Origin of the sequence: Collinsella sp. TF12-2AT (genome assembly GCF_003436735.1) — a bacterium.
In the GTDB taxonomy this organism is placed as follows: Bacteria; Actinomycetota; Coriobacteriia; order Coriobacteriales; family Coriobacteriaceae; genus Collinsella.
Window position 1 is genome coordinate 7056 of record NZ_QSQK01000007.1, and the last position, 57671, is coordinate 64726.

The window sequence follows — 57671 nt, forward strand, 5'->3', positions numbered from 1 at the left end:
GGCGAAGTTCACCGAGGAGACGCCGTATAAGCCCTCCTCGCCGTACAGCTCGACCAAGGCGAGCTCCGACATGCTCGTGCGCGCATGGACCCGCACCTACGGCCTGCGCACGACCATCTCCAACTGCTCCAACAACTACGGCCCCTACCAGCACGTGGAGAAGTTCATCCCCAGGCAGATCACGAACATCGTCGACGGCGTGCGCCCCAAGCTCTACGGGAAGGGCGAGAACGTCCGCGACTGGATCCACACCGAGGACCACTCCAGCGCCGTCTGGGACATCCTCACCAAGGGCCGGATGGGTGAGACCTACCTCATCGGCGCCAATGGGGAGAAGAACAACATCACCGTGCTGCGCATGATCCTCGAGGCGATGGGGTGCGACCCCGAGGACTTCGACTGGGTCGCCGACCGCCCCGGCCACGACCGCCGCTACGCCATCGACAGCACGAAGCTCCAGCGCGAGCTGGGCTGGAGGCCGGCGCACACCGACTTCGCCGAGGGGCTCAAGCAGACGATCGACTGGTACGTGGCCAACGAGTCCTGGTGGCGCCCGGCCAAGGAGGCCACCGAGGCGCGCTACCGCGCCCAGGGGCAGTAGGCCGCCCGAGTGCCCTTGCGGGGCGCCCGCGCGGGGCCGCAGGGCATGGGGATGATCCTGCGTTCCCGCGCGGGCGCCCCCGGTTATACAACCTCTTCGATAGGAGCTTTTCCCACATGGCAGACATCGTATTCGAGAAGGACCTCTCCGTCGCCGAGACCGGCATCGAGGGCCTCAAGGTCGTCGACCTGGCCGTCCACGGCGACTCGCGCGGCTGGTTCAAGGAGAACTGGCAGCGCGCCAAGATGTGCGCGCTCGGGATCCCCGACCTCCGCGTCGTCCAGAACAACATCTCCTACAACGACAGCCGCGGCGTCACCCGCGGCATCCACGCCGAGCCCTGGGACAAGTTCATCTCCGTGGCCCGCGGCTCGGTCTTCGGCGCCTGGGTGGACCTTCGCGAGGGCAGCGCCACCTACGGGAAGGTCTACACGACCGTGCTGGACCCCTCCAAGGCCATCTACGTCCCGCGCGGCGTGGGCAACTCCTTCCAGGCCCTGGAGGACGGCACCGCCTACACCTACCTGGTGGACGCCCACTGGTCGCTGGAGCTCAAGAAGACCTACACCTTCGTGAACCTCGCCGACCCGGAGCTCGCCATCGAGTGGCCCATCCCGCTGGACCAGGCCACCGTCTCCGAGGCCGACCTCAACCACCCGATGCTCAAGGACGTCGTCCCCATGGCGCCCAAGAGGACGCTCGTCACCGGCTGCAACGGCCAGCTGGGGCATGCGGTGCGCGCGCTCGCCGAGGAGCGCGGCGTCGCCAAGGACTTCGACTTCTGCGACATCGACACCTTCGACATGTCCGACCCGGAGGCCTATTCCAAATACGACTGGTCGCTCTACGGCACCGTGATCAACTGCGGCGCCTACACGGCCGTGGATAAAGCGGAGACCCCCGAGGGCCGCGCGGCCGCCTGGAAGGCCAACGCGACCGGCCCCGCCCTGCTCGCACGAACCTGCGCCGAGCACGGCATCACCCTGGTCCACGTGTCCTCCGACTACGTCTTCGACGGCACCGCCGAGGTGCACGACGAGGACGAGCCCCTCAGCCCGCTGTCCGTCTACGGCCAGACGAAGGCCGCCGGCGACATCGCCGTGGCCGGCTGCCCGCGCCACTACATCATGCGCTCCAGCTGGGTCATCGGCGAGGGCCACAACTTCGTCAAGACCATGAGGGGCCTCTCCGACCGCGTCGCCGACCCGGACGACAAGCTCACGCAGGTCACGGTCGTGGAAGACCAGCTGGGCCGCCTGACCTTCACCCGCGACATGGCCGGGGCCATCTTCCACGTGCTGGGGAACAAGGCCCCCTACGGCACCTACGACTGCACCGGCTCCGGTGCCGTGAAGAGCTGGGCCGATATCGCCCGCGCCGTCTTCGAGGCCGCCAACGGCAACGGGGAGAAGGTCGTGCCGGTATCGACCGCCGACTACTACACCGGCGCCGAAGGCCCCGTCGCCCCGCGCCCGGTCCACTCCGCGCTCGACCTGTCCAAGCTTGAGGCCGCCGGCTTCCACATGCCCGACTGGGAAGAAGAGCTGGGGGAGTACCTCAAGACGCTCTAGCCGCTATTAACTTTTCGAGAGTAAAAGCCGCCGTTCTTTAACGGCGGCTTTTCTTTTGCCTGGTGAATAACCCCGCTGCAACAAGGGCGGCGGCGGTCGCCAGACTCACTGCAAGCCCCGCAAGGGCGCCCGGAGTCTTGTAGGTCATCACGATCCTATTCGCGCCTCTTTGCATGTTCAGGGATGACAAGCCCTTATCGGCGGCGGGCGTTAGTTCTGCGGCGGTTCCGTTTACCGTTACGTTCCAGCCCTCATCGTACGGAACGCTCAGCAGCAGGTTGCCATCATCCTTGGCGGTATACTCGCCTTCGATCCTTCCGTCCTTAAAAACCGTCGGAATAAACTCGCTCGTCTTAAGCTCGCTAATAATCTGCTCGAAAACGTCCAGATTGAGGGCGTAAAAGACCGGCTCGTTGTCTTGGGGCATGTCTGTATAGCCCTCCGCGACTTCGATTGACACCGTATGCTGGCTCGGGGCGTCCGATGCATCCGCAATCTGGCGGATATTATTGTCGAATCTCCAGGCCTCGTTTTCGATCGTTCGCTGGTCGATGGTAAGGGTGACGGGCCAATAACTGCCGGCAGTCGTATCTTTGTTGATGTAGAGATACCCGATGGAGCTTGCCGGAAGAGTAACGCTCCATTGCTTTAAGCTATCGCTATTCTCCGTGCTCGTGGCCTCGATTTTGGTATAGAGCATTACCTCGCGGCCCAGGATTTTGCTGTAGAGGTCGTTTTGCTTTTCGAAGGGGTTCTCGCCCTTCAACGTGCAGTTTTGAATGTCATTGGATGTCATGACACCAACGCTGAGCGCATAGGGGTTCTCGTACACCGCACTTGCTGTATCGGCTATTTCAGTCATTGCCGCGTATCCCGAAGGCGCGTGCTCGGCGATGGCGTACTTGACTCCCAACAGGGCATCAACGGCAAGAATGGGCTCGGCATAACGGGTCGAGAATTCGCCGACGCTGCTGTATCCAAGGGAGTTGAGCAGTGCGATGGCCTGCGGATTGTTGGCAGACGAATACGAAGACAACTGGTTGTACCCAAGCGCCAAGCCTTCGTTGAGGGCGGCGCTGTCGACGCGTGTGCTTGTGCGGTCAATGCGATAGAACGACGCCGAAGTCTGGTCTTGAATGGTCGTGATAGTGTCGGTTGCGGTGGCGACATAGGCGCTGTTGGCTTTTTCGGAATAGCCTGTGTACAGCTGGTTCCACATAACATGGGCGTTGGCAAACAACTCAATGGCGGTTAGTGCCAGGAGGGGCATGATGACGACGGGGCGATAGGCTTGACGCAATTTAGGCTGGTTTTTGAGCGCATGCAGCGCGTGTCCTGCGGCCCACAGCGCAAAGAAGCTCAGCAAAAAAGCCGTGCGCGAGTAGAAGCCGTTGGGAACGCGCATGCCGCACCAGATGTACTCGAGCGGGCTCAAAACGGAGCTTGCGACCAGGATTATCGTGACGACGAGTGTTGCGATGCGCGTCTTGATCGAAACCGTGCGGTTAACCAGCAGGCTCACCGCAAGCAGCATCATGACGATGCCGCAATAGAACTGCGGTGTGCTTTCGTTGCTTACCCACATGCAGGGAAGAAAGCCCCTGATGAGCGACTTGAGGCTGGTTTTAAGTAGGGGGCCGAGTGCTAGAACGGGACCGCCCTTGGACATGGCAAGGATGGTCGGCAAAAAGGTCCAGGCGGACAGAAGCAGTCCGAGCGCGATAGCCCCGGCGAATCGCAGGGCCCGATCGAGCATGAGCTTCCAGCTAAAACCTTCTTCTGCAACATAATCGACAAATTCGACCAATACGAAGATGCAGAGGAACAGGATGCTGATGTAGGCCGTATACCAGCAGAACATGACATTGAGCGCCGTTGCGATGACGAGGCGGATCATGCGCTGCTTGCGGATGAGCTCGTAGCATCCGTAGGCGCAGATGGGCAGCAGGATGAGGCAATCGATCCAGAGCGGGTTGCGTAGGTTGCTGATGGTCCAGCTGCAAAACGTGAACGAGAGGGAAAGCAGGAATGCTGCGGGCTTGGGTAGGTCAAAGCGCTTTTGCACATACCAAGCGCTGCTGATGTGGATGCAGCCCAGTTTGAGCGCGGAGATAACAAACACGAAGAGCGTTAGCTTGTCTGCGGGAAACAGCGCGCAGAGCAGGTTGAAGGGGCTGGCGAGGTAGTAGCTATAGAGCCCCCATGTGTTCATGCCGAGTCCTTGCGAGAAGGAATAGCGAAGGCTTGCCTCGCCTAAAAGGACGCGCCGGAACCAAGCAAAGAAGTCGATGTATTGGTATTTGAGATCGTTGGTGAGAAACGAGTTGTCGCCAAAGGGGTAGACATGCCCCGCCTCTGCAAGTGCGACAAAAAATGCGATGGAAAACGTGAAGCAGGCGGCGTAGAACGCCACATTCTTGAGCGTGCTGTTATTGGGCCGTGTCATCAGATTCCTCGTTGGATTCTCGAATGATATAGATGGGGCGGTGCTTGGCCTCCAAGTAGGCTTTTGCTAGGTACTCGCCAATGATTCCCAGGCACAGGAGCTGCATGCCGCCAAACAGCGTAATGAGGCAGGCAAGGGAGGGCCATCCGCCTACGGGATCGCCCCAAACAAGCGTTTTGACCAGGATGACGATAAATCCCATGATGGCGATGAGGCAGAAGACGATACCCGTGAGGGCGGCGAGGGAGAGTGGCGCCGTGGAAAACGCGACGATGCCGTCGATGGAATAGAGGAGCAGCGACCAAAAGCTCCATTTGGTCTCACCGGCCACGCGGTTGACGTTTACGTAGGGGAGCCATTTGGTCTTGAAGCCGACCCAGCCGTAGATGCCCTTGGAGAATCGATTGTATTCGCCCATGGAGATGATGGCGTTGACCATAGGTCGCTTCATGAGCCTAAAATCGCGTGCTCCGTCGACGATGTCGGCCTTGGAAATGCGGTTGATGATCTTGTAGAACATACGGGCGCAGAACGACCTGATGGGAGGCTCGCCTTCGCGGGTGGTCCTGCGTGTGGCGACGTTATCGTAGTCTTCGGTTTGCAAGATCTCGTACATCTGCGGCAGGAGCGAGGGCGGGTCCTGCATGTCGGCATCCATGGTGGCGACATAGTCGCCCTTTGCGTGCTGGAGTCCGGCGAGTAGTGCCGCCTCCTTGCCAAAGTTGCGCGAGAAAGAGTGCCAGCGGATGGCGTATGGATGCGCCGCCGCAGCTTCTGCCTTCATGACGGCGAGCGTTTTGTCTGCCGAGCCATCGTCGATGAGGACGGCTTCAAGGGAGATGCCGGGGTCTTGCCGGGTCATGATGCGAACGACGCCATCGAGCTCTTTGAGAAAGATCGGAAGTGATTCCTGCTCGTTGTAACACGGCACGACGATGGAGATGAGCGGCATGTGACTTACCTCTCGTTTTTATTTGCGCTGGAGGGAATGCTGCAGCCATATGTGTTATACACGTTGACCTCCCACTGTTTACGCTCAACCTTTGCAACGGAATCAAGGATAAGCCCCGTCGCGAGACTCAGGCCACAAAGGAACATGAAAGATGCGGCGAGCATTGCGGTGGGGAAGCGGGGGACGAGACCGGTCTGGAAATATTCGACGACGATGGGGATGCCCAGGGCGAGGCCGATAATCGCAAACAGAAGCGCGACCAGGCTGAAGAATTTGAGCGGACGGTAGTCCTTGAACAGCGCGCCGATCATCGCAACGACTTTAATGCCGTCGCTCACGGTATTGAGCTTGGACTCGGAGCCTTCCGGACGGTCGCGGTACTCGATGGGCACATCTTTGATGCGCCAGCGGTGGTCGACGGCGTGGATCGAGAGCTCGGTTTCAATCTGGAAACCCTCGGAAAGCACAGGGAAGGTTTTAACGAACGGGCGGCTCATGGCGCGGTAGCCGGTCATGACGTCATCGAAGCTGTAGCTATAGATCCACTTGATCATGGCGCGAACTAGGTTGTTGCCAAAGCCGTGGAAAGCACGCTTGTTTTCCTCGGCGTAGGTGCCGTTGGAAAGTCGGTCGCCTACGGTCATGTCGGCCGCGCCGTTAAGGATGGGCTCGCAGAGGGCTTTGGCCGCCTCGGCGGGATAGGTGTCGTCGCCGTCGACCATCAGGTAGCAATCGGCGTCGATGTCGCGAAACATCTGGCGGCACACGTTGCCCTTTCCCTGGCGGGGCTCAAAGCGGACCGTGGCGCCGTGCTCGGTAGCGATGCGTGAGGTATCGTCCGACGAGTTGTTGTCATAGACATAGACCGTCGCTTGCGGAAGCTCGCGGTGAAAGTCGTCGATGACTTTTCCGATGGTGACTGCCTCGTTGTAACAGGGGATAATAACGGCAATCGTTTGCTCGGCCATGAAGGTTCCTTTGGTCGCGTACAATCGAATCGTTTGTTTCGTGGTTAGGATGGGCGCATTGATTCGAGAGTTCAGGTTATTAGATGTGACACGTGCTGTTTTGCTGTTTGCAGCAAGCATCACTACGGTGACGTATTGTAGTGGTTCCTTCGACCTGTTTCCATCTGTCTTGGCATGTGTTGCGATAATCGCATCATTGGTTAATTTCAATAAGTTTGCGTGCAGGGATTTTGCATTTCCGTCTGTTGTTGGTAGAGCTTGCTGCTTAGTGATTTCCCTTGTATTTTCGTTTGTTCTTGTGCTGGGAGCGCATATTCGCGTGACAGAACCGGTGATTGCCGGCGGGATTTACGAGAACTATATTGAGCCGTATTCCGCGATTGATTTTGTTGCTTTTTGGGTGATGTCGGCGCTGGTCTTTTGGGTCTTGTCGGTGCTTGTTCAGCTGTCTTGTAGTTGCCGCTGCTGTGTTTTCTGCGAAGACTCGCCACGGGCGAATGATGGTGACTCGTCCATTCGATTCCTATCTGTTGCGGTCCGTGCTCTAGTGATATTTCTTTTATATCTGCCGTTCTTCCTGAGGTATTTTCCAGGCCTGTTTTTTGGGGATACCTTCTCGTCGTTTGCTCAGATTATGGGGTGGAACCCTTTGAGCAACCATCATCCGGTTGCATTCACCATGATGATGGCTGCTTGTATCAAAATTGCAGGCCTCATGGGGATGAGCCCTTCGGTGGGCGTTGCCTTGCTAACGGTGCTTCAGATGGCCTGTGTTGCCAGCACGTTTGGCTATCTTTCAATTTGGGTGACTTCTCGTTTGGGGGTCTCCTCTCGCTGGTCTTGGCTGCTCGTAGTCTATTTTGGCTTGTCACGGTATTGCGCTCTATATTCTGTGGCGCTTTGGAAAGACCCGTTGTTTTCCTGCTGTCTTGTCTTGATGGTGACCATGCTTGCCGATGCCGTCACGGGAAAGGATTCCCGGTCGAGCGCGTTGCGTTTGCTCGTTTTTGGTGCCCTGGCGTTGGGCGTTATGCTTCTACGGAATAACGGTTTGTATATTTGCGTCGCGCTATTCGTGGTACTTGCGATAGTTGTTGCTTTGGACCGGCTCGGCTGCGTTGCCCCGATGAAGTCTGCCTCTCGTTTGGCCGTATCTCTTGGATTTGCGCTTGTCACATGCTTGGTTATTACGGGGCCCGTGTACTCGGCTATGGGCGTTGTTCCATCGGAGGATGTTGAGTCAGTGGGTATTCCGCTTGCTCAGATGGCTCGCGTTGCCGCGCTCGATGGCGATATGTCCGAGTCCGACCGTTCTTATATGAACGAGCTGCTTCCGCTTGATCGTTACAAAGAGGTGTATCTTCCCAGCTGTATCGATCCGCTTAAATGGAATGAAGACTTTAATGCGGAGCGTTTAAAGGATGAATTTTGGACCCATTGGGCCTCGATGCTTTCGCGTAACCCTTCGATATACTTTGAGGCGTGGGAACTGCAGACGTTTGGTTTTTGGGCCCCAAATGTAAAGGGCGCTGACGGTCTGCCTGAAAACTTTCTCATGGGCGTTCCGTATAACCTTGTGGCCGACGCAAAGGCTTCTACGGGAGTTACATTTCGCAACTTGCTTGCACCCCTCGGCGATGGTGTCGATGTGGCGATTGGACTGAGCGCTTGGTCTATTTCTGGCTCCGTTGTCTTTTGGTTGCTTATGTTTTCGGCAGTTCTTTTGGTATCGCGTGGGCGTTCGCGTTTCGCATTGCCGCTTTTGCCTTTTTTGCTGTTGTACGGAACGCTCTTTATTGCGAGTCCTATTTGGTATTGGCCTCGTTATATCGTGGCTGCTCAATTTGGTCTTCCTGCCGTGCTTGTGGTTGTCGCTCGCGGCATGCTGTCTGGTGAAAGACGTTCCGAAAATGATGTTGTGGGATAGTTTTCCAGTTTCGCAACGCCGCCTTATGGCGTTGAGGGCGGGTTTATACTGTTCGCTTGTCAACGATTACGAGTAAAGGAGTTGCATCCGTGTCGGATCAGACAAAGCAACAAGAAACTCGCAGTCTGCCTGCGACGTTTGCTAAGAACGAATTTGAGAAGGATGCGTTTATCCTTCGTCAGCTGGTTACCAAGGATTTTAAGATCAAGTATCGCCGTAGCGTTCTGGGTGTCGCATGGTCGGTGCTCAATCCGTTGCTGATGATGATCGTCATGGCCATCGTGTTCTCGACGATTTTTGGCCAAGGCCGCAATGGCTCAATGACGCCCGAGATGTACCCGCTGTACTTGATCGTGGGTAACATTACCTTTGCCGTCATGTCCGAGTCTACGAACCAGGCCCTGACGTCTATCGTGGGCGCTGCCCCTCTGCTCAAGAAGGTTAAGGTGCACCGCTGGGTCTTCCCGGTGCAAAAGGTGCTCTTCTCGCTGGTCAACTTTGCCTTCTCGCTGGTCGCCGTCGCCATCGTCATGCTGTGGTTCCGCGTTATGCCTTCTTGGCACCTCATTCTGCTGCCGGTTTGCCTGCTGCTGCTTATGTGCTTCTGCATGGGCCTGGGCATGATGCTCTCTGCTCTTACGGTCTTTTTCCGCGACGTTATGCATCTATGGAGCGTCGTCATTACGGCGTGGACTTACATTACGCCCATCTTCTGGACGACTGACTATATTGCGCAAATGCCGCATCTCGTGCGTATCTTGATGTATGCGAACCCCATGTTCAACTACCTGCAGTTTATGCGCGATATCTTTCTGTTTCAGACTACGCCCTCGCTCATGACGTTTGGTATGTGCGTTGCCTGGGCGGTTCTTGCGCTTATTATTGGCTACACCGTGTTCCATAAGTCCGAGCGCAAATTTATCCTCTACATCTAAGGAGTGCTGTGATGACTGAATCTGTTGTTGATTACAGCGAGCAGCCTCTGGCTGTCGAGGTCGACGACGTCACCATGATCTTTAACATGGCGTCCGAGTCGCTGACCAACCTCAAGGAGTACTTCATCAAGCTTGCCAAGCACGAACTGTTCTTTGAGGAGTTTAGGGCGCTTAAGCACATCTCGTTCGATATTCATCGCGGCGAGGTCGTGGGTCTGGTTGGCACCAATGGTTCCGGTAAGTCTACGATGCTCAAGATTATCGCTGGCGTGCTTGAGCCTAGCGAGGGCAGCGTTAAGGTGCACGGTAACATCGCGCCGCTGATTGAGCTTGGTGCCGGCTTTGACCCCGAGCTGACCGCCCGCGAGAACATCTATCTGAACGGCGCCCTGCTCGGCTATACCAAGGAGTTCATCGACGCCAACTTTGACGGCATTATCGAGTTCGCTGAGCTTCAGAACTTTGTCGACATGCCGCTTAAGAACTTCTCCTCGGGCATGGTTGCGCGTATTGCCTTTGCAATCGCGACGATTACCGAGCCCGATATTCTGATCGTTGACGAGACGCTGTCCGTCGGTGATGTGTTCTTCCAGCAGAAGTGCGAGGCCCGCATCCAGCACTTTATCCAGAGCGGCGACGTGACGGTTCTGTTCGTTTCGCACTCCATGGAGCAGGTTGAACGCATCTGCCAGCGTGCCGTTTGGATTGAGAAGGGTGACCTTCGCATGGACGGCCCGGTCGATGAGGTCTGCAAGGCGTACCGCGAGCAGTTCAACTAGGTTATAATTACTTGCGCCTGACAGGTTTGCGCTTGCTTGGGCGTGCGGTTATTTGCTCCATTAGCTCAGTTGGATAGAGCAGGGGACTTCTAATCCCAAGGTCGACGGTTCGAATCCGCCATGGAGCACCATCATTTATTAAGCCCGGACCGCTTGGTGGTCTGGGCTTTTTTCATCTTGCGTGCTGCGGTTTTGAAGGGTTCGCCATGGGAAGTAAAAGGCTCGACTGGATAGATATTGCAAAGGGGATTGCAATGATTCTGGTCATTGTGGGGCACACCGTCCCAAATCCTTCTCCCTTGCGGCACGCGATCTTCTCGTTTCACATGCCGGTGTTCTTTATTCTTGCCGGGTATACGTTTAGGCCGAAGCCGTGGCGCGAGCTGCTGAGTGGTTCGGTGTCGCGCCTGCTGGTGCCGTATGTGGTTCTTGCACTGGCGTGGCAGGTGCCGACGTTCTTGATGAGCGGTGTTTCTTTGACGAGCGGTACGCTGGTTGCGGGGCTTAAGACGCTTGTGTTTGCCTCAGGCGTTGATGTGCCTCGGCTTGGCGTTGCCGCCGTTGGCATGGCATGGTTTTTGGCGGCGCTGTTTACGTCGCGCCTGTTGTTTAATGCGCTCGTGCGGCTGTTTGATCGCCGCGGGATCGGGGTTGTTTGGCAGGGCGTTGTCTGTGCCGCGATTGCCTTTTGCGGATTGAGCGTGTCTCGATTAATGGGTGTTTACCTGCCGCTCGATATGGATCTGAGCTGCTATATCTTGCTGCTGATGTGGGTTGGCTATACGGCGCGCCAAAAGGGGCTGGAGCCGAGCGTGAGCAAGCCCCTGCTGTTTATTGGAGCCGGTGTCGCTTGGCTGGTCCTTGCCGCGCTGAGTGGGCTTGAGCTTTCGAGCCGCCGCGTGGATGGGTTTGTGGTTGCGACAGTTGCCGCTGTTGCGGGTAGCTACTGCGTCTGTTGGGTTTCGATGGCGTTGGAGAAGTTGAAAGACGTGCCGGTTTTGGGGCCCTTTGAACAAGCCCTCGTGTTCTGCGGACAGGCCAGTCTTGCCATCTTTGCAATCCACGCGGTCGATTGGTTTATTCCTTGGCAGACGATGCCGCTGCTTATGACGCTGCCAACATCGTGGCTCTTTGCATCAATCGTGCGTTGCGCCTGCGATATCGGCCTGGCATACGTGATCAGGAAGGCGTAATTAAAAGTGGGGAGGACCAAGTTGGTCCTCCCCACTGCCATTATGCCTTCAGACACTCGGGCAAGACGCTTGCAACTGCATCCATCGCCTGCGGCTTTAGGTACTGCTCGTTGAGCCGTGCCTTTCTGTAGACGTAGCGAGTGTCTGCCGAGTACTTGATCAATACGTCGGTGAAGAACCGCTCCCAGCTCAGGTAGTCGCGGCTTTCGATATAGCTTGAGGGATCCTCGAGGATTTTTAAGATATCGTTACTGGGAATGAGGCCAGATTGCAGGAGTGTCCACTCGAATGATTCGGGGAGGAACAAGCGTACGTTCTTGTAAACGCGCTGTCCGAGCACCTTTTCGATGTAGGGACCAAATGCTGCTCCGTCTCCAATAGCAAGGATGTTTTGCTCGGGACATTCGTGAATCGTACGTTTTAGATTCGCAACGCCGGTGGCGGTATAGCAGGGGATCCCGAGTCGGTTGCAAAGAGCGTCGTAGAATTGATAGCCAGATTTGCTATCCTCAACAACTACGGCGTCGGGTGCCTCGAATCCAACATTTAGGTCCTGGTAAAGCATGTTTGCTGTGTGGCTGTATATCGGTTTTGTTACCGAGTAGAAGCGTTTATCGCTCTTTCGACCATTGATTGTTTTACTCGTGGTGTTTACCAGCTTTAGGATTTCGTCGACACTGTAGGGGAGCTCGCTGGCGTCTCGACGAGATATCAGAACAAAATAGTTGGACGACCCGTTAACGGCTTTTGCGAAGTCTTTTGAGTAGATAAATTCGTTGCCCTCATCTAAAAAGATTATTGAGTCCTCGATAATCGAAAGCTCGCGCTTCCAACGTCTGCCGGAAAGCGTTTCGCAGGGCACGTCGCAGCTGAGTGTAACGCCGCTTTCCGGTCCTCGGTCGTTGTAGTCGCGAATCATCGAGATAAGCGTCGTTTTGCCCGTGCCGCTGTTGCCGCGAATGAAGGAAATGTTGCGTTTAAAGGTGAGTGTGTATTTGACCTTTGCACGCTCTACGACAACGGTATGCGTTCCCTTCATTACTCATCAACATCCAAAAAGTCATTCGTGGCGCCAACAAACTCCTGCATGTTTCTGACGATGCGGTTATCGTTTTCAATGCGGATTTCAAAATTCTTCCAGGGGAACTTCATGATGTGGTAAAGGGTCACCAGCACATCCTGCTCTTTGCCGATCTTGAGTAGCCAGCGGGCACAGTTGTCTCCGCAGGTAGATGCGTTGAACACCATATTTGGGAGATTGCGTACTAACAGCAGCGTCTTGACGCCGCCGGACAGTTCGAGTGGGGTGATTGAGCCCAGCTGCTTGCTTACGATGTTGTGGGGGCCGATGAGCTCTGATCCGTCCACGCTTTTAATAATCTGTGCGGCCATAGGATCTTCGAACCATGAGTCCAAGTATGAGTTCCTAAAATAGGTTTCGGTATCGTAGATAGAACCGGGGTAATCCCCCAGATGGATGCTTAACATGCGCGTCTCCAGACGTTGTGTGACTGCAACGATTATATGCTAGTAATAAAGTGCCGCCAGTAGCGAGGTTGCTGCTGGCGGCACTGGCTATATTAGCGTGCGAATCGGCGTTGATGGATTTGCTCGCGAAGCTACTTTTCGAGACGCTCTTTCAGCAGCTCCAACGCATGGGCGTAGCCCTGCAGGCCCTCGCCGGTGATGGTGGCAAAGCACGCTAGGCGGGCGTAGCTCACTTGGCGGAAGTCCTCGCGCGTCTCGATGGCACTGATGTGGACCTCGACGGCGGGGATGGCGACGGCCTTGAGGGCGTCCAGGATCGCCACGCTCGTGTGCGTGTAAGCCGCCGGGTTGATGACGATGCCGTCGACCTTGCCGTATGCCTCCTGGATCTTGTCGACGATGCTGCCCTCGTGGTTGGACTGGAAGACCTCGGTCTCGTCGAAGCCCTGTGCGGCGCCGGCCTCCTTGCAGATCTGGATCAAGCGGTCGTAGTTGTCGTTGCCGTAGATGCCCGGCTCGCGAATGCCGAGCATGTTGAGGTTGGGTCCGTTGATGACGAGAGCTTTCATGGTTGCTTCCTTTGTGGTCTGGTTGGTGGCGGGGCTTGCTGTCTTCGACGTTTGCTCAGATAAAACCTGCCAAAATAAACCTGTCCCTTTTTGGTAGGTTTTAGAGGGTGTCGAGGAGGGCTCGGGCGGTGTTGGCTGCGCAGTCGCGCGAGTCGATGATGTAGTCGGCCCAGGCGCGGTAACGCGGCATGCGCTGCTCGGCCAGCTTGTCGATACCGTCGCGGGCGGTGATAGGGCGGCCCTTGTGGGCGAGCTCATCGAGCTTGCGGTTGAGCATCACAATCTGACTGTTCTGGTGCAGCAGCGGGTAGTTCTCGTCGCGCGTGACGGCGCCGCCGCCGGTGGAAAGCACCAAGCCGCTGCGCTTGGAGATGTCGGCCAGGGCCGCCGTCTCCTGCTCGCGGAAGGCTGGCTCGCCGCGCTCGACGATAAAGTCGGCGCAAGGCATGCCCAGACGCTCCTCGAGGGCGCGGTCCAGGTCGATGTGCTCGCGGCCGGTGAGCAGGGCGATCTGCTCACCCACGCGGGTTTTGCCCGAGCCCGGCATGCCGATCAGGGCGATGTTCTGCTCGCGGTGAGACAGGCGCTCCGTCACGTCCAGGATGCGCTCGCGGCCGGTGGCCTGGCCGGTATAGCGCTCGACGGCTTGCGCCGCCTGGGCCACAAGCATGAGCAGGCCGCCGATGCAGGGGATGCCACGACGCTCGGCCTCGAGCATGAGCCCCGTGCGGGCGGGGTTGTAGACAATGTCGATGACGCCCTCGAGCGCGTCGAGGCCCTCGAGCGTGCAAGGCGCGTCGGGGCAGTGAGGGAACATACCGGCAGGCGTGCAGTTGACGAGCAACGCGGCGTCGGACTGCTGTGCAATGTTGTCGTAGTTGACCTCGCTCGCGCGTCCCACGGGCACCACGATCGCGCCCAGGTCGCCCAGCACCATACTTGCCGTGGTGCCGGCGCCTCCGGTGGCTCCGAGCACGAGGACCTTCTTGCCGGCAATCTCCACACCCAGCTCCTCGACCAGGCACTGGAAACCGAAGTAGTCGGTGTTGTCGCCGCTCAGACGGCCGTCAGCCAGGCGTGTGATCGTGTTGACGTTGCCCATGCGTTCGGCGAGCGGGCTCAGCTCGTCCAGGTAGTCCATGACGGCGCGCTTGTAGGGAATGGTCACGTTGGTGCCCTCCCATTCATCGCCGGTCATAAAGGCCTCAAGATCCTCGGGCTCGCGCTCAAAACGCACGTACTCAAGCCCCGCGAGCTCCTTGTAGATGGTCGGGGTGTAGCTGTGGCCCAGCACGCGGCCCAGCACGCCGTAGGGGCGGGTTGTGGCGACGTCGGTCATCTAGAGCACCTCCGTGTAGCTGCCAAAGTAGGTGAAGCTCTCGCACACGTCATCAATCGAGTCGAGCAGGTCGTCGAGGGCCTTGCTGCCAAAGGGGCAGTCCAGATCGAAGTAGAACATAAACTCAAAGTCGCGCCCGGGGATGGGGCGGCTCTCGAGCTTGATAAGGTTGATGTTGAGCGCATAGAAGCGCTCGAGCACGCGATAGAGCGCGCCCGGCTCGTTGGCCGTGGTGATCAGGAGCGAGGTGCGGTTGGCGCCGGGGTAGACGCGCGGCTCGCGGCTGACGACGACAAAGCGCGTGTAGTTGTTGTCCGAGTCCTGAATGTTGGACTCCAACACCTCCAGACCGTAGAGCGCCGCGCAACTGCACGAGGCGATGGCGGCGACGTCGGTGCGCTCGGAGTTGGCGACCATCTCGGCCGACATGGCCGTGTTGAGATACTTGGTGGCGTGCAGGCCGTGCGCCTCGATAAAGCCGGCACATTGCGCGATGGCCTGACCGTGGCTATAGACCTCGCGAACATCCTGCAGCTTGGTGCCGGGCTTGACGAGCAGGTTGTGGTCGATCTTGAGGCGCAGCGAGCGCACAATGTGGAAGTCGAACTGCGCGAGCAGGTCGTAGACCGCGTTGACCGAGCCCGCGGTGGAGTTTTCGATGGGCAGTACGCCAAACTCGCAGAATCCGTCGCGCACGGCGCGCATGACACCTTCGAAGGTCTCGAAGAAGGCGATATCGGGCACGTCGAAGAGCTTGCATGCGGCGATCTGACTGTAGGCGCCCTCTACGCCCTGGCAGGCGACGCTGGCAGTCTGGGGGAAGGGCGTGTCGAAGGCTTCGGCCGTGGCGTTTGCCCTTTGCGAGACCGTGATGCCCTTGAGTTCGTTGATATAGCGCTGCTGCTCGGCCTTGCTCATGCTCATGAGGAGGCGGAACAGCGTGATGGTCTGCGCCTCGTAGCGCTCGGGTGCGCGGCCGGCAAGGTTGTTGAGCTTGGAGCGCTCGCGGGCGGGGTCGAAGACAGCTTTGCCCATCTCGATTTTTGACTTGGCGACCTCGGTGGCAATGTCCATGCGCTCGACAAAGCTGTTGAGGAGCGTGGCGTCGATGCCATCGATGGCCTGACGAATATCGGCAAGGTCCATGGAGACCCCTTTCACGAGTCGGTGATTTTTCTGGGACGGGGATTAAAAAATCATTAGGTACACAATGATTTTTTAATCCCCGTCCCAGAAAAATCACTGGGTGGGCGTGGGGGCCGGAGTTGGCCCCCGGAGATTTTTAGAGCTGGTCTGCGTCCTCGAGGAGAGCGTCCCAAATCGCGAGGGCGGCGGCTGCTTCGGCTACGGGGACGGCTCGGGGGACGATGCAGGGATCGTGGCGGCCGTGGACCGAGAGCTCGGCATTTTCCATAGCGTCCATGTCCACCGTCTGCTGCTCACGACCAATGGAGGGCGTCGGCTTTACGGCCATGCGCCACATGACGGGCGCGCCGGTCGAAATACCGCCCAGGATGCCGCCGGCGTTGTTGGACTCGACCTCGATCTCGCCGGTCTCGGCATCGATGCGATACGGATCATTGTTCTCGCTGCCGCGCATGGCGGCCACGGCAAAGCCCATGCCAAACTCCACGCCCTTTACGGCGGGAATGCCAAACGCGATCTGCGCGATGCGGTTCTCGATGCCGTCGAACATGGGGTCGCCGATGCCCGCGGGAAGCCCGTAAATGCCGCACTCCACGATGCCGCCGATGCTGTCGAGTTCGTCGCGCGCGGCTAGGATTTCCTCGCGCATGCGGCCGGCTGCGGCGGCGTCAATGCAAGGAAGATCGTTCGTCAGGATCGCCTTGCGGTCGGCCTCGCGATAGACCATATCGTCCATCGGCAGGTCGGAGATGCCGCCGATCTGCGCCACATGCGCCATCACGTTAATGCCGCGGGCCTCGAGTGCCTGCAGCGCAATGCCGCCGGCGATACACAGGGGTGCCGTCAGGCGGCCGGAGAAATGCCCGCCACCAGCGACATCGTGCATGTTGTGATACTTCACGCGCGCCGGAAAATCCGCGTGTCCGGGGCGGGGCTTGCGGCGCAGCTCGGAATAGTCCTTTGAGCGCGTGTTGGTGTTCTCGATAATCGCGGCGATGGGTGCTCCCGTGGTATGTCCATCGACCACACCGGCGATGATGTGGGCGGCGTCGGCCTCGCGGCGTTTGGTCGCGGTCTCGTCGCGACCGGGGGCGCGACGGTTCAAAAAGGCCTGCAGCGCTTCTTGGTCAACGGCGATGCCGGCGGGGACGCCATCGAGCGAGCAGCCGATGGCGGGGGAGTGCGACTGGCCGAAGATGCTTACGTGCAAGACGTTGCCAAAGGTCGAGGACATGCTATTCCTCCTCGAGTGTGACCTTGCCGCCCAGCAGGCGGTAGTGGTCGAAGAAATCGGGATAGGACTTGTTGACGGCCTCGGCGCCGTGGATCACGACCTCGCCGGCGGCGCGGCTCGCGGCGATAGCGGCCATCATGGCGATGCGGTGGTCGTTGTGCGAATCGACCTCGCCGCCGGTGAAGGCATCGACACCCTTGATGATGAGGTCATCGCCGGCAATGCGCACCTGCGCGCCCAGCGCGGTGAGCTCGCGGGTGGTGGTGACCAGGCGGTCGGATTCCTTGATGCGCAGACGGGCGCAATCGCGGATAAAGGTGCGGCCCTGTGCCAGTGAGGCCACGGCCGAGATGACGGGCACCAGGTCCGGAATGTCGTGGGCACTCATCTCAAAGCCGGCGAGCTTGTCGGACTGCACGGTGGCGGCGTTGGTGGAGCGCACGATGCGGGCGCCAAAGCGCGAAAGCGCGGCAAGCACGTTACGGTCGCCCTGTGCGGAGCTCAGCGACACGCCCTCGACGGTGATGGGGTCGTTGCCGATGGCACCGGCGCACAGCCAAAAGGCGGCGTTGGACCAGTCGCCCTCGACGGCTACGCTGCCGGGCGTGCGGTACGAGCCGCTGCTCACGCGGAAGTTCGTGACCTCGGGCTGGCCGTCCTTGGCCGGAATACGCTCGACGTTGACCTCGACGCCAAAGGCCTTCATGGCCTGGATCGTCAGGTTGATGTAGGGACGGCTCTCAATGAGGCCGGTTACCTGCACGCAGGAGGGCTGGGCCAGCAGCGGGGCTGCCAGCAGAAGGCCGGAGATATACTGCGAGCTCACGTTGCCCGGAAGCACAAAGGTGCCCGGGCGCATGCGGCCGCTCGTCTTGAGCGGAAAACCGCCCAGACCCTGTAGGTCGCAGCCGGCGGCGATGATCTCGTCCGAGAGCGGGGAGAGCGGGCGGGCGCCCAAGCGCCCCTGACCCACAAAAGTTGCTTCTGCACCCAGCGCGCAGGCGACAGGCAGCATAAAGCGGAGCGTGGAGCCGCTTTCACCGCAGTCAAGCGTGCCGCCGGCAAGGGCCTTGAGCAGGCCAAACTCAACACTCTTCATGGTGGGGTGGACCTGGAAGCCGTCCTCGACGGTCTCGATGCGAGCACCCAGTGCCGTAAGGCAGCGCACCGTGGCCTCGATGTCGGCGCAGGTGGTGTTGCAGGTGACGTGCGTCTCGCCGTTGGCAAGCGCAGCGCAGATGATCAGGCGATGCGCCATCGACTTGGACGCGATGGCGGGAACGGTGCCCTTGAGCGGGGACGGGGTGATGCGGGCTAGCATGCGGATGCGTCTCCCTTCTGGCCGAGGCCCTCGGCAATGAGTTCGTGGAAAGTGGAAAGCGGTGTGCGGTCGATGCTGCAGCGGCCAATGCCGTGCGGAATCACCAGGTCGATGGTGTCGCCCGCGCGCTTCTTGTCGTGGAGCGCCTCGGCAAAGACGGTATCGGCATCTAGGTCACAGCGGGTCGTGAGGCCATGACGGGCGCAGAGTTCCTCAATACGACCGGGCAGTGCGGCATCGCAGACGCCGTGCAGGGCCGCGGCGCGCGTGATGATGCCCATGCCGATCGACACGCAGTTGCCGTGTCCCAGCTCAAAGTGCTCGCAGGCCTCGACGGCGTGTCCGGCGCTGTGTCCAAAGTTGAGGAGCTTGCGCTGGTTGGTTTCGCGCTCGTCGGCGACGACCACGGCGCGCTTGATGTCGATATTGCGGGCGATGATGAGTGCTACGCGGGCCACATCGCGGTTGAGCAGCTCCAGCGTGAGCGGGGTCTTCTCCAGCTCGGCGAAAAGCTCCGGGTCGGCGATCACGGCGTGCTTGACGACCTCGCCGCAGCCGTCGGCGAACTGCTCGGGCGTGAGTGTGGCCAGACACCCCACGTCGGCGATAACCACGCTCGGCTGCCAAAAGGCGCCGGCCAAGTTCTTGCCGGCTGCCAGGTCGATGGCCGTCTTGCCTCCCACCGACGAATCCACCATGGCGAGCAGGCTCGTTGGGATCTGCACAAACTTGCAGCCGCGCATGTAGGTGGCGGCCACAAAGCCCGCCACGTCGCCCACGACGCCGCCGCCGAGTGCCACGATCACGTCGGAGCGCGAAAGCTCGTGCTCGGCCACAAACTCCAAAATGGCAACGTAGGTCTCAGCGCGCTTATGGGCCTCGCCGGCCTCGAAGGTGCAGATGCTCACCTCGTAGCCTGACGCCTCCAGGCTCTGCTTAACGGGCATCTGGTAGAGCGGGCCCACGTTGGTGTCCGTCACGATGACGGCCTTGGTGCCGCCGGCAGTGGCACGCACGAGCGGTCCCGCCTGCTCCAGCAAAAACGTGCCAACATGCACCTGGTAGGGGCGTGCAGTGTCGATATCGATGGTAATCGCCATAAGCTTCGGTCCTTTCGACCTGGCGTGATGGGTTGTCTAGTGGGAGGCCTCGTCGTCGAGTGCGCGCTTAATGCGGTCGCCCTTGGCAAGGAGATTCTCCAGATAGCGCTGGTCGCGGTCCTTGAGCGCACGGCTGTAGGCGCCAAGCGATTCGATCAGATGGTCGATCTCGAAGGCGAGCGCGTCGGCGTCGTCGATCATGAGCTCGGACCACATTTGCGGGTTGAGGTGCGCCACGCGGGTGAGATCGCGGTAGCTGCCGGCCGAAAAGCCGTGGTGGACCTGAGCGGTCGGGCTCTTAACATAGGCGTTGGAGACGACGTGCGCGAGCTGGCTCGTAAAGGCGATGACGCGGTCGTGCTCGGCGGCGCTGGTCACGCTGAACTTGCCAAAGCCCAAGGGGCGTACCATCTCGCGCACCTGGCCCAAAAGCTCCAGTTTGAGCGCATCGTCCACCGCGGGCGGTACGAGCACGAGCGGGGCGCCCTGGAACAGGTCGGCGCGGGAGTGCGCATAGCCCGAGTCCTGCGTGCCCGCCATGGGGTGCGCGCCCACAAAGTAAAAGCCGTGCTCGCGGGCTAGCTCAAAGGCGCGCTCGCACACGATGCCCTTGACGCCCACCGTGTCGATCACCACGGGGCCCATGATGGCCTCGGTGTCGGTGGCGTCGGCGAGCGCCTGGGCGTGCGCCTCGAGCCACTCGATGCATGCCTCGGGATAGCAGGCAAGGACGATGATGTCGCATTCGCCGAGCGTCTTGTCGTTAAGCTCTCCGGCGACAGTGCCCATGCTGGCGGCCGTCATGACATCGTCATCGGGGTCCCAGGCTAGCACGCGGACGCCCGCCTGCGCATAGCCGCGGGCAAAGCTGCCGCCGATGAGGCCCAGGCCGACGATGCCGGCGCACTTGGGGCCGCCCTGGTTAACGCGCGCGTTTCTCACTGTACCCATGGGCTACTCCATGGTCTCATGGCAGACAACCTCGCGAATGGCTCGGATGCGGCGCATGGTGTCGTCGAACTGATCGGGGGTGAGGGCCTGAGCGCCGTCGGACCATGCGCGGCTGGGCTCGTCGTGGACCTCGATCTCTAGGCCGTTGGCACCGCAGGCGGTCGCGGCGAGCGCCATGGGCTCAACGTAGCGGGTGTAGCCGGTGGCGTGGCTGGGGTCGGCGACGACGGGCAGGTGCGACAGGTGGTGCAGCACCGGCACGGCATTGAGGTCGAAGGTGTTGCGGGTGCGGGTCTCGAAGGTGCGGATGCCGCGCTCGCACAGGATGACGTTGTCGTTGCCCTCGCTCATGATGTACTCGGCGGCCATGAGCAGCTCATCGATCGTGCCGGACATGCCGCGCTTAAGCAAGATCGGAGTCTTGGTCTTGCCGACCTCTTTGAGCAGAGGGAAGTTCTGGGCGTTGCGGGCGCCGATCTGCATGACGTCGATCTTCTTGTCCAGGAAGACCTGCACGTCGCGCGGGTCCATGATCTCGGTGACGATCGGCATGTCGAGATCGGCAGACGCCTCGCACAGCAGGTCCAGACCGGCGGGGCCCATGCCCTGGTAGGCGTACGGGGAAGTGCGGGGCTTGTAGGCACCGCCGCGCAGCATCGTGGCACCGGCGGCCTTCACGCGGCGGGCGATGCGGATGAGGTTCTCGCCCTCGACGGAGCACGGGCCGGCGATGACCTGGAACTGATCGCCGCCGATCTTGACGCCGTGGCCGCAGTCGATGACGGAGTCCTCGGGGTGGAACTTGCGATTGGCGCGCTTGAACGGCTCGGAGACGCGCTGCACGCGCTCGACGACGTCCATGGACTCGAGCAGGAACGGGTCGATCTTGGTCGTATCGCCCACCAGGCCGATGATCGTCTCGTTCTCGCCGCGCGAGACGTCGGTCTTCAGGCCCTTTTTCTCAATCCAGCTGACGATATGGCTGACGGCCTCGTCGCTGGCGCTCTGCTTTAAAATTGCAATCATGGTGTGCCTCTCACATCGATGGATAACCCTTGCAAAAACGGCCCGCATCGCGAGCCGTGTATATATGGTGCATGTGAGTTTATACTAATTGTTTCACTTTTGCGTTCTAAAGTGAGCCTCTGCGCCGCGTCTTCCTCGGAATTGCAAAGCTTTTTCTTTTATTTTGATAGCCCGTGGTGCACTTGGGTATAATGCCAAACGTTGGCCCTATTAGCTCAGGGGATTAGAGCGTCTGCCTCCGGAGCAGAAGGCCGTTGGTTCGAATCCAACATGGGGCACCATCGAACGTGAGACCGTCCGAACCTCGCATGGTCCGGGCGGTTTTTCTTATACCGACGCGACGTGATGGGACGTGGTATGGCAGCAACGGATATCGAGCGCGGACTCTCGACCGCCGAGGTCGAGGAGCGCATCGCCGCCGGTAAGATCAACCGCAACATGGAGCTCAAGACCAAGTCGGTCAAAGAGCTCATCATCGAGAACCTCTGCACGCTGTTCAATTTGATCAACGTGATCTTGGCGTTCCTGGTCATTTTGACCGGTTCGTTTAAGAATCTGACGTTCCTGTTCGTGGTGTTCCTCAATACCGCTATTGGCGTCATTCAGTCCATGCGTTCCAAGAAGATGGTCGATAAGCTCACGCTGCTGACCTCCAAGAAGGCCATCGCGGTGCGCGACGGCTCCGAGGTGGAGCTCGACCTGGACCAGATCGTGCTCGACGACATCATCCGCCTGGGGCGCGGCGACCAGATCCCCGCTGACGCCGTGGTGGTTTCGGGCGAGGCGCTCGTGAACGAGAGCTTGCTGACGGGCGAGAGCGATCTTATTAAGAAACAGCCCGGTTCCGAGCTCATGAGCGGCAGCTTTATCGACTCGGGTCTGCTGCGCGCCCGCGTGATCCATGTCGGCGCCGACAACTACGTGGCCAAAATTAATAACGAGGCCAAGTACGTCAAAAAGGTCAATTCCGAGATCATGAACGCGCTTAACGCCATCGTGCGCTTTGCGAGCATCATCATGATCCCGCTCGGTTTGGCGTTGTTTGCCTCGAGCGTGAGCGAGCTGTGGGATGCCGCGGGAACCCCAGGCAATAGCGCGCTTTCGTGGTGCTTCTCCGAGCTGTTGGCTGGTCATGTGCCTTCGTCGGCGCTGCTGTCCACGGTGGGCGCCCTGCTGGGCATGATCCCGCAAGGCCTGGTGCTGCTGACCTCGTCGGTGCTCGCCATCGCCACGGTGCGCCTGGCCCGCCGCAAGGTACTCGCGCAGCAGCTCTACTGCATTGAGACGCTCGCGCGCGTCGACGTGCTGTGCCTGGACAAGACGGGCACCATCACGTCGGGCCGCATGGAGGTCGAGGGTACCTATCCGCTGCCGGTCGAGGGTATGGGTGCGGGGGAGGGCGACGCCGCCGTTCCCGTCGATACCACGGTGCTCGATTTTGCGCTGGCTAACGTCGCACGTGCGACCTCGGCCGATGCCAACGAGACCTGTCAGGCGCTGCTCAACTATTACGCCGACCGTCCGGTCGAGGTGTCCGAGCCGCTGTCGGTCATTCCGTTCTCGTCTTCCAAAAAGTGGAGCGGCGCGTCGTTTGCACAGGGCTCATATGTGATGGGTGCGGCGCAGTTTGTGCTCTCTGATCGTGCGTTTGCCCAGGTCGAGAACCGTGTCGCCGAGCTTGCCGATACCTGCCGCGTGCTCGTGGTGGCGCTCGTGGACGGCTTTACGCCCGATGGCGATATGGTGGGCGAGGCCGAGCCCGTGGGCTTTGTGACCATCCGCGACGAGATTCGTACCTCGGCGGCCGAGACCATCGGCTACTTTAACGAGCAGGGCGTGACCCTCAACGTGATCAGTGGCGACGACCCGCGTACGGTGTCGTCGATCGCACGCGTGGTGGGCGTGCCGGGGGCGGACGCTTATGTGGACGCCACGACGCTCGATACGCTGGCCAAGCTCGATGCCGCAGTGGACCGCTACCATGTCTTTGGTCGTGTGACCCCGCAGCAGAAGCGCGAGCTCGTGCAGGCACTCAAGCGCCGCGAGCACACCGTGGCCATGACGGGCGACGGCGTCAACGACGTGCTGGCGCTCAAGGAGGCCGACTGCTCCGTCGCCATGGCGGCCGGCTCCGATGCCGCGCGTAACGTGGCCGAGATCGTACTTGTCGACAACGACTTTGCCTCGATGCCCGCCGTGGTGGCCGAGGGCCGTCGCTCCATCAACAACCTGCAGCGTTCGGCTTCGCTGTTCTTGACCAAGACGCTGTTCTCGATGGGCCTGGCGGCGCTGTGCATCGCGCTGCCGCCGTACCCTTTCGAGCCGATTCAGATGACGCTCATCAACTTCTTCTGCATTGGCGCGCCGGGCTTTGTCTTGGGCCTGGAGCCCAACAATGCTCGCGTGAAGGGGTCGTTCCTGACGAACGTGCTCAAGCGGGCACTGCCGGCGTCGATTGCGGTCATTTTGGCCGCGGCGCTCGATATCTTTGTGGCGCGCGTGTTTGGCTTTAACCAGCTCACGCTGTCTACGATGTGCCTGCTTACGTCGTGCGCGGCGAGCGTCAGCCTGATCTGGCGCATCTCGCAGCCTCTCACGCCCTTGCGCGTGGTGCTCTTTGTGTTTGTAGTCGCTGGCATCTTGGTGGGCGTTATCGGATTCCCGGAGCTGCTGTCTATTGCTAACCTGTCGATGGGCCAGATGGTTATCTTGGCTGTCATCGTGGTCTTTACCTGCTCGGTGTTTTTTAAGCTCGCCACGATGATGGATTCGCTCAAGCCGCGTCGTCGTCATGCCGCAACTGGTTTTGGCCGCGGTGTTCGCGTCCGCCTGGGTCGCGGTGGCGGCAAGGTGAGCTCGACGGGTTCGACGGCGGAGCGTTTTGCCAAGCGCGTCGCCGCCGACATGGCGCAGCGCCGCGAAGCTCGCACCGTTCGTGAGGCCGAGGCCCGCGCACTCGAGGGCGTGGCCCAGGCCCAGCCCAAGAAAAAGAAGCCCACGGGCGCCAAGCGCTTCCGCGTAACCAAGTCCGCCCAAGGCATCAAAGTTTCGATGCCAAGCAAAAAGAAGAAGTAGCTACGCGCCCTGGCGATGTTGAATTGGTGCCTTGCTCCTGTGGGGCCGTGGCGATGTTATGCTCTAACCTCGATTGTTTGAATTGCTTCGAAAAGAGGATGCCGTGATCTGCCCGCATTGCCTTAAGACTATCGAGGACGGCGCCTCGTTCTGCCCCTACTGCAACGCCTATGTGGGTCCGGGCGATGGTCCCGAGCACACCGAGTTTGTGTTCTGTGAGGGCTGCGGTGCCCGTCTTTCTCCGCATGATCGTACGTGCCCCAAATGCGGACGCCCCGCTCCGGGTATCCTCTCCGAGGACACGGCCGCATCCGACCTGGCAGCGGGCCGCACGGCGGGCTTTCCGCGCCTAACGCAAGAGCAGATCGATACCGAGGTGCCGCATGCGCCAGCCTCTGCCGCCGCGGTGCTTTCAGACGCCGCCGACCCCAATGAGACCTGCGTGCTGCCGGCTTTCGATAAGGATTTCGGTATCCCCAAGGTCGTTATTCCCACGCCGGTTTCACTGCACGACGATCCTCAAAAACCCAAGCGTAAGGTGCATCCCGACGAGGACGCCTATCACAAGCACAAGCGTCATATTCCCAAGCCGCTCATTATCATCGCGGTCCTTGCCGTCGTGTGCGGTGGTGCCTATTGGTTCGTGACGACCGATCCTATGGGTGTCATGCCTGGCTTCTACGACCAGTTTGGCCAGGCCGCGCAGACGACCTTCCCCACGCGTCAAAAGGGCGAGGCGATTGAGGACGATACCAAGCAGGACGATTCTGCCGAGGTGGTCCAGGAAGAAACCGTGCTCACCGATGATCAGCTCTATACCAGGCTCGACGGTCTGTATCAGACCATCGTGTCCTACGATGACGAGGACCAGATTGGCGAGGTCATCGATTCCTTTAACAATGGTTATCTCCGAACGCCGCTGTCCACCCGTCAGGAGCTGTCGCAGAGTGCCTACGCCCTGCGCGACCAGATCAAAAAGACGCAAGATGAGCTCAACAATCTTAAGTATCAGGACGATACGGTCTATGCGGACGACATCGCCCACTTAAAGCAGCTTGCCGAGTGGATGTATGAGCGCGTTGACGTGATCTGCCAGAGCTGGGATATCTCGCTGGCCATTCCCGATGGCGAGTCGATGAGTTCCCACCAAAGCGAGATCCTGGCGCCCATCGCGCAGGGTGGCAACAGCGCGCTGAACCAGTACGACGCCAATGTGGGTTCCTGGAAGCCGCAGCAGCGTTCCTAAAATTAGTTCGCCATAGTCGGCATAACCTACGTGCGCAATTGATGTAAGCCCGTGCTTATTGCTACAATTCGTACAAATATGCTTTAAACGCACGAGGAGGGAACCACATGTTTGGTTTTAAGAAAGAGCTCTACACGCCCGAGTATCAGCTTATCGGCGACGAGTGCGCCGTAATCGAGACGTCGAAGGGTACCATCAAGGTCAAGTTTGACGGCGAGGGCGCTCCCATTCATGTCGCGAACTTCTGCGAGCTTTCCACGATGGGCTTCTATGATGGCCTTAAGTTCCATCGCTATGTGCCCGGTTTTGTTATCCAGGGCGGCGACCCCAATACCCGCGACATGTCCGGCGCCGACGTCGCTGCCGGTCTTGAGGGCCCCGACGGCATGCCCGGCACCGGTGGTCCCGGCTACTGCATCAAGGGCGAGTTTGCCACCAATCCGCGCAACAGCCATGTCGATGGCGCCCTTGCCATGGCACGCTCCATGGATCCCGATTCCGCGGGTTCGCAGTTCTACTTCTGCCTGGGTGCCCAGCATAACCTCGATTCTGGTTACACCGTCTTTGGTACCACGGTCGAGGGTCTCGATGTGATTTCGCAGCTGCGTGCCGGCGACGAGATCGTCCATGTCGAGATCGTTCACGAGTAAAGGGGACTTCCTTGAATAGCCAGCTGATCCAACAGGGCCGCGCCGCTTACCGCGCGGGTGATTTTTCTGCTGCAGCCCAGATGCTTGGGGCGGCAAAGACTCCCGATGAGATTATGGGCGAGGCCGATCACCTTCGTGGCAACGCCTTGATGCACCTGGGCATGTATGCCGAGGCCGCCGAGGCCTATGCCGCCGCCCTCAACGACGGTACCTACGGCAAGCGCGGCGCGCTGCTCACCAACCGCGGCAAGGCGCTCGCCGCCGTGGGCGACTACACGACGGCCGCCCAGGCGTTCTCTGCCGCTACGCAGGATGCTTCCTATGCCACGCCGTTCAAGGCCTATCTGGGCCTGGGCAATGCGCTGTTCCAGTCGGGCGACTATGCCAACGCGGGAACCGCCTTCCGTCAGGCTGCCATCGACGGCGCCAATCCGGCTCCTGCCGCCGCACTCGGCGAGCTCGGTCGTTGCTTCATTAAGCTCGGCCGTCCGGCGGATGCCGTGGAGACTTACCGCACGGCTATCGACTTTGCCGGCCCCCGCGACGACACGCGTGCGCTCAACGCCGGCATGGGTCAGGCGCTTTCTGCCGCCGGCCGTCCCTCCGACGCACTCGACGCCTTTAATGCCGCTACTGCCGATGGCATCTACCAGCTCACCTCCGAGCAGGCCGATGAGCTTGCCCGCGTGCAGGATTCGCTTGCCGCGCTGTCTGCCCAGACGGCTATGGCCACGGCTCCGGCGCCCGCGATGGACGCTCCTGCCGTCGATCCGCTCGATCCTACGGGCGCGACCGGTCAGTTTATGCCTGATCCCTCGGACACCGGCTTCTTTACGCTGTCCGAGTCCGAGATGGTCCAGCAGGACCGTCAGGATCGTAAGCAGGCCAAGGTCCGTCGTCGCCATCGCCATACGGGTCTCAAAGTCTTCATCGTGCTGCTTCTGCTCATTTTGATCGCCGCGGGCGGTCTGGGCTTTGCCTACACGCGCGGCTTTGGCTTCCCGTCTCAGGAGTCTGTCGTTACCGATCTGTTCCAGGCTGCCGGCGACGGTGACGCCGCAAAGGCCGAGTCTTGCCTGGCCTCGAGCCTGTCCGAGGACGCTAAGTCGATGATCATCTCCTCGATTCCGCAGGGTGCCACCGTGTCCGTCGAGGGCATGGATCAGTCCATGACCGAGACGACCGCCAAGGTGAAGGCATCGATGTCCAAGGGCGGCGAGCAGGAGTACACCGTCAAATTCGTGCGCTCCGACAACCATATCGGCTGGGCCGTTTCTTCGCTCGATATGGATTTCTCGGCTGCTGACAACCAGTAGTGACCTTATGGGATTTAGCTTTGCCCGGCGCTTCACCGCAAGTGAGGTGCCGGGCTTGCGCTAGTATGATGGGCTAGTAGTTTTCCAGCAATCATCCAACACATCAGGAGTTGCGTTGTTTTCTTTGATGGATATGTTCTTCGGTAGCTATGCGGGCGATCTTGCCATCGACCTCGGCACCGCCAATACGCTTGTCTCCGTGCGCGGCAAGGGCATCGTCATTCGCGAGCCCTCTGTTGTCGCCATCGACAAGAACGACGAGCGCATCTTGGCGGTCGGTATCGAGGCAAAGCGCATGCTCGGCCGTACGCCCGGCAACATCGTGGCCGTTCGTCCCTTGAAGGACGGCGTCATCGCCGACTTCGATGTTACCGAGGCCATGCTTCGCTACTTTATCGACAAGGCGTCCGAGAAGCGCTATCCGTGGACTCCGCGTCCGCGTGTTGTCGTCTGCGTTCCCTCCGGTGTCACGTCGGTCGAGAAGCGCGCTGTTTTTGAGGCCACGATCCAGGCCGGTGCCCGCCAGGCCTATCTGATCGAAGAGCCCATGGCGGCTGCCATCGGCGCCGACCTGCCCGTCGAGGAACCCACCGGCTCCATGGTCATCGACATCGGTGGCGGTACCACCGAGGTTGCCGTTATCGCTATGGGCGGCATCGTCGTCTCGCAGTCCATCCGTATTGCCGGCGACGAGTTCGATCAGGCCATTCTCACGCACGTTCGCGATGCCTACAACCTGGCCATCGGCGAGCGTACGGCAGAGGACATCAAGATCAAGGTCGGCTCCGCCGTGCCGCTCAAGGATGAGCTCGACGTCGAGGTCAACGGCCGCGACGTGATCACCGGTCTGCCCAAGACCGTGCGCATCGAGAGCGAGGAGATTCGTCGCGCGCTCAACAAGCCGCTCGACGAGATGGCCAAGGCCGTCAAGGACGCACTCGACGCTACGCCTCCCGATCTTGCCTCGGACCTTATGTACTACGGCATTTTGCTGACCGGTGGCGGCGCGCTGCTGCGCGGTCTCGACGTGCGCCTGCGCGATGAGACCGGCGTTTCGGTCAACGTCAGCCCCACGGCGCTCGATAACGTCGTTAACGGCTGTGCCCGCGTGCTCGAGGCCAATGCGTTTGATGGCGGCTTCGTCCAGACCAATGCTTAATTTCCAAAAGGTGGATTCCATTTGGCACGATCTTCGGGTTTCTCCACAAATCTGAATACCAAGCGACAATCAACGGGTATGCGCCCGTTGATTGTTTTCAGCCTGATTTCGGTGTTGCTGCTCACGTTTTACATCCGCGAGGGCGAGGCAGGACCGATTCATGCCGTGCGCTCGGGCGTGACGACGATTACCTCGCCGGTGCGCTTTGTGGGCTCGGCTGTGGCGGCTCCCTTCAATGCGATCGGTAACGTGTTCTCTAACCTTACGGCGTCGCAGGACACGCTTGACGAGCTTAAGAAGCAAAACGAGGAACTGACCTCTAAGGTTGCCGAGCTCTCCGAGGCTCAAAAGACCGCCGAGCGACTGGAGGGGCTGGTCGGCCTGCAGTCGACCTACAACCTCAAATCAACCGCAGCTCGTATCGTCGGCGCTTCGGGCGATGCCTGGACCTCGACCGTCACCATCGATAAGGGTTCTGCCGACGGTCTTACCATCAACATGCCTGTGACGAGTTCTGCCGGTGTCATAGGCCAGATTATCGAGGTCTCGGCCAAGACGTCCACCGTGCGCCTGATTGGCGACGAGAACTCGGGCGTGTCCGCTATGGTGCAGGACACGCGCGCCCAGGGCATGCTGCAGGGTCAGGCTGACGGCACGCTGCGTCTTGAGTACGTGAGCGTCGACTCCGACGTTAAGGTTGGCGACATCATCGTGACCTCGGGCATTGGCGGTGTGTTCCCCAAGGGTCTACCGCTCGGCACCGTCTCGTCGGTTGAGAAATCGGCAAACGACGTGTACTACACCATTGTGGTGCGCGCCCAGACGACGGCCGAGAACAACGAGGAAGTGCTGGTCATTACCTCGCTGACCGACGAACAGTCGGCCTCGGATGAGGACGTGAACACGGCCAACAGCACGCCGCAGGGAACGTCGCGCGATGCTGCGACCAAGACGAAGGACGAGAGCCCGGATGACAGTTCCGACACGTCCGAGACGACCGATTCCGGCTCGAGCGAATAGGGGGCATGTCCATGGATCTACATGAGCAGGGGATGAGCTCCCGCACGTTTGTAATCGCCGCCATCGTGTGCGTGCTGTTGCAGGCAGGCCTGGCACCGCAGATCTCCATTGCGGGCGGTCGCGTCAACTTTATGATTATCCTGGTGTGCCTAAGCGTGTTCTCGGGCGACCCGACCCGTGCCGTCGTGTGCGGTTTTTGCAGCGGCTTGTTCTATGACCTTTCCGCTGCCGTGCCGGTGGGCGTTATGTCGCTCCTGCTGACCGTGGGTTCTTTTGCCCTGGTGCATAGCGCTGCCGGTCAGACGGGCGGTACCCCGAGTGCGCGCGGCATCACTGTGGGCGCCTTCGCGTTCGTCATTAATGTGATCTACAGCATCATCTTGCTGTTTATGGGTTTGGAGACGAGCTTTGTCGTGGCGATCTTCGGCCATGCGCTGCCGTCTTCGATCCTGACGGGTCTGGTTGCCATTCCGTTTTTGATGTCCGGCGTCGTGCCGCAGTCCGGTTATGGATTCTCCGCACGTGGCGGACGCCAGACGGGCATGCGCTTTAAGCCCAAGACCCGTAAGCTCAAATAGGGGAGGCCTGTAGATGTCTTCCCAGATGACGGTTATTATCGCCGGTATCGTGCTGGTAGTGGCCATCGTGGTCGCGCTGGTCATCATGCGTCGCGGCGATTCTCGTTTTACCTACGATACGCAGCATGGAACGGCCCCGCGCGCCACCGAGGGCGAGGGCAATACCGCGGCGACCGCCTTTAAGGGCCGCTTCTCCATCCTCACCACGGGTGTGGGCGCGATGTTCGCGGCGCTTGCCGTCAAGCTGTGGGGCATGCAGATGGTCTCGTCGGACTATTACGAAAAGCAGGCTAATAGCAATCAGACGCGCACCGTTACCACACCCGCTGTGCGCGGCCGCATCCTCGACCGCAATGGCGTGGCGCTTGTCCAGAACCGTCCCTCACTTGCTGTCGTGGCCTACCGCGACCTTGCCGAGGATGAGGTTCTGGTTCGCCATCTTGCCAACGTGCTCGGTATGCCCTACGTGGCGGTGCTGCGCAATATTCAGGACAATTCCGAGGGCGCTCAGAGCCTGCATACCATCGCGACGGACGTCCGTCGCTCCACGGTTGCCTATATTCAGGAGCACGCCGGCGAGTTCCCGGGCGTCAAGATTGCCGAGCGTACCGAGCGCCAGTATCCATATGGCGAGACGGCCTGTCACATTTTGGGCTATACCGGCACCATTACCTCCGAGCAGCTTGAGGCCCAGAATAAGAAAACCTCTGGCGACGATGATGCTTCTGCTGGCCGGATTACGTACCAGTCGGGCGATATCGTGGGCCAGGCGGGTGTTGAGAGCTACTACGAAAACCTGCTGCAGGGTATTCGTGGCGAGCAGACCGTCAAGGTCGATGCCTCGGGCAATGTGACCGGTCAGGCCGGCGCCGTGCCCGCCAAGGCCGGCTCCGACATTAAGCTCACGCTCGACCTTAAGATCCAACAGGCCTGTGAGACGGCGCTGGCGAGCGCCATCGAGCTTGCCAAGACCACTGGCTACAGCAATGCCGGCAACGGCGCTGTGGTGTGTCTCGATCCCAACAATGGCGAGATCCTGGGCATGGCGAGCGAGCCCAAGTTCGATCCTTCCGTCTTTATCGGCGGCGTCTCAAATGACGTGTGGACCGAGCTCAATGATGACAAGGGTTCGCACCCGCTGCTCAACCGCGCCATTAGCGGACAGTACATGTCGGCCTCGACCATCAAGCCGCTTTCGGCACTGGCCGGTCTTGAGTTTGGAACCTACACTTCAACACAGACAACCAACTGCACGGGCTATTGGACGGGCTTGGGCAAGGCTTGGGGCAAGCGCTGCTGGTTGACGTCTGGCCACGGCACCATGACGCTGCAGTCGGGTATCGCCAACTCGTGCGACCCCGTCTTCTACGACATGGGCAAGGCGTTCTTTTATGACGAGCAACATTCCGAGGGCCTGCAGGAGGTCTTTCGTCGCTGGGGCCTAGGCAAGACCTGCGGTATCGATCTGCCGAGTGAGGGCGCGGGCCGTATTCCCGATGCCGAGTGGAAAGAGTCGTACTTTACCGACGCCTCTGCCGAGGACCGCAAGTGGAATGCCGGCGATATGACCAACATTGCCATCGGCCAAGGCGACATCCTGGTGACGCCCCTGCAGATGGCGTGCGCCTATATGGGTCTTGCCAACGGCGGCAAACAGTACGTGCCTCACGTGTTTTTGTCTGCCGTGTCGCGCGATGGCGACGGCGATGCCTATAAGTACAACGGCAAGGGCAAGAAGAAGCGCCTGGAGGCCAAGATCAACAGCGATTCGGATTTGACTCTTGTTCGCAACGGCATGCACGACGTGATTTACACGGCATCGACGTCCCTGGCGGCTCACTTTGGCACCCTGACGCCGCAGGTGTACGGCAAGTCGGGCACGGGCGAGAAAAGCGGCGAGGACGAATACGCGTGGTTCTGCGCCTATGCACCGGCCGATGATCCCAAGTATGTCATCGCTACTGTCCTGGAGCAGGGCGGCGGTGGTTCGGATACCGCGATGCATGTCGTGCGCGACGTGCTCGGCGTGATTTATGACGAGCCCGATACCTCTTCGGCCTCGGGCGATTCTTCGGTTCGATAGGAGGTTGCGATGGATTTTTCTCCGGCGGATCTGTTCCGTTCAACCAAGACCGGCTCTCGCAGCAGCCTGGACCGCGTCAACAAGCAACTTTCGGCCTCGCGCGGTACGTTTCGCCAAAAGGTGCATATCGGTGTGCTGCTGGCTACCGTCGCGCTCGTTGCCTATGGCGCCATCATTATTTGGTCGGCGTCACAGTTTAAGGCCGACGCCTCATTCTCGCGCCACCTGCTGGGCATTGGCATTGGCGCGGTGCTTGCGGTGCTCGTCTGGCGTACCGATCTGCGCGGTATTTCCAATTTTTCGACGGCGTTGCTCGTCATCGACCTGATCGTGATCTTCTCGCCCAAGATTCCGGGTCTGTCCTATACGGGCGGTCTGGGCATGACAGGCTGGATCAAGATTCCCGGTATCGGCTTGACATTCCAGCCGGTCGAGCTTGCCAAGCTCATCACCATCTTCTTTATCGCCACGCTTGGCTCGCAGTATAACGGCCGCATCGATACCGTTCGCGACTACGTCAAGCTCTGCGGCATGCTGTCCATCCCGTTTTTGGCCGTCGTTGCCATGGGCGACCTGGGCTCGGGCCTGGTCGTGCTGGTCTCGGGCGCCATCGTCATCTGCATGAGCGGTGCGCGCCGCGAATGGGTGCTGTCGACCCTGGCCCTGCTTGTGGGCCTGGTGGCCCTCGTCCTGGCGCTCGATTCGGTCTTTGATTCGTTGCTCGGCCACGATGTGCTCATCAAGCAGTATCAGATGAACCGCCTGACGGTCTTTATCGACCCCGATAATGCCGATTCGGACGATGCCTACAACCTGCAGCAGTCGCTTATCGCCGTTGGCTCGGGCGGCTTCTTTGGTAAGGGTTTGGGCCATGCGACGCAGTCGGCCGGCGGCTTTCTTCCTGAGTTCCACACCGACTTTGTCTTCGCCTTCCTATCCGAGACCTTTGGCTTTTGCGGTTCCTTTTTGCTCCTGTGCCTCTACGTGCTGCTGATCTTTTCGACGATTCGCGTCGCCTTTAAGTGTGAGTCGCTGTTCTTGCGCCTATCGTGTGTGGGCATCGTTGGCATGTGGGCGTTCCAGACCTTCGAAAACATCGGCATGTGCATTGGCATGATGCCGATTACCGGTATTCCGCTACCGTTTATTAGCTTCGGTTCGTCTTCGATGATGATTCAGCTGCTGACGGTGGGTATCGTACAATCCATATGGCGGCATCGTTCGGGCGCCGCGTAACCGCTGGAGGGGTTTGCTATGAAAATTCCCGTAGATAAGCTGACCCGCGCTTTTAAGATGGGCGCGTCCGTTAAGAAGGATTCCGATACGCCGGTGCGCGTCTCGGTCTATTTGGATTCGTCCGCCTCGCGCTTTCTGGCCGAGACGGTGCGTGACGCCTTTGTGCCGCAGACGACCTCGGGCATTGTGCGCGTCGAGCGTCTGGGGGAGGAGCGAATTGCTCCAAAGACCGATACCGATGTGGTGCTGGTGCTCTCGTGCGGCTCCGACCGCTTGGAGAGTGCCGTGCAGGAGCTCGTGATCGCCGGCGCCCCCGTGTGCGTGCTTGCCGAGTCTGCTGTGGAGGTGCCGTTTATCGAGGAATCCACGCCCATGCTCGGCGTGGTGGCGGCAACCGATAAGACGTATCTGCTCGAGACGCTTGCCCGCTGGATTCTCGATCGCACCGACAAGGAAACGGCTTTTGCGGCGAATTTTGCCTTTATGCGCATCGCGGCAGCTAATCGTATCATCACCTCGTGCGCGCTCACCAATATGGCGACCGGTGCACTGGTGTTTTTGCCGGGCGCCGATTATCCTGTTATGGCGCTGGCGCAGGTGGGCATGCTCTTTGAGCTCGCTGCCGTCTTTGGACGCGGCATTAAGCCTGAGCGCGGCTACGAGGTCGCGGGCGTGCTTGCCGGCGGTCTTGTGATCCGCGCGGTCACCCGCGCGCTCGTCAAGCAGACGCCGCATATTGGGTTTGCCGTCAAGGCGCTCACTGCTGCCGCGGGCACCTATGGCATGGGCCGTGCGCTCGTTTCGCTCTACGAACGCGATGTCGACTACAGCCGTGCCAACGAGGTGGTCACTGCCACGTTCTCCCGCGTTCGCGATCTGGTGACCACGGTCGCGGGCACTACCCGTCCTATGGCGTCCTATCAGGACGCATCAGATCTCGCTGCTTAGGGGTTTTCCGTTGCGCGTTCCGTACCAAGATTGTTTTCATTTAATTGAGCCGTTGCTCGCCAAGGTCGAAAAGCCGAGTCGCTATATCGATCACGAGTGGGGCACGCTTTCCAAGGCCGATGCCGACTACCGTTGCTGCCTGATCTACCCGGATGTGTACGAGGTTGGTCTGCCCAACCAGGGTATCGCCATCCTCTACAACATCCTTAACCAGGCCGAGGGCATCTCCTGCGAGCGTGGCTATGTGCCGTGGCCCGATATGGGTGACGCTATGCGCGAGGCAGGCATTCCGCTGCTCTCGCTCGAGGGTGCAGCGCCGGTCGCTTCGTTTGATATCGTCGGCCTGCATGTGCCGCACGAGATGGCGGTGACGAACTTCCTTGAGGCACTCGACCTCGCTGGCATTCCGCTGTTAGCGGCCGACCGTACCGAGGACGACCCCATTATCATCGCCGGCGGCCCCTCGGTGTACAACCCCGAGCCGTACGCGGCCTTCTTCGATGCCATCCTCATCGGCGAGGGCGAGGAGTCGCTGCTCGAGACCTGCCAGCTGCATCGTCGCCTGCGCGACGAAGGAGTCCCGCGCGCACAGATTGTTGAGCAGCTTGCATCCATTGCCGGCAACTACGTGCCGTCGCTCTATGAGGTTCGTCACGACGAGCCCTGTTCGCCGCATGGCTACACCGTGCCGCGTGAAGGCAAGAATGCGCCGACCGTGGTCTACAAGCGCGTCGTCGAGGATTTCGGCGCCACGAATCCGCTGTCGCAGTCGTGCGTACCCTATGCGCAGCTGGTCCACGACCGCCTGTCTATCGAGATCCTGCGCGGCTGCGCCCGCGGCTGTCGTTTTTGCCAGGCCGGCATGACGTATCGCCCAGTGCGCGAGCGCTCGGCCGACCAGATCGTCTCGTCGGTGATTCAGGGTCTGGAAAAGACCGGCTATGACGAGGTGTCGCTGACCTCGCTCTCCACGACTGACCACTCCTGCATTCGCGACGTGCTCGGCAGGCTCAACCGTCGCCTGGAGGATACGGGTATTCGCGTATCTATTCCGTCGCAGCGCCTGGATTCGTTTGGCGTGGATATGGCCGAGTCGGTCGCCGGCGAAAAGAAGGGCGGCCTGACGTTCGCGCCCGAGGCCGGCAGTCAGCGCATGCGTGACATCATTAACAAGAACGTGACCGAGGAGGACCTGGACCGTGCGGCCAAGGCGGCCTTCGAGGCCGGCTGGAACCGCATGAAGCTCTACTTTATGATGGGCCTTCCCGGTGAGCGCGACGAGGACATCGTAGCCATTGCCAATCTGGCCGATCACGTGCTGGAGCTCGGTCGTTCCGTGGTGCCCAAGGCTCGTCGCGGCTCGATTTCGGTATCCATCTCGGTTTCGGTCTTTATCCCCAAGGCTGCCACGCCGTTCCAGTGGTGCCCGCAGCTCGACTACGACGACGTCAAGCGTCGCCAGAAGCTGCTTATCACGAGCGTTCGCAACCGTGCCGTCCGCGTGCATTACCACGATGCCGAGACCTCGCTCATCGAGGCCGCGCTGTCCCGCGCCGGTCGTGACATGACGCCCGTCATCATCGATGCTTGGCGCTCGGGCTCTCGCTTTGACGCCTGGGTAGAGCATTTCTCGCTCGATAACTGGAAGGAAGCTGCTGCCAAAAACGGCATCGACCTCAATGAGCTCGTGCACCTGCCCTACGAGTTGGACTGGCGCCTGCCGTGGGAGCACGTGAGTCCCGGCTGCACGCGCGGCTTCCTCGAGCGCGAGTACCGTCGCTCGCTCGAGGGCGTCACGACTCCCGACTGCACCCGCACGTCGTGCACCGGCTGCGGGATCTGCCCCACGCTCCACGCCAAGAATGTATTGATGGGTGATCGCGCATGAGTGAGCGCCTGACCGACAACCCCTCGCTCTTTAGGCTTCGTGTTCGCTATGGCAAGCGCGACCGCCTTAAGTACCTGGGCCATCTCGAAGTAATCCATACCATTGAGCGCATCGTGCGCCGTGCGGGACTTCCCTATGCCGTCACGCAGGGCTTCTCTCCGCACATGCGCGTGGGCTTCTCTTCGGCGCTACCGGTTGGTACGTCGTCGACCTGCGAGTGGTATGACCTGTTTATGACCGAGTTCGTGGCGCTCGACGAGGCCTTTGGGCGCCTGGCTGCGGCGTCTCCGGCCGATCTGGCGCCCATCGAGGCGGCGTACATCGACGTGCGCACGCCGGCGTTGACGGCGCAGCTCACGCGTCTGTCGTATCGCATCGACCTGCACCTGGATCCCGAGGCGCCCGTGAGCGCCGATGAGGTACGCGCCGCGATCGACACGTTGCGTGCAGGCCATGGCATCGACTACGCACGCGGCAAAAAGAGCAAGCGACTTGATCTGGACCATACGCTCGTTGGCTATGAGCTCACGGCGGGGGAGTGTGAGGACCATCTGGTGCTCATGCTCGACACCCATGCCGACAACGAGGGCTCCATGCGTCCGGAGATTTTGCTTTCTGCTGCTGATGTTTTGTTGCAGGGCTTGACCCCGGGCGTCGATGCACCTATTGTTTCCACCGGTATGCAAGACCTCGTGACCATCTGCTCCTACGATGTCGAGCGTCAGAATCAAGCATGCGAGGACGACGAGGGCCGACTCGTCAGCCCCATACCTGTGCGAACTTGTGGATTTGCTCCACATACTCGTTGACGGGGGTATTATCGCCTGCTACTATATTCGGCTGTTGCACTAACTGATGCATGAAGGGCAAGTAAACATGTACGCAATCGTTAACACGGGCGGCAAGCAGTACAAGGTCGCCACCGACGATGTCATCACCGTCGAGAAGATCGAGGGCAATGAGGGCGACAAGGTCACCCTGCCGGTCATCTTCCTCAACGATGGTAAGAAGATCGTCACCGATCCCGACAAGCTGGCCAAGGCCAAGGTTACCGCTCAGATCGTTGAGCAGTTCAAGGGCGAGAAGCAGCTGGTCTTCAAGTTCCACAAGCGTAAGCGCTATCGTCGTCTGAAGGGTCACCGTCAGCAGCTCACCAAGCTGAAGATCGTGAAGGTCCAGGCTACGTCCCGCGCCAAGAAGGCTGTCAAGGCAGAGGCCGAGGCTGTTGCCGAGGCTCCCGTCGCCGAGTAGATTACACTCGTAACGAAAGAGTAGGTATACACAATGGCACACAAAAAAGGACTCGGTTCCTCCCGTAATGGCCGTGACTCCCGCGGTCAGCGCCTTGGCACGAAGCGCTATGCCGGCCAGACGGTAACCACGGGCACGATTCTCGTCCGTCAGCACGGCACTCACATCCACCCGGGTGAGAACGTTGGCCGTGGCAAGGACGACACGCTGTTCGCGCTGGTCGACGGTACCGTTGAGTTCCACAAGGGTATCAAGCACAGGGTCAGCGTACGCCCGCTCGCGAACGCGTAATTCACCCTTCATAGAGCACATATGTGGGAGGCACTTGAGTTTTAGGATTCAAGGGTCTCCCTCTTTTTGTAGGAGGCGATTCTGTTGTCACAGTTCACCGATATCAGCCGCATTAACGTGTGCGGCGGCGACGGCGGAGCCGGATGCATGTCGTTTAGGCGCGAGGCATTTGTCCCCAAGGGCGGCCCCGATGGCGGCGACGGCGGTCGTGGCGGCAATGTCGTCATCCAGGCCGATGCTCAGCTGTCTTCGCTGATCGATTACCGCTTTAAGCATCACTTCCGCGCCGAGCGCGGCACGCACGGGCAGGGTGCCCGTCGTAACGGTAAGAGCGGCGAGGACCTTATTCTCAAGGTTCCCATGGGTACCGTGGTGCGCGAGCTCGACCCCGAGACGCAGACCCCGATGTTCGAGATTGCCGACTTGGTGCATGATGGCGAGCGCGTCGTTGTGGCGCCCGGCGGTGCCGGCGGTCTGGGCAATACGCACTTTGTGACGTCGGTGCGCCGCGCGCCCGCATTCGCCCAGCTGGGCGAGCCGGCCGAGGAGCACTGGATTGAGCTCGAGATGAAGCTTATGGCCGATGCCGCACTCGTGGGCTTTCCCTCGGTGGGCAAGTCCTCGCTTATCGCGCGCATGAGTGCCGCCCGTCCCAAGATCGCCGACTATCCGTTTACAACGCTCGTGCCGAACCTCGGCATGGTGCGTGCCGGTGAGTATTCTTACGTCGTTGCCGACGTTCCTGGTTTGATCGAGGGCGCGAGCGAGGGCCGTGGCCTGGGCCACCAGTTCCTGCGCCACATCGAGCGTACGGCCCTGATCATGCATGTCGTCGACATGACGGGCGGTTTTGAGGATCGCGATCCGGTCGAGGACTATCGCATTATTAACCGTGAGCTCGAGCAGTATGGAGCAGAGCTTTCGGAACGTCCGCAGATCGTCGTCGCCAACAAGTGCGATGCGCCGGGCACGGCCGACAAGATTGCCGACCTCAAGCGTGCGGCACTCGACGACGGCCATATGTTCTTTGCCGTGTCCGCCGTGACGGGTGCCGGTCTCAATACGCTGATGCTTGCCGTAGGCGAGCAGGTGGCTAAGCTTCGCGCTGAGCTGGCGGTCTCTGATGAGCCGGTCGATCTGCGCGACGAGGAGTGGGAGCGCCGCCGTCTGCAGCGCGAGAAGCGGTTCCGCATTGTCCAGGAAGAGCCCGGTGCCTTCCGCGTGGTCGGTCGTGCCATCGAGCGCATGGTCATCCAGACCGACTGGGAAAACGAGGAAGCCGTCATCTACCTGCAGCATAAGTTTGCGCGTATGGGTGTTGACGACGCGCTCGAGAAGGCCGGTTGCCGTGCGGGCGACGAGGTCCGCATTTGCCAGCGCGCCTTTGACTTTGAGGGCGCTGAGGACTTCTCGGAGTACGAGGAGCTCGAGGACGTTGGCGAGGACGTTGCCGTTGAGGCCATTGACGTGGCCGATGCTGCGGATGAGGGCGTCGAGGTTGTCGATGCGGCGGATGCCGCGGACGATGCCGAGACCTCGGAGGGCGAGTAAGCCATGTCGCTGCGCGGTGGAATCGGTTTGCCCGAGCTGCCCATAAAAGAGGGCAAGGAGTTTCGGCTTGGCATTATGGGCGGCACATTCGACCCGATTCATTACGGGCACCTGGTGACTGCCGAGCAGGCGCGCGAGTCGCTCGACTTGGACGCTGTGCTCTTTATGCCGGCGGGCTCTCCCGCCTTTAAGCTTGACAAGCCGGTTACGCCTGCCGAGGACCGTTATGCCATGACGGTCCTCGCCACCGCCGCGAACCCGGCCTTTTTGGCGAGCCGGTTCGAGATTGACCGTCCGGGTGTAACCTATACGGCCGATACGCTTCATGCCCTTCGCGATTTTTACCCGCCGCAGGTAAAGCTCTACTTTATTACGGGCGCCGATGCGATTATCGATATTGTGACCTGGCATGATGCCGAACGAATCGCTGAGCTTGCTACCTTTATTGCGGCGACGCGACCGGGCTTTGATATCGATACGGCGCGTGCCCGAATCAAAGAGTCGGGGCTGCCGTTCGATGTGCGCTATATTCAGATTCCGGCGCTGGCGATCAGCTCGACGAACATTCGTAAGCGAGTTGCCCGCGGCATGAGCGTGCGCTATCTTACGAGCGAGTCCGTGCTCGGCTACATTCGCAAGCGCAGGCTATATGCCGATTTGGGCCAAGAAGATTTTGAGTGATGGGGGCTACGTTGTCGGTAGAGGATCAGTTTGAGGGCGATGAGCGCGCGCTGCTCAAGCGCATTCAAGAGCTGCTCGATGTTCGCATGAAAGATAAGCGCAAGCGCTATGTGCATTCGCTGGGTGTTGCCGAGACCGCACTTCATCTGGCCGAGGTCTACGGCGTTGACCGCTTTGATGCGGCTGCCGCCGGCTTAATTCACGACTGGGACAAGGTTCTTTCCGATGACGAGCTCGTGGCCCGCGCGCTTCACTATGGCATCAAGGTTGCCGGCTCTCCTTCCGCCGCGACGCCGCTTTTGCATGGCCCTGTTGCCGCCTATGAGCTTCCGCAGCTTTTTCCCGAGCTGTCACCGGCCGTTTTCCAGGCTGTCGACCGTCACACCGTGGGTGCCTGCGACATGACGCCGCTCGATATGGTGGTCTTTGTGGCAGATGCCATCGAGCCCAACCGTCACGGCGACTATGCCCATGCGCTGCGCAAGATGGTGGGGGAGTCGACGCTTGACGAGTTGTTCTTCTCCTGTTTTGCGCAGGGTCTGGTCTATGTGATCCAGTCCGGGCGCTATCTTTATCCCACGGCTATTACGATTTACAACCATTACGCCCAGCTGCGCTAGCTCGGGTGTGTCTAGAAAGAGGTATTCCATGGCCGACGAGACCATGACTGACGAGCAGATTCTTGAAGGTGTGGAGCACAAGAGTTTCGTTGCCACGTCCGACCGCACCGCCGCCTCGCTGTCCGCGAGCGGTGTCGCCGCCGAGGATGTCGCCCGCGCCGCCGCGCAGGCCGCCTACGACAAGAAGGGCGAGGACGTGCAGGTGCTCGACCTGACCGAGCTTTCCGACGTGTGCGATTACTTTGTGCTTGCCACCGGTACCAACAACCGCCAGGTCGATTCGATCGTCGACGAGATCGAGGAGAAGGTCGCCGAGGCTTGCGGCGAGCATCCGTTCTCCATCGAGGGCCGCGAGCAGAAGACCTGGATGCTCATGGACTACGGCTCGGTTGTCGTCCACGTCTTCACTCCCGAAGCCCGCGACTTCTACCGCCTAGAAAAGCTCTGGGGTGACGCCCCCCAGCTCCCCCTCAATCTCCTCTAGTAGCTCATTTGATACGGGGCTTTTTAGCTAGCTTCGCGCATTTCGCCGGGCAGTTGCGGTTTTCCGCACCTGCCCGGCTTTCTTTTTGCCTAAAGGCGGTTAATCGTTGAAGCGGGATTGGCGGCCGAAAGATAGGGCGGTGTCGCCGAACTTGTCTCGGACGGCGTCGATAGCGACCGAGAGGTCGCGACGGTCGCTTGATTGGGCTCCGCGGTCGTCGACTTCGCAGAACAGGTCGGTCTGGATGCCGCCTTGGTGGTCGAAGTCGCTCATGCCGATGCCCGCTAAGCGAACATGCATGCCTTCCTGCCAGATGTTGTCGAGCAGTTCGAGTGCAACCGCCACGAAGATGTTCTCATCGTCGGTCGGATGAGGCAGCCGGCGCTGTGCCGTACGCCCGCTGCCATACGAATACTTAAGCTTGAGCGTTACCGTGCCGCCCGTCAGTCCCTGACGGCGCAGGCGGCGTCCAACCGACTCACCCAGCAGCGCAATCGCCGCTTCGATGTCCCCGCGCTCAGTCAAATCTTTCGCAAAGGTGCGTTCATTGCTGACCGACTTGACCTCGCGCTCTTCATCGAGACTCGTGACTTCGGAGATTTCAAGTCCCAGCGCACGCTGACGCATACGTTCGCCGTTGACGCCAAAAATAGAGGCCAAGGTGGATTCCGGCGCGCGTGACAGCTCGCCGAGCGTGTAGATGCGCATACGGCGCAGTCGCTCCTCGGCCGAGCGCCCGATGCCGCTCATGGCAGATACCGGCAGCGCGGCCAAAAAGCGCTGCTCGGTTCCGGGGCGCACGATGGTCAGCCCAAACGGCTTATCCCGCTCGCTTGCGATCTTTGCGACCGTCTTGTTGCAGCCCACGCCAATGGAGCACGTCACTCCCAGCGCTGCCACACGGTCGCTTATACGCCGTGCAACCAGCAGTGGGTCCTCGGGCGCAAAGCGACCCGGTGTGATATCGATAAAGGCTTCGTCGATGGATACGCGCTCAACGCGCGGCGTCTCCTCGGCAAGAATCGCCATGACCTGCGCGCTCACCTCGCGGTAGCGATCAAAGTGCCCGTGCGTCCAAATGGCTTGCGGGCACAAGCGCCGCGCCTCGGCCGAGGGCATAGCGGAGTGCACGCCAAAGCGGCGCGCCTCATACGAACACGTGGACACGACGCCACGCGAATCGGCGTCTCCGCCCACGATGAGTGGCTTTCCGCGCCATTCGGGATGATCGAGCATCTCCACGCTCGCAAAAAACGCATCGAGGTCCATGAGGCCCACCGCCGGACCCGTCCAGGGAGGCGGCGTGACGCTCATGGCATCCTCATAACCGTATGTATGTTCGCGTCTTTCCATGTCATGAGTATACCGCGCAGCTCATGTGGGGTGCGTGTATGTGCTTGCAAATCCCGAATTCTTGTCTAAGATATGGATTGCCCTCGACTACACCGAAGAAGTTGGTCTCACGGACTTCACCTGCCCGCGTCGATGGCGTATTATATTCAACTGTTTGTTTGTAGTTGCAGCCTAAAGCTGCTTGGTTGGAGGAGTTTCCTTTGGCAGTCAAGATTCGCCTTGCTCGTCACGGCGCTAAGAAGCGTCCGTACTACCGTGTCGTCGTCGCCGATTCCCGCGCCCCGCGTGACGGTCGTATCATCGAGGAGGTTGGCCGCTACAACCCGATGACCGCCCCCAAGACCATCAACCTCGACCTCGAGAAGATCGCCGACTGGCAGTCCAAGGGCGCTCAGCTCACCGACGCCGTCGCCGCTCTGGTCAAGGCCGCCAACGAGGGCGAGAAGACCGAGACCGTCGTCAAGAAGTCCAAGAAGCAGCTCGCCAAAGAGGCCGAGGCCGCTAAGGCTGCCGCTGAGGCCGCTGAGGGCGCCGAGGAGTAAATCGTGCCTGAGGTTGACGCTGCACAGCTCGAGGGTGAGGCAATGCTCTCAGATCGCATCGCCGATCTCGTCGAATATCTCGTTGTTCAGATCGTCGACGACCCGGATTCCGTGAGCCTTGAGGTCATCGATGGTGACGACGCCTCTACGATCGAGGTTTCTGTCGCCGAGGATGACGTCGCTAAGGTCATCGGCCGTCGTGGCCGTACCATCAAGGCCATTCGCACGCTCGCCCGTGCACTGGCCGCTCGCCTCGACACTGCTGTCGAGGTAGAGGTTCTGGGCTAGGACCTTGAGGTCCCAGTACAAAAACATCGCCCGTGTGGTCAAGCCGCACGGAAGGAAGGGGGAGGTCCTCGCGCAGCCGCTGCGGGGGCTTCCTTCTGTATTAGAGCCGGGTATGCGCGTCGCCCTGACGCCGCCGGCGCTCAAGCGCGACCGCTTTTGCACGGTCGTGTCCGTCACCGATACGGGCGATGGCGATCTGGTCTCGTTTGAGGGCATTGACGACTTGACGGCCGCCGAGGGCATCACGGGATGCTATGTGTTGGCAAATCGTGACGATTTTGAGCTCGATTCACTCGACGCCGCCTATACCGACCTGATGGGTCGCGAGGTGGTCGACGAGCGCTTCGGTTCACTCGGCACGATCGTCGAGATCATGTCGACGCCCGCTAACGATGTTTGGGTTGTCGAGGGTGATCGGTACGGCGAGGTGCTGATTCCCGTGATCGAGCAGGTTGTGCTTGATCTTCCCGACACAGGAACAATTTCCGTCCACGTTATGGACGGCCTGATCGATATGGACAAGTAGGGAGGAAAACATGCTGATCGAGACCCTTTCGGTCTTTCCCGAGATGTTTGAGCCCGTCATGTCCACATCGATCTTGGGCCGCGCCCGCAAGGCCGGCCTTTTTGATTTTAAGGCCTATAACCTGCGTGACTGGACGCACGACCGTCATCGTACCGTTGATGACGAGCCGTACGGCGGCGGGCAGGGCATGCTCATGAAGGTCGAGCCCATCGCCGAGGCCATCGAGGCTATTGGCTCCGAGGGTCCCAAGCCCACCGTGGTGTTCTTTACGCCCTGCGGCGAGCCCTTTACGCAGCATGTGGCCGAGCGCCTGCTCAAAAGCGAGCGCCTGTTGTTTGTGTGCAGTCGCTATGAGGGCGTCGATGAGCGCGCGTATGCGTATGCCGACGAGCGCCTGTCGATCGGCGACTACGTGCTTACGGGCGGCGAGCTGCCCGCCATGGTCGTTGCCGACGCCGTCGTACGTCTGATTCCCGGCGCCCTTGGTGACGAGATGAGCAACGTCGATGAGTCGTTCTCGACTGCCGAGGACGGTGGCCTGCTCGAGTACGCGCAGTACACCCGTCCCGCCGAGTTCAACGGTGAGGGCGTGCCGCCGGTGCTCGTGAGCGGCGACCATGCCAAGGTTGACGCCTGGCGCCGCAAGAATGCCATCGAGCGCACCTGCCGTTGGCGTCCCGACCTGATTGAGACGGCGCGGCTTACGCCCGAGGAGCGCGCATACGCGCAGGAGATTCTGGACGCGTCGTATTCGCTAAGCGAGGAGTGAGAATGGTTCCATCGCAGCATTCCGTGCTAAAGGGTGCGTTTGAGTGGATCGTGGTCGTCGCGATCGCACTGGTCGCTACCTTCTTGATTCGCTCGTTTGTGGTCGAACCCTTTGTGGTGCCTACCGGTTCCATGGAGTCCACGATCGAGATCGGCGACCAGATCCTGGCGCAAAAAGTGAGCCTCGAGCTCGGCCAGCCCGTCAACCAAGGCGATATCGTGGTGTTCCACAACCCCGATGGTACCTCCGAGCACGATGTTCTCGTCAAGCGTGTTATTGCCACGGCCGGCCAGACGGTCGACCTTCAGGACGGCAAGGTGGTCGTTGACGGCCAGGCGCTCGACGAGGACTACACGACCGGCATGAGCTGGCCGCTTTCGGTCCAAGCTCCCGGCGCTCAGGTAAGCTATCCCTACACCGTTCCCGACGGGTGCGTGTGGGTGATGGGCGACAACCGCGAAAACTCTGCCGACTCGCGCTACTTTGGTCCCGTTGATCGCTCTGATTTGATCGCCGTGGCGCTTGTGCGCTACTGGCCGCTCAACCGCATCGGCGCTATCGACTAAAAACCGCTATAGTACAGTACCTAACCGTGTAATCGTTTCGACGAGGGGATATTAGAGGCATGAACGCTTCATCGCTTTCCTTCCAAGACATCATCCTGCGCCTCCAGCAGTACTGGGGCGAGCAGGGCTGCGTCATTATGCAGCCCTATGACTCCGAGGTCGGTGCCGGTACCTTCCACACCGCGACCACGCTGCGCTCGCTCGGTCCCGCCGAGTGGCGCACCTGCTATGCGCAGCCTTGCCGCCGTCCTGCCGACGGCCGCTACGGCGAGAATCCCAACCGCATGCAGCACTACTATCAGTTCCAGGTGCTCATCAAGCCGTCTCCGGTCAACGCCCAGGAGCTTTACCTGGGTTCTCTGGCAGCCATTGGTCTGGACCCCAACGACCATGACGTTCGTTTTGTCGAGGACGACTGGGAGAGCCCGACGCTCGGCGCCTGGGGTCTTGGCTGGGAGGTCTGGCTCAACGGCATGGAGGTCACGCAGTTTACGTACTTCCAGCAGGTGGGCGGCATCGAGGTCGACCCTGTGCCTGTCGAGATCACCTATGGTCTGGAGCGTATCGCCATGTACGCCCAGGGCGTCAACTCCGTCTACGACCTGGTGTGGAGCTATCTGCCCGATGGCACGCCCATGACCTATGGCGACGTGTTCCTGGAGAACGAGCGCGAGTTTAGCGCCTACAACTTTGAGGTCGCTAACGTCGAGATGATGCGTCAGAAGTTTGACGACTACGAGGCCGAGTGCCACTCCTGCCTTGAGCGCAAGCTGCCGCTGCCCGCATACGACTGCGTTATGAAGTGCAGCCATGCCTTCAACCTGCTCGATGCCCGCGGCGCGCTGTCCGCGGTCGAGCGTGCCAACTACATCCTGCGCGTCCGCGCCGTCGCCAAGGCGTGCTGCGAGGCCTATATGGCCGAGGTCGCCGGAGTCAACGAGAATGCCGACCAGGAAGGCGAGGTGGCGTAAGCCATGGCAGACGCTAAGGATTTCCTGTTTGAGATCGGTACGGAGGAAATGCCCTCCGCACCGCTGAACAATGCCGTCAAGCAGCTTGGCACCATGATCGCCAAGGGTCTCGACGAGGCCGGTCTGGCCCACGGCGAGGTCCGCGTGATCTCGAGCCCGCGTCGTCTGGCTGCACTCGTTGCCGACGTCGCCACCGCGACCGATGAGGTCCATGAGGTCAAGCGCGGCCCCGCGTCAAACATTGCCTTTGATGCCGACGGCAACGCCACCAAGGCCGCCCAGGGCTTTGCCCGCAAGTGCGGTGTGGCTGCCGAGGACCTGGTTCGTCGCGAGGACACCGACGGTCGCGAGTATGTGTTCGCCGAGAAGAACATTCCTTCCGCGCCGGCTACCCCGATCCTGACGGCCCTGTGCGAGAAGACCATCGCCGGCCTGCAGTGGCCCAACTACCGCAGCCAGCGCTGGGGCCACGAGCACGCTACGTTTGTGCGTCCGGTCCGTTGGATCTGCTGCCTTCTGGGTGAAGACGTCGTGCCCGTGTCGTTTGCCGACGTGACGAGCGGCAACACCACGCGTGGTCATCGCGTTCTGGGCCCTGGTGACCATGTTGTCGCCAGCCCCGCCGTCTACGAGCAGGTGCTCGAGGACGCCGGCGTGCTCTCTGCCGAGCGTCGTCGTGAGGTCATCCTTGCCGGTATCGCCGAGGTCGAGGCCGCTCGCCCCGGCTGCCATGTCGACACGCCCAAGAAGGTCTTTGAGGAGGTCATCAACCTCTGCGAGTGGCCGACGGTGCTCGTCGGTACCTTTGACGAGGAGTTCCTCAAGGTCCCGCACGAGATTATCTGCGAGTCCATGCTCACCAACCAGCGCTACTTCCCGATCTATGACGGCGAGGGCAAGCTGACGCGTGAGTTCGTGGTCGTCTCCAACAGCAAGCCCGAGAACGCCGAGCGAGTGATCGACGGTAACGAGCGCGTCGTGCGCGCCCGTCTGGACGACGCTAAGTTCTTCTACGAGGAGGACCTGAAGATCTCCCTCGACGAGTTCCGTGAGCGTCTGTCCAAGGTTGCCTTCCAGGAGAAGCTCGGTAGCGTGCTCGCCAAGTCCGAGCGCATCGAGCAGCTCGCGCTCGCTATCGCCCGCGAGGCTCACCTGGGCGCCCATCTTGCCGCCGACGCTGCTCGCGCCGCACACCTGTGCAAGGCAGACCTGGTGTCCAACGCCGTCGTCGAGTTCACGAGCCAGCAGGGCGTGATGGGCGGTTATTACGCGACCGCGATGGGGGAGAACGACGAGGTCGCCCATGCTATTCGCGATCATTATCGTCCCCGCTTTGCCGGCGACGAGCTGCCCGAGGGCACCGCTGGCTGCATCGTGGCCTGCGCCGACAAGCTCGATACCATCGCCGGTATCTTTGCCATCGGCGAGCCCCCGACTGGCTCCTCCGATCCCTACGCGCTGCGTCGTGCCGCTATCGGTATCATCAACATCCTGCGCGACCGTCTGCCGATCGATCCCACGTCGCTCATCGACTTTGCGCTCGAGCTCTATAGCGAGCAGGGCATTGAGTTCGACGCCGCCGAGGTCGCGCAGCAGGTTCGTGACTTCTTCCATGGCCGCCTGGTGAGCATGGCCCGCGACGAAAAGATCCCGGCCGATACCGTTGCCGCCGTCTCCGCGGTGCACATTATCGCCCCGTCCGTCTTCTTCGCCCGCTGCGCCGCCCTCGACGAGGCCCGCAAAAACGACGCTGAGACGTTCGACAACCTGGCTACCGCCTATGCCCGTGCCGCGCATATCTCGAAGCCCGAGCTGGGTGCGGAGTACGACCGCGCCCTGATGGGCGAGGCCGAACTCGCGCTCGCCGACGCCTCCGAGGCTGCTCAGACCGCTGTCGATGCCGCCCTTGCTGCCGAGGACTACCCGGCCGCATTTGCTGCCCTCGCCGCCCTGCGTGCCCCCATCGACCGCTTCTTCGACGAGGTCATGGTCATGGACAAGGACGAGCAGCTTCGCGATAATCGCCTTAAGCTGCTCAACCGCTTCGAGGCCGTTTTCTCCGGCATCGCCAACATCGGTGAGCTTGCCCGCAAAAAGTAAGCCAGCCTGCGCATAAGCGCAAAAGGAGCCCCGCATGGATTGCCCGGTCACCGCTCGTCCCATCGTTATCGTTATCTCCGATTCGCTCGGCGATACCGCTTGTGAGGTGGTGCTTGCGGCGTCCGGGCAATTTGATGAAGGGGCTTTTCGTCTCTTGCGCCTGCCCAAGGTGACCTCGGTGGAGCAGGTCAAGTCATTTGTGGGGCCGCGCGTCGATGCCGACCATCGCGATGTCGCCGTGTTCCATACCATTGTCGATCCGGCGCTTCGCGCCCGCGTGCTCGATTACCTGGGTATGCTGCATATCCGTTCGGTCGACCTGATCGGCCCGACGCTTGCCGTGCTGTCGTCGCTCATCGGTGTGCTGCCCAAGTGCGTTGCGGGCGTGATTCACAAGACCGATGACCGCTATTTCCATCGTATCGAGGCCATGGAGTATTTCGTTGAGCACGATGACGGTCGTGGTTGCGACGATCTGTCGGGTGCCGATATCGTGCTGCTGGGTGTGTCGCGTACATCCAAGACGCCGCTGTCGATGTATTTAGCCTATCAGGGCTACAAGGTCGCCAATGTCCCACTGGCGCATGGCATGGAGCCGCCCAAGTCGATTTACGAAGTTGACCCGATGCGCCTGTTCGGCTTGATTTCGACCGTCGATGTGATTTCCGAGATTCGCGATAGCCGCTTGGGCGACGACTACGCCCGCGCCGTCGCAGGCTCCTATGCCGAGCCCGAGAGCGTGCGTAGTGAGCTTGCGGAAGCCCGCGCGCTCATGAAACGCCTGGGCTGCTTTGTAGTGCGTACCGACGGCAAAGCCATCGAGGAAAGCGCTGCCGAGATCATTGCTCATCTCGAAGAGATTCAAGAGGCAAGAGCCCGCCGTGCCGCCCGCCGCGCTCAACAGCAGTAGTCCTTTCTGTGATGATTTTTCTGGGACGGGGATTAAAAAATCATTAGGTACTCAATGATTTTTTAATCCCCGTCCCAGAAAAATCATCGGAGTGGCTAAATAGCCTGAATTGATAAAGCGATTTAGCAAAAACATCGCATCTGACCTGCAATCTTCTTGTAGTGGTATCTTCATAAGGTAACCAACTTTACCTACCGTTTACCGCTAGTTTTAGCACGTTTACCAAACCGCGCACCCTCTGCTCAAGCCTGCCCAAAACCCGCCGTATAGTTCCCTCACGGCCCGCATCCGGCGGGTCGATTCGTTACCACGGTCGTGCGCGTAAGCGCATGGAAGGGGAAGTATCGTGAGCGATTGCAAGAGGGTTTACCGTTTTGGAACCGACGCCCAGGGCACCTGTGTCACCGAGGGCGACAAGTCCATGAACTTCGTGCTTGGCGGCAAAGGCGCAAACCTTGCCGAGATGAGCCGCATCGGCCTGCCGGTTCCCGGTGGCTTTACCATTACCTGCCAGACTTGTGTCGAGTACTCCGGTGCCGGCAACGTGTGGCCCGAGGGCGCACTCGATGAGATCGTTGCCGCCGAGGCGGACCTCGAGGCCCGTTGTGGCAAGAAGCTCGGCGACGCCTCCGACCCGCTGCTCGTGTCGGTTCGCTCGGGCGCTCCGTTCTCCATGCCCGGTATGATGGACACAGTCCTCAACCTGGGCCTCAATGACGATTCCGTTCAGGGCCTTATCGCCCAGACGCAAAACCCGCGTTTTGCCTGGGATAGCTACCGCCGCTTTATCCAGATGTTCTCCAACGTCGTCATGGGCGTCGACGCCGACCTGTTCGAGAACGCTCTGACCCAGGCACGCTTGGTCGCCGGCGTTCGCGTCGATTCCGAGCTTTCGGCCGAGGACCTGCAGGGGCTCGTCGAGACCTTCAAGGGGATCTTCTCCGACAACGTCGAGGCCGCCCTGTACCCCGAGCTCGAGGTCGCTGACGGCAAGCCCGTCTTCCCGCACGACCCGGAGCTCCAGCTGCGTCTTGCCATCCAGGCCGTCTTTGGCAGCTGGATGAACGAGCGCGCCTGCATCTACCGCAAGCAGCATGGTATCTCCGGCGAACTCGGCACCGCCGTCAACGTTCAGGCTATGGCCTTTGGCAATAAGGGCGAGACCTCCGCGACCGGCGTCGCCTTCACGCGCAACCCGGCCGACGGCACCAAGGAGTTTTACGGCGACTTTCTGGTTAACGCCCAGGGCGAGGACGTCGTCGCCGGCATCCGCAATACCGAGCCCATCGCCGACCTCAAGACCACCCCGGGCCTCGAGTCTGCAGGTGAGGAGCTCGAGCGCGTGTTCCTGACCCTCGAGGATCATTATCGCGATATGTGCGATATCGAGTTCACCATCGAACAGGGCAAGCTCTGGATGCTCCAGACCCGCGTGGGCAAGCGTACCGCCACGGCCGCCCTGCGCATCGCCATCGAGATGGTCGAGGAGGGCCTGATCACGCGCGAGGAAGCCGTGGGGCGCATCGACCCCGCACAGCTCGATCAGCTCCTGCACCCGCAGTTCGATGCCTCCAAGAAGTATGAGGCACTTGCTACCGGCCTTAACGCCAGCCCCGGTGCCGCCGTGGGCGAGGTTGTGTTCTCGAGCGATGACGCCGTCGCGCGCGCCAACGAGGGTCACAAGGTTATCCTGGTTCGCTGGGAGACCAACCCCGACGATCTGAAGGGCATGGTCGCTGCCGAGGGCATCCTCACCAGCCATGGTGGCAAGACGAGCCACGCAGCCGTTATCGCCCGCGGCATGGGTACACCCTGCGTCTGCGGTGTCGAGCGCTTCCACATCGACGCCGCCGAGAAGGTCGTGCACATCGATGGCAGCGACCGCGTACTGCACGAGGGCGATGTCATCTCCATCGACGGCACCCAGGGCATCGTCGTCGACGGCGCGGTCGACCTGGTCTCTGCAGAGCTCACCGGCGATCTGGACACCATCCTGTCCTGGGCCGACGAGATTCGCCTGGACGAGACCTGTGGCCACGCCAACCATGTGCGCGTCAACGCCGACAACCCTGAGGATGCCGCACTCGCCCTCGAGTTTGGCGCCGAGGCCATCGGCCTGTGCCGCACCGAGCACATGTTCCTGGGCGATCGTAAGAACATCATCCAGAGCTTCATCCTGTCCGACGACGAGGCCGTGAAGCAGCAGGCCCTGGCCGACCTGCTCAAGGTCCAGACCGAGGACTTCCTAGCCATGTTCAAGACCATGTCCGGTCGCGATGTGGTCGTTCGCCTGCTTGATCCGCCGCTGCACGAGTTCCTGGATAATCCTCGCGAGCTCGAGGTCGCCATCACCAAGAAGGAGGCCGCCGGCGCTCCCGAGGAGGAGCTCACTGCCCTGCGCGCCCGCCTACGTCGCATTGACGGCATGGTCGAGTCCAACCCCATGCTGGGCTTGCGCGGCGTGCGCCTGTCCGTCGTCTTTAGCGATCTGCCTCTCATGCAGGTTCGCGCCGTCGCCACGGCTGCTGCCCGCCTTATCAAGGAGGGCGTCGACCCGCGCCCCGAGATCATGGTTCCGCTCGTCTCCATCACGGCCGAGCATGTTCAGACCCGCGAGGTCATTGAGCGCGTAATCGCCGAGGTTTCCGCTGAAGAGGGCGTTGAGCTCAACATTCCCGTGGGCACGATGCTCGAGCTGCCGCGCGCCTGCATGGTCGCCGACGAGATCGCCCATCACGCAGATTTCTTCTGCTTTGGCACCAACGACCTCACCCAGACGACCTTTGGCTTCTCGCGCGACGACGCCGAGGCCAAGTTCATCCCGCTGTACCTGCACAAGAAGATCCTGAAGGACAACCCCTTCGAGACCATCGATACGGCGGTGCTGGAGCTCGTGCGTATGGCCGTCGAAAAGGGTCGCGCCACCAACCCTGGCATGCACTTTGGCGTGTGCGGCGAGCACGGCGGCGACCCCAAGTCCATCAAGGGCCTGTTTAACGTGGCCGATGTGGACTATGTGTCCTGCTCGCCCTACCGCGTGCCCCTCGCGCGCCTAGCTGCCGCTCAGGCCAAGCTCGAGGCCAAGCGCAACGCCTAGCCCCCTTGCGCATCGACGCCTAGCGTAGCCCCCCTTCATGCCGCCCGTCTCATTCGTGAGACGGGCGGTTATCATGTGCGGGTTTTGTCTTTTTGTCTGCGCAAAAAATTGTTCTTGCAGCAGAAACCCGCGCGTGTATACTCGAATACGTTTGTTCAACTACGTGCCGGCCAAGGTGGTACGGCACCTCTAGAAGAGTAAGGAATTGCACATGGATTACATCCGCGCAATCGAGCGTCAGCAGATCCGCGAGGACATTCCTCAGGTTCGCGTCGCCGACAACGTCAAGGTTCACTACCGCATTAAGGAAGGCGACCGCGAGCGCATCCAGGTTTTCCAGGGCGACGTCATCCGCATGGCCGGCGCCGGTGCCCGCGAGACCTTCACCGTCCGCAAGATGTCCTTCGGTGTCGGTGTTGAGCGTACCTTCCCGCTTCACAGCCCCAAGATCGCCAAGCTCGAGGTCGTTCGTCATGGTCGCGTCCGTCGCGCCAAGCTGTACTACCTCCGCGACAAGGTGGGCAAGGCTGCTCGCATCCCCGAGAAGCGCTAAGAAGATCGCAGCGTCTGTCCACTCGTTTGGACACAAGGGTCACCTTCGGGTGGCCCTTCTTTTTATCTGATTTGCATGCAAGGAGGGCCTGGTATGGCCAACATGACGAGCTCGGTTTCGGCATCGCAGGTTGCTGGTGAGTTGGCGAGCGCTACGTTCGAGGAGATTCCCGCCCTCGTGGAGCATTATCGCGAGGACCCGCGCCAGCAGGTGATCAAGGCTTGTGAACGCGCCCTCAAACGCCATGACAAAGAGCTTGCCGAGCGCGAGCGCGTCAATGACATGTACGAGCTTATGCATCAGCTTGGCGGCGATGGGGTGGTCGTTGGTGTCGACGAGGTGGGCCGCGGATCGGTGGCCGGTCCTTTGACGGTATGCGCCGTCTGTCTTCCTATGGAGCCGCGCGTCTGGGGTATCAACGATTCCAAAAAGCTCACGCCCGCGCGCCGCGAGTTGCTCTCAGTGAAGATTGCCGAGGTGGCGACGGCGATCGGTTTTTGCCATATCGCGCCGAAGGATATCGATGAAATGGGCATGGCCCGTGCTATCCGTACTGCCGTTGCGGGCGCCGTGGCCGATACGGGACTTGAGCCCGACTGCGTCCTCATGGATGGTAACCCCTTGGGCGCCGTTCCTAACGAGCGCGATGTGGTGAAGGGCGATGCCAAAATCGCCTGCATCGCCGCGGCGTCCATCATGGCCAAGGTCACGCGTGACGAGATGATGGTCGAGTACGACGCCGAGTATCCCGAGTACCATCTGGCCGAGTCGAAGGGCTATGCAAGCCCCGAGCATATCGAGGCCATTCGCAAACATGGGCTTTGTCCACTGCACCGCGTGAGCTTTTGCGGAAACTTTCTGCAGACTGAGCGCCTTTTCTAGGTCAATTGTGGAGACAGGGACCTCTGGGGTTTTATAAACTTGCTGGTAACGGGCCGTATGCAACACCATTGCTGCGTACGGCCCGTTTTTTGACGGCATTTGGTCAGCTTTTGGTTTGCTTCCGGTACTTACCCGCATGAAAGGTGCCCTCATCATCGGGGCAATGCAGCGTGCGGGAAAGGAGACCCCATGAGTGCCGCAAGCAAAAAGAGCAAGACGCAGCAGCTCAAGGAGCGTTGGGAAAATGGCGAGCTCGACTGCGGGGCGATGACGCCCGAGTTTATCAAGGGGCTCAGTCCCCGCGAGCTGGGCATGCTGGGCGAGCTGATCGCAATCGATTACTTTAACGAGCGCGGCTACACCTTGCTGGAGCAGGGTTATCGTTGCTCCGAGGGCGAGGCCGATCTGGTGCTGCTCGATGAGCTCGACGATGTCGTGGTGATGGCCGAGGTCAAGACCAGACGCGTTGCGCTGGATTGCAGCACGCGGGTCTTTCCCGAGGAGGCTGTGGACGCCCGAAAGCAACGCCGCTATCGCCGCATCGCAAGTTGCTATCTCATGGAACATTATCCGCTCAAGGCGATTCGCTTCGATGCCGTGGGTGTCACCATTCGCGGTGGGCATATCGCCGAGATCGGGCATCAGTACAACGCGTTCGATTGGCAGGTGTCGTGATGGCGTTCGAGACGTTTGCCGTTCACGCGGCCTGCATCCGTGGCGTCGAGGCGATTCACGTCACGGTCGAGGTCTCGCTTGCCGGCGGCGTTCCGGGCATTCAGATGCTCGGCATTCCGAGTATGGAGGTGATGGAGTCACGCGGTCGTATTCGCTGCGCGATGCGCTCCGCCGGGTTTGAAATCCCGCGCTCGGGCATTACGGTCAATCTGGCGCCTGGCGATATTCGCAAGACCGGTAGCGGCTTTGATCTGCCCATCGCCATCGCGGTATTGGCGGCCGATGGTCAGATTCCCCGCGACAACCTCGATCGTTGTCTTATCGCAGGTGAGCTTGGCTTGGACGGTACGGTGCTTCCTGTCAAGGGCGAGGTGGCGTTTCAGCTATTGGCGCGTGATATGGGGCTGTCTTTTATCGCCGGCAGGTCAGACCAGCATGTGCCACTCGCGGGCGTGGATTGTGGATTCATCGATCATTTGTCTCAGCTTGCCCATGGCATGGGCGATGCCGCGCGGCACTACTTGGATTCTGAAGTGCTCGAGGCGACCTTTGAGCCCGAGCTCGACTATGCCGACGTACTGGGGCAGGAGGTCGCCAAGCGCGGCATGGCGCTTGCGGCGGCAGGAGAACTCGGCTTGCTCATGATCGGGTCCCCGGGATCGGGCAAGACGATGCTCGCGCGTCGTATGACCGGCATCCTGCCCGAGCTTTCCGTTGAGGATCAACAGGAGGCGCTGTGCATCCATTCGGTTTTGGGTGAGAACATTGATGGCTTGTTGGCGGGGCACCGGCCCTTCCGCAGTCCCCATCACAGTATTTCGACCGCAGGTCTTATCGGCGGTGGGCGCCCGGTGCATCCGGGTGAGATCAGCCTGGCTCATGGCGGCGTGCTCTTTTTGGACGAGCTTGCCGAGTTTCCCACGAGTGTGCTGCAGACGCTGCGTCAGCCCATCGAGCGCGGCTATGTGAGGATCGTGCGCGTCGACGGGGCCTTTACCTTCCCGTCGCGCTTTCAGCTGCTGGCTGCGAGCAATCCCTGTCCCTGCGGCTTTTTGGGCGACCGTGAGGTGCCATGCCGCTGCTCGGCGGCGATGGTCGAGCGCTATCGGTCAAAGCTGCGCGGTCCTTTGGCCGACCGTATCGACATGATGATCGATGTGACCCGTCCCGACCCTCAGGTGATTATCGAGGGTGCGGAGGGTATGTCGTCTGCCGAGTTACGTGACTACGTTGTGCGCGGTCGCGCTTTTCGCGCTTGGCGCGAATCCCGTATGGACGATGCGGATGCCGAGGCCGAGGATGACGAGACACGGTCCATTGACGGCGTCGTTTCGACCTTTGAGCTCGATGATGCGGCGGAGAAGTGTGTGCTCGGCCTGTCGAAGCGCACGCATCTCACGGGCCGCGGCATCGTGCGCCTGGTGCGTATCGCGCGTACCATCGCCGACGTCGCCGAGAGCGAGCAAGTGACGCAGGACCACGTGCTCGAGGCGGCGATGTACCAGGGAAGGAGGGACCAATGATGGCCGAGGGGACCTTCGAGCTGCATCCAGGTGACGCGTTGTATCCCGAGACCGTTTTGGAGCTTTCTGATGTACCCCAGACACTCTATGTGCGCGGCAACCCCGAGGTGCTTTCGACGCCCGCGCTCTCCATCATCGGCGCGCGCAAGGCCTCTCCGTATGGTCTTGCCGTGGCAGAGCTTGCGGCAAAGGTTGCGGTCGAGGCGGGCGTGACGGTAGTTTCGGGCGGCGCGGTCGGTTGTGACCAGGCCTCGGGTTGGGCTGCGGTCAATGCCGGCGGCAAACACGTCGTGGTGCTGGGGACGGGCGCCGACGTGGTCTACCCGCGTTCGAGCGCGGGGCTTATTACGCGCACGCTCGATACGGGTGGCGCGGTCGTGTCGATCTCTCCGTGGGGCATGGGTCCGCGCAAGTTTGCCTTTCCGCGCCGCAATCGCGTAATCGCGGCCCTGTCGCAAGCCCTCTTTGTATCCGAGGCGGGTATGCCTTCCGGGACGTTTTCTACAGCCGAGGCTGCTATGGATTTGGGGCGAGAACTTCTTGCCGTGCCAGGGTCGATCCTATCGCCCGAGTCGCGTGGCACGAATTACCTCATTGCGAACGGTGCCTGCTGCATCATCGACGAGGAATCTATCGAGATGGCTATTTCACGCATCTACGGCACCCTGCGCTACTCGCGCCCCGATGCTCCCGGCATTGCCGACCTGGATCAAACACAGCAGACCGTGATGCATGCGCTCATCGCCTCTCCGCTCAAGGTCGACGACATCGCGGCGCTCGTCTCGCTCGATGCCGTCGGCGTACTCAAACTCCTGGGTTCGCTTGAGCTCGAGGGTCTTATCGAGCGCATGATGGATGGAAGGTATGCGCCCTCCAAGTTTGCCCTTCACGCTCAGACACCCTTCGGTCACAATGGAAAACATGTCAATTAGAAAGGTGTTTGCAGATGCTGTTTGATCAGGTGACGGTTATCGGTGGCGGTCTGGCGGGTTCGGAGTGCGCGATTCAGCTTGCAGATCGCGGGTTCGCCGTAAAGCTGTGCGAGATGCGCCCCCAGGTTAGCTCCCCGGCCCACCATACCGATCACCTGGCAGAGCTCGTCTGTTCCAATTCGTTTAAGTCGACCCGTCCGGATTCCGCGGCTGGTTTGCTGAAGGCCGAGCTTGAGCGCATGGGTTCAGTCCTGCTCGATTGCGCCCATCGCGCGGCTGTTCCCGCCGGCGGTGCCCTGGCGGTCGACCGCGTCAAGTTTTCCGAGCTTGTCGAGGCCGAGGTTGCCGCCCGTCCCAATAT

53 protein-coding genes and 2 tRNA genes (1 of these 55 only partly in view) are annotated in these 57671 nt (G+C 60.6%); 41 read left to right on the plus strand and 14 right to left on the minus strand.

Features of this window, described 5'->3' with window-relative positions:
• Positions 1-601: dTDP-glucose 4,6-dehydratase (locus DXD24_RS05815; RefSeq protein WP_117646392.1), on the plus strand; the 601-nt coding region annotated here is incomplete at its 5' end.
• Positions 602-717: 116 nt separating this feature from the next.
• Positions 718-2172, plus strand: coding sequence for a sugar nucleotide-binding protein (locus DXD24_RS05820; RefSeq protein ID WP_117646365.1), 1455 nt, complete (start codon positions 718-720; stop codon positions 2170-2172).
• A 37-nt stretch (positions 2173-2209) separates the two neighbouring features.
• Here DXD24_RS05820 and DXD24_RS05825 read toward each other — a convergent pair whose 3' ends face one another.
• From DXD24_RS05825 to DXD24_RS05835, 3 genes are read right to left on the minus strand one after another with little or no spacing between them, the layout of a single operon-like run.
• A complete protein-coding gene (locus DXD24_RS05825) occupies positions 2210-4618 on the minus strand; it encodes a YfhO family protein (protein ID WP_117646366.1) in 2409 nt (802 codons plus the stop codon).
• Positions 4602-5570 carry a glycosyltransferase family 2 protein gene (locus DXD24_RS05830; protein WP_117646367.1) on the minus strand — a complete coding sequence of 323 codons (969 nt, stop codon included), beginning with the start codon at positions 5568-5570 and terminating at the stop codon, positions 4602-4604. Before DXD24_RS05830 ends, DXD24_RS05825 begins: the two co-directional genes overlap by 17 nt.
• A 5-nt stretch (positions 5571-5575) precedes the next feature.
• Positions 5576-6538: a glycosyltransferase family 2 protein gene (locus tag DXD24_RS05835; RefSeq protein WP_117646368.1), complete on the minus strand. Its 963-nt coding sequence runs from the start codon at positions 6536-6538 to the stop codon at positions 5576-5578.
• A 58-nt stretch (positions 6539-6596) separates the two neighbouring features.
• On the opposite strand from DXD24_RS05835, the gene DXD24_RS05840 reads away from it, so the two are divergent.
• The 5 genes from DXD24_RS05840 to DXD24_RS05860 all read left to right on the plus strand — a co-directional run bounded on the left by DXD24_RS05840 (position 6597) and on the right by DXD24_RS05860 (position 11372).
• Positions 6597-8465 carry a DUF6020 family protein gene (locus DXD24_RS05840; RefSeq protein ID WP_158550161.1) on the plus strand — a complete coding sequence of 623 codons (1869 nt, stop codon included), beginning with the start codon at positions 6597-6599 and terminating at the stop codon, positions 8463-8465.
• Between the two features lie 89 nt (positions 8466-8554).
• Positions 8555-9400: an ABC transporter permease gene (locus DXD24_RS05845; RefSeq protein ID WP_022094778.1), complete on the plus strand. Its 846-nt coding sequence runs from the start codon at positions 8555-8557 to the stop codon at positions 9398-9400.
• Between the two features lie 11 nt (positions 9401-9411).
• A complete protein-coding gene (locus tag DXD24_RS05850) occupies positions 9412-10179 on the plus strand; it encodes an ABC transporter ATP-binding protein (protein ID WP_006236046.1) in 768 nt (255 codons plus the stop codon).
• Positions 10180-10233: 54 nt separating this feature from the next.
• Positions 10234-10310 (plus strand) — tRNA-Arg (locus DXD24_RS05855).
• A 75-nt stretch (positions 10311-10385) separates the two neighbouring features.
• A complete protein-coding gene (locus DXD24_RS05860; RefSeq protein WP_117646370.1) occupies positions 10386-11372 on the plus strand; it encodes an acyltransferase family protein in 987 nt (328 codons plus the stop codon).
• Between the two features lie 40 nt (positions 11373-11412).
• Here the strand turns inward: DXD24_RS05860 and DXD24_RS05865 are convergent, their stop codons facing one another.
• The 10 genes from DXD24_RS05865 to aroF form a co-directional block, all read right to left on the minus strand.
• The gene (locus DXD24_RS05865; RefSeq protein ID WP_117646371.1) at positions 11413-12411 is read right to left on the minus strand and encodes a translation initiation factor 2; all 999 of its coding nucleotides are present in this window, start codon (positions 12409-12411) and stop codon (positions 11413-11415) included.
• Complete coding sequence (locus DXD24_RS05870) at positions 12411-12860, minus strand: DUF4869 domain-containing protein (RefSeq protein WP_117646372.1); 450 nt, start codon at positions 12858-12860, stop codon at positions 12411-12413. Before DXD24_RS05870 ends, DXD24_RS05865 begins: the two co-directional genes overlap by 1 nt.
• Before the next feature lie 131 nt (positions 12861-12991).
• On the minus strand, positions 12992-13429 hold the full coding sequence (gene aroQ / locus DXD24_RS05875) for a type II 3-dehydroquinate dehydratase (RefSeq protein WP_117646373.1): 438 nt from the start codon (positions 13427-13429) through the stop codon (positions 12992-12994).
• Between the two features lie 100 nt (positions 13430-13529).
• The gene (locus DXD24_RS05880; RefSeq protein ID WP_117646374.1) at positions 13530-14768 is read right to left on the minus strand and encodes a shikimate kinase; all 1239 of its coding nucleotides are present in this window, start codon (positions 14766-14768) and stop codon (positions 13530-13532) included.
• Positions 14769-15914 (minus strand): prephenate dehydratase, encoded by a 1146-nt coding sequence (gene pheA / locus DXD24_RS05885; protein WP_117646375.1) that lies wholly within the window; start codon positions 15912-15914, stop codon positions 14769-14771.
• Between the two features lie 136 nt (positions 15915-16050).
• Positions 16051-17148 (minus strand): chorismate synthase, encoded by a 1098-nt coding sequence (gene aroC / locus DXD24_RS05890; RefSeq protein WP_117564235.1) that lies wholly within the window; start codon positions 17146-17148, stop codon positions 16051-16053.
• Between the two features lies 1 nt (position 17149).
• Entirely contained in the window at positions 17150-18469 is a 1320-nt protein-coding gene (gene aroA / locus DXD24_RS05895; RefSeq protein WP_089573431.1) for a 3-phosphoshikimate 1-carboxyvinyltransferase, read from the minus strand.
• Positions 18463-19569, minus strand: coding sequence for a 3-dehydroquinate synthase (gene aroB, locus DXD24_RS05900; RefSeq protein ID WP_117564236.1), 1107 nt, complete (start codon positions 19567-19569; stop codon positions 18463-18465). Before aroB ends, aroA begins: the two co-directional genes overlap by 7 nt.
• A gap of 36 nt (positions 19570-19605) precedes the next feature.
• Positions 19606-20520, minus strand: a complete 915-nt coding sequence (locus DXD24_RS05905) for a prephenate dehydrogenase/arogenate dehydrogenase family protein (protein WP_117646376.1) — start codon at positions 20518-20520, stop codon at positions 19606-19608.
• A 3-nt stretch (positions 20521-20523) separates the two neighbouring features.
• Positions 20524-21546, minus strand: a complete 1023-nt coding sequence (gene aroF, locus DXD24_RS05910) for a 3-deoxy-7-phosphoheptulonate synthase (RefSeq protein ID WP_117564238.1) — start codon at positions 21544-21546, stop codon at positions 20524-20526.
• A 204-nt stretch (positions 21547-21750) separates the two neighbouring features.
• On the opposite strand from aroF, the gene DXD24_RS05915 reads away from it, so the two are divergent.
• The 19 genes from DXD24_RS05915 (at position 21751) to rsfS (ending at position 41623) form a co-directional block, all read left to right on the plus strand.
• A tRNA-Arg gene (locus DXD24_RS05915) sits at positions 21751-21827 on the plus strand.
• A 76-nt stretch (positions 21828-21903) separates the two neighbouring features.
• A complete protein-coding gene (locus DXD24_RS05920; RefSeq protein ID WP_117646377.1) occupies positions 21904-24621 on the plus strand; it encodes an HAD-IC family P-type ATPase in 2718 nt (905 codons plus the stop codon).
• 103 nt (positions 24622-24724) lie between these two features.
• Positions 24725-25867, plus strand: a complete 1143-nt coding sequence (locus DXD24_RS05925; protein ID WP_158550163.1) for a zinc ribbon domain-containing protein — start codon at positions 24725-24727, stop codon at positions 25865-25867.
• A gap of 107 nt (positions 25868-25974) precedes the next feature.
• Positions 25975-26517 carry a peptidylprolyl isomerase gene (locus DXD24_RS05930; protein ID WP_117564241.1) on the plus strand — a complete coding sequence of 181 codons (543 nt, stop codon included), beginning with the start codon at positions 25975-25977 and terminating at the stop codon, positions 26515-26517.
• A gap of 11 nt (positions 26518-26528) precedes the next feature.
• Positions 26529-27833 (plus strand): tetratricopeptide repeat protein, encoded by a 1305-nt coding sequence (locus DXD24_RS05935; protein ID WP_233502343.1) that lies wholly within the window; start codon positions 26529-26531, stop codon positions 27831-27833.
• Positions 27834-27960: 127 nt separating this feature from the next.
• A complete protein-coding gene (locus DXD24_RS05940; RefSeq protein ID WP_006236061.1) occupies positions 27961-28992 on the plus strand; it encodes a rod shape-determining protein in 1032 nt (343 codons plus the stop codon).
• Between the two features lie 78 nt (positions 28993-29070).
• Positions 29071-30012, plus strand: coding sequence for a rod shape-determining protein MreC (gene mreC, locus DXD24_RS05945; RefSeq protein ID WP_117564242.1), 942 nt, complete (start codon positions 29071-29073; stop codon positions 30010-30012).
• An 11-nt stretch (positions 30013-30023) separates the two neighbouring features.
• On the plus strand, positions 30024-30590 hold the full coding sequence (locus DXD24_RS05950; protein ID WP_117646379.1) for a hypothetical protein: 567 nt from the start codon (positions 30024-30026) through the stop codon (positions 30588-30590).
• Positions 30591-30603: 13 nt separating this feature from the next.
• On the plus strand, positions 30604-32673 hold the full coding sequence (mrdA, locus tag DXD24_RS05955; protein ID WP_055249986.1) for a penicillin-binding protein 2: 2070 nt from the start codon (positions 30604-30606) through the stop codon (positions 32671-32673).
• 9 nt (positions 32674-32682) lie between these two features.
• Positions 32683-33909, plus strand: a complete 1227-nt coding sequence (locus DXD24_RS05960; protein WP_055249988.1) for an FtsW/RodA/SpoVE family cell cycle protein — start codon at positions 32683-32685, stop codon at positions 33907-33909.
• Between the two features lie 18 nt (positions 33910-33927).
• Positions 33928-34857, plus strand: coding sequence for a YcjF family protein (locus tag DXD24_RS05965; RefSeq protein WP_117564245.1), 930 nt, complete (start codon positions 33928-33930; stop codon positions 34855-34857).
• Between the two features lie 10 nt (positions 34858-34867).
• Positions 34868-36745, plus strand: a complete 1878-nt coding sequence (locus DXD24_RS05970) for a TIGR03960 family B12-binding radical SAM protein (RefSeq protein WP_117564246.1) — start codon at positions 34868-34870, stop codon at positions 36743-36745.
• Complete coding sequence (locus DXD24_RS05975; RefSeq protein ID WP_117646380.1) at positions 36742-37554, plus strand: TIGR03936 family radical SAM-associated protein; 813 nt, start codon at positions 36742-36744, stop codon at positions 37552-37554. Before DXD24_RS05970 ends, DXD24_RS05975 begins: the two co-directional genes overlap by 4 nt.
• 67 nt (positions 37555-37621) lie before the next feature.
• The gene (gene rplU / locus DXD24_RS05980) at positions 37622-37996 is read left to right on the plus strand and encodes a 50S ribosomal protein L21 (RefSeq protein WP_035138585.1); all 375 of its coding nucleotides are present in this window, start codon (positions 37622-37624) and stop codon (positions 37994-37996) included.
• Positions 37997-38029: 33 nt separating this feature from the next.
• Positions 38030-38287 (plus strand): 50S ribosomal protein L27, encoded by a 258-nt coding sequence (gene rpmA / locus DXD24_RS05985; RefSeq protein WP_006236075.1) that lies wholly within the window; start codon positions 38030-38032, stop codon positions 38285-38287.
• Between the two features lie 84 nt (positions 38288-38371).
• Positions 38372-39838 carry a GTPase ObgE gene (gene obgE, locus DXD24_RS05990; RefSeq protein WP_199407987.1) on the plus strand — a complete coding sequence of 489 codons (1467 nt, stop codon included), beginning with the start codon at positions 38372-38374 and terminating at the stop codon, positions 39836-39838.
• 3 nt (positions 39839-39841) lie between these two features.
• Positions 39842-40519 carry a nicotinate-nucleotide adenylyltransferase gene (gene nadD, locus DXD24_RS05995; RefSeq protein ID WP_117637231.1) on the plus strand — a complete coding sequence of 226 codons (678 nt, stop codon included), beginning with the start codon at positions 39842-39844 and terminating at the stop codon, positions 40517-40519.
• An 86-nt stretch (positions 40520-40605) separates the two neighbouring features.
• Entirely contained in the window at positions 40606-41139 is a 534-nt protein-coding gene (gene yqeK / locus DXD24_RS06000) for a bis(5'-nucleosyl)-tetraphosphatase (symmetrical) YqeK (RefSeq protein WP_192924102.1), read from the plus strand.
• Between the two features lie 28 nt (positions 41140-41167).
• On the plus strand, positions 41168-41623 hold the full coding sequence (rsfS, locus tag DXD24_RS06005; protein ID WP_035138582.1) for a ribosome silencing factor: 456 nt from the start codon (positions 41168-41170) through the stop codon (positions 41621-41623).
• 99 nt (positions 41624-41722) lie between these two features.
• On the opposite strand, the gene dinB is transcribed toward rsfS, so the two are convergent.
• The gene (dinB, locus tag DXD24_RS06010) at positions 41723-42976 is read right to left on the minus strand and encodes a DNA polymerase IV (protein ID WP_199407988.1); all 1254 of its coding nucleotides are present in this window, start codon (positions 42974-42976) and stop codon (positions 41723-41725) included.
• A 200-nt stretch (positions 42977-43176) separates the two neighbouring features.
• Between dinB and rpsP the strand changes: the two genes are divergently transcribed.
• From rpsP to trmFO, 15 genes are all read left to right on the plus strand, one after another.
• Positions 43177-43518 carry a 30S ribosomal protein S16 gene (rpsP, locus tag DXD24_RS06015; protein WP_022094749.1) on the plus strand — a complete coding sequence of 114 codons (342 nt, stop codon included), beginning with the start codon at positions 43177-43179 and terminating at the stop codon, positions 43516-43518.
• A 42-nt stretch (positions 43519-43560) separates the two neighbouring features.
• Positions 43561-43806, plus strand: coding sequence for a KH domain-containing protein (locus tag DXD24_RS06020; RefSeq protein ID WP_171021534.1), 246 nt, complete (start codon positions 43561-43563; stop codon positions 43804-43806).
• 4 nt (positions 43807-43810) lie between these two features.
• Positions 43811-44332, plus strand: coding sequence for a ribosome maturation factor RimM (gene rimM / locus DXD24_RS06025; RefSeq protein ID WP_055309865.1), 522 nt, complete (start codon positions 43811-43813; stop codon positions 44330-44332).
• A gap of 10 nt (positions 44333-44342) precedes the next feature.
• The gene (gene trmD, locus DXD24_RS06030) at positions 44343-45101 is read left to right on the plus strand and encodes a tRNA (guanosine(37)-N1)-methyltransferase TrmD (RefSeq protein ID WP_117646383.1); all 759 of its coding nucleotides are present in this window, start codon (positions 44343-44345) and stop codon (positions 45099-45101) included.
• 2 nt (positions 45102-45103) lie between these two features.
• Complete coding sequence (lepB, locus tag DXD24_RS06035; protein ID WP_117646384.1) at positions 45104-45667, plus strand: signal peptidase I; 564 nt, start codon at positions 45104-45106, stop codon at positions 45665-45667.
• Positions 45668-45726: 59 nt separating this feature from the next.
• Positions 45727-46638, plus strand: a complete 912-nt coding sequence (locus DXD24_RS06040) for a glycine--tRNA ligase subunit alpha (RefSeq protein WP_006236091.1) — start codon at positions 45727-45729, stop codon at positions 46636-46638.
• A gap of 3 nt (positions 46639-46641) precedes the next feature.
• Positions 46642-48738: a glycine--tRNA ligase subunit beta gene (gene glyS / locus DXD24_RS06045; protein ID WP_117646385.1), complete on the plus strand. Its 2097-nt coding sequence runs from the start codon at positions 46642-46644 to the stop codon at positions 48736-48738.
• A 34-nt stretch (positions 48739-48772) separates the two neighbouring features.
• Positions 48773-49648: a pyruvate, water dikinase regulatory protein gene (locus DXD24_RS06050; RefSeq protein WP_117564257.1), complete on the plus strand. Its 876-nt coding sequence runs from the start codon at positions 48773-48775 to the stop codon at positions 49646-49648.
• A gap of 346 nt (positions 49649-49994) precedes the next feature.
• Positions 49995-52745, plus strand: coding sequence for a pyruvate, phosphate dikinase (gene ppdK / locus DXD24_RS06055; protein WP_117646386.1), 2751 nt, complete (start codon positions 49995-49997; stop codon positions 52743-52745).
• A gap of 211 nt (positions 52746-52956) precedes the next feature.
• On the plus strand, positions 52957-53298 hold the full coding sequence (gene rplS / locus DXD24_RS06060) for a 50S ribosomal protein L19 (RefSeq protein ID WP_006236098.1): 342 nt from the start codon (positions 52957-52959) through the stop codon (positions 53296-53298).
• A gap of 93 nt (positions 53299-53391) precedes the next feature.
• Entirely contained in the window at positions 53392-54180 is a 789-nt protein-coding gene (locus tag DXD24_RS06065; RefSeq protein ID WP_117564259.1) for a ribonuclease HII, read from the plus strand.
• A gap of 189 nt (positions 54181-54369) precedes the next feature.
• Positions 54370-54855, plus strand: coding sequence for a YraN family protein (locus tag DXD24_RS06070; RefSeq protein WP_117564260.1), 486 nt, complete (start codon positions 54370-54372; stop codon positions 54853-54855).
• Positions 54855-56378 carry a YifB family Mg chelatase-like AAA ATPase gene (locus DXD24_RS06075; protein ID WP_117564261.1) on the plus strand — a complete coding sequence of 508 codons (1524 nt, stop codon included), beginning with the start codon at positions 54855-54857 and terminating at the stop codon, positions 56376-56378. Before DXD24_RS06070 ends, DXD24_RS06075 begins: the two co-directional genes overlap by 1 nt.
• The gene (locus tag DXD24_RS06080; RefSeq protein WP_334202454.1) at positions 56375-57310 is read left to right on the plus strand and encodes a DNA-processing protein DprA; all 936 of its coding nucleotides are present in this window, start codon (positions 56375-56377) and stop codon (positions 57308-57310) included. Before DXD24_RS06075 ends, DXD24_RS06080 begins: the two co-directional genes overlap by 4 nt.
• A 14-nt stretch (positions 57311-57324) precedes the next feature.
• Positions 57325-57671: the beginning of a methylenetetrahydrofolate--tRNA-(uracil(54)-C(5))-methyltransferase (FADH(2)-oxidizing) TrmFO gene (trmFO, locus tag DXD24_RS06085; RefSeq protein WP_117564262.1), read on the plus strand. It continues 991 nt past the right edge of the window; 347 of the gene's 1338 nt are visible here — the first part of the coding sequence; it begins with the start codon at positions 57325-57327; its stop codon lies off the right edge, out of view.

What these genes read in the sequence shown, in the direction of transcription:
- rpmA (WP_006236075.1), top strand. Translation starts at nt 38,030, where the DNA reads ATGGCACACAAAAAAGGACTCGGTTCCTCCCGTAATGGCCGTGACTCC.
- DXD24_RS06075 (WP_117564261.1), top strand. Translation starts at nt 54,855, where the DNA reads ATGGCGTTCGAGACGTTTGCCGTTCACGCGGCCTGCATCCGTGGCGTC.
- aroB (WP_117564236.1), bottom strand. Translation starts at nt 19,569, where the DNA reads ATGGCGATTACCATCGATATCGACACTGCACGCCCCTACCAGGTGCAT.
- DXD24_RS05905 (WP_117646376.1), bottom strand. Translation starts at nt 20,520, where the DNA reads ATGGGTACAGTGAGAAACGCGCGCGTTAACCAGGGCGGCCCCAAGTGC.
- mrdA (WP_055249986.1), top strand. Translation starts at nt 30,604, where the DNA reads ATGTCTTCCCAGATGACGGTTATTATCGCCGGTATCGTGCTGGTAGTG.
- mreC (WP_117564242.1), top strand. Translation starts at nt 29,071, where the DNA reads ATGCGCCCGTTGATTGTTTTCAGCCTGATTTCGGTGTTGCTGCTCACG.
- DXD24_RS05880 (WP_117646374.1), bottom strand. Translation starts at nt 14,768, where the DNA reads ATGACCGACGTCGCCACAACCCGCCCCTACGGCGTGCTGGGCCGCGTG.
- aroQ (WP_117646373.1), bottom strand. Translation starts at nt 13,429, where the DNA reads ATGAAAGCTCTCGTCATCAACGGACCCAACCTCAACATGCTCGGCATT.
- DXD24_RS06070 (WP_117564260.1), top strand. Translation starts at nt 54,370, where the DNA reads ATGAGTGCCGCAAGCAAAAAGAGCAAGACGCAGCAGCTCAAGGAGCGT.
- dinB (WP_199407988.1), bottom strand. Translation starts at nt 42,976, where the DNA reads ATGGAAAGACGCGAACATACATACGGTTATGAGGATGCCATGAGCGTC.
- DXD24_RS05820 (WP_117646365.1), top strand. Translation starts at nt 718, where the DNA reads ATGGCAGACATCGTATTCGAGAAGGACCTCTCCGTCGCCGAGACCGGC.
- DXD24_RS05975 (WP_117646380.1), top strand. Translation starts at nt 36,742, where the DNA reads ATGAGTGAGCGCCTGACCGACAACCCCTCGCTCTTTAGGCTTCGTGTT.
- DXD24_RS05940 (WP_006236061.1), top strand. Translation starts at nt 27,961, where the DNA reads ATGGATATGTTCTTCGGTAGCTATGCGGGCGATCTTGCCATCGACCTC.
- DXD24_RS05865 (WP_117646371.1), bottom strand. Translation starts at nt 12,411, where the DNA reads ATGAAGGGAACGCATACCGTTGTCGTAGAGCGTGCAAAGGTCAAATAC.
- DXD24_RS05860 (WP_117646370.1), top strand. Translation starts at nt 10,386, where the DNA reads ATGGGAAGTAAAAGGCTCGACTGGATAGATATTGCAAAGGGGATTGCA.
- lepB (WP_117646384.1), top strand. Translation starts at nt 45,104, where the DNA reads ATGGTTCCATCGCAGCATTCCGTGCTAAAGGGTGCGTTTGAGTGGATC.
- aroA (WP_089573431.1), bottom strand. Translation starts at nt 18,469, where the DNA reads ATGCTAGCCCGCATCACCCCGTCCCCGCTCAAGGGCACCGTTCCCGCC.
- DXD24_RS05960 (WP_055249988.1), top strand. Translation starts at nt 32,683, where the DNA reads ATGGATTTTTCTCCGGCGGATCTGTTCCGTTCAACCAAGACCGGCTCT.
- DXD24_RS05835 (WP_117646368.1), bottom strand. Translation starts at nt 6,538, where the DNA reads ATGGCCGAGCAAACGATTGCCGTTATTATCCCCTGTTACAACGAGGCA.
- DXD24_RS06065 (WP_117564259.1), top strand. Translation starts at nt 53,392, where the DNA reads ATGGCCAACATGACGAGCTCGGTTTCGGCATCGCAGGTTGCTGGTGAG.
- DXD24_RS05830 (WP_117646367.1), bottom strand. Translation starts at nt 5,570, where the DNA reads ATGCCGCTCATCTCCATCGTCGTGCCGTGTTACAACGAGCAGGAATCA.
- rsfS (WP_035138582.1), top strand. Translation starts at nt 41,168, where the DNA reads ATGGCCGACGAGACCATGACTGACGAGCAGATTCTTGAAGGTGTGGAG.
- rplS (WP_006236098.1), top strand. Translation starts at nt 52,957, where the DNA reads ATGGATTACATCCGCGCAATCGAGCGTCAGCAGATCCGCGAGGACATT.
- DXD24_RS05850 (WP_006236046.1), top strand. Translation starts at nt 9,412, where the DNA reads ATGACTGAATCTGTTGTTGATTACAGCGAGCAGCCTCTGGCTGTCGAG.
- DXD24_RS05930 (WP_117564241.1), top strand. Translation starts at nt 25,975, where the DNA reads ATGTTTGGTTTTAAGAAAGAGCTCTACACGCCCGAGTATCAGCTTATC.
- DXD24_RS06020 (WP_171021534.1), top strand. Translation starts at nt 43,561, where the DNA reads ATGCTCTCAGATCGCATCGCCGATCTCGTCGAATATCTCGTTGTTCAG.
- nadD (WP_117637231.1), top strand. Translation starts at nt 39,842, where the DNA reads ATGTCGCTGCGCGGTGGAATCGGTTTGCCCGAGCTGCCCATAAAAGAG.
- DXD24_RS05870 (WP_117646372.1), bottom strand. Translation starts at nt 12,860, where the DNA reads ATGTTAAGCATCCATCTGGGGGATTACCCCGGTTCTATCTACGATACC.
- pheA (WP_117646375.1), bottom strand. Translation starts at nt 15,914, where the DNA reads ATGGACCTTGCCGATATTCGTCAGGCCATCGATGGCATCGACGCCACG.
- aroC (WP_117564235.1), bottom strand. Translation starts at nt 17,148, where the DNA reads ATGTCCTCGACCTTTGGCAACGTCTTGCACGTAAGCATCTTCGGCCAG.
- yqeK (WP_192924102.1), top strand. Translation starts at nt 40,606, where the DNA reads ATGAAAGATAAGCGCAAGCGCTATGTGCATTCGCTGGGTGTTGCCGAG.
- DXD24_RS05920 (WP_117646377.1), top strand. Translation starts at nt 21,904, where the DNA reads ATGGCAGCAACGGATATCGAGCGCGGACTCTCGACCGCCGAGGTCGAG.
- DXD24_RS05950 (WP_117646379.1), top strand. Translation starts at nt 30,024, where the DNA reads ATGGATCTACATGAGCAGGGGATGAGCTCCCGCACGTTTGTAATCGCC.
- glyS (WP_117646385.1), top strand. Translation starts at nt 46,642, where the DNA reads ATGGCAGACGCTAAGGATTTCCTGTTTGAGATCGGTACGGAGGAAATG.
- aroF (WP_117564238.1), bottom strand. Translation starts at nt 21,546, where the DNA reads ATGATTGCAATTTTAAAGCAGAGCGCCAGCGACGAGGCCGTCAGCCAT.
- DXD24_RS05965 (WP_117564245.1), top strand. Translation starts at nt 33,928, where the DNA reads ATGAAAATTCCCGTAGATAAGCTGACCCGCGCTTTTAAGATGGGCGCG.
- DXD24_RS06080 (WP_334202454.1), top strand. Translation starts at nt 56,375, where the DNA reads ATGATGGCCGAGGGGACCTTCGAGCTGCATCCAGGTGACGCGTTGTAT.
- DXD24_RS05825 (WP_117646366.1), bottom strand. Translation starts at nt 4,618, where the DNA reads ATGACACGGCCCAATAACAGCACGCTCAAGAATGTGGCGTTCTACGCC.
- trmD (WP_117646383.1), top strand. Translation starts at nt 44,343, where the DNA reads ATGCTGATCGAGACCCTTTCGGTCTTTCCCGAGATGTTTGAGCCCGTC.
- DXD24_RS06040 (WP_006236091.1), top strand. Translation starts at nt 45,727, where the DNA reads ATGAACGCTTCATCGCTTTCCTTCCAAGACATCATCCTGCGCCTCCAG.
- DXD24_RS06050 (WP_117564257.1), top strand. Translation starts at nt 48,773, where the DNA reads ATGGATTGCCCGGTCACCGCTCGTCCCATCGTTATCGTTATCTCCGAT.
- rplU (WP_035138585.1), top strand. Translation starts at nt 37,622, where the DNA reads ATGTACGCAATCGTTAACACGGGCGGCAAGCAGTACAAGGTCGCCACC.